The sequence below is a fragment of the Staphylococcus succinus genome (assembly GCF_029024945.1).
GTDB lineage: Bacteria > Bacillota > Bacilli > Staphylococcales > Staphylococcaceae > Staphylococcus > Staphylococcus succinus.
Window position 1 is genome coordinate 1,728,702 of sequence record NZ_CP118976.1, and the last position, 57,671, is coordinate 1,786,372.

Annotated in this window: 58 protein-coding genes, 1 tRNA gene and 1 pseudogene (2 of these 60 cut by a window edge); 7 read left to right on the top strand and 53 right to left on the bottom strand. The window is 32.6% G+C overall.

What is annotated here, in order from left to right; translation table 11 throughout:
• The 4 genes from fmt to PYW31_RS08400 form a co-directional block, all read right to left on the bottom strand.
• Positions 1–103: the 5' portion of a methionyl-tRNA formyltransferase gene (gene fmt / locus PYW31_RS08385; protein ID WP_046836206.1), read on the bottom strand. It extends 830 nt beyond the left edge of the window; the window shows 103 of its 933 coding nt (coding positions 1–103); its start codon is at positions 101–103; its stop codon lies beyond the left edge, outside the window.
• Positions 96–584, bottom strand: coding sequence for a peptide deformylase (locus PYW31_RS08390; protein WP_046836205.1), 489 nt, complete (start codon positions 582–584; stop codon positions 96–98). The genes fmt and PYW31_RS08390 overlap by 8 nt, the downstream gene beginning before the upstream one ends.
• A 241-nt stretch (positions 585–825) precedes the next feature.
• Positions 826–1,515 carry a GNAT family N-acetyltransferase gene (locus tag PYW31_RS08395; protein WP_046836204.1) on the bottom strand — a complete coding sequence of 230 codons (690 nt, stop codon included), beginning with the start codon at positions 1,513–1,515 and terminating at the stop codon, positions 826–828.
• 90 nt (positions 1,516–1,605) lie between these two features.
• A complete protein-coding gene (locus tag PYW31_RS08400; protein ID WP_046836203.1) occupies positions 1,606–1,800 on the bottom strand; it encodes a helix-turn-helix domain-containing protein in 195 nt (64 codons plus the stop codon).
• 455 nt (positions 1,801–2,255) lie between these two features.
• Between PYW31_RS08400 and PYW31_RS08405 the strand changes: the two genes are divergently transcribed.
• A complete protein-coding gene (locus PYW31_RS08405; RefSeq protein WP_046836202.1) occupies positions 2,256–2,459 on the top strand; it encodes a TM2 domain-containing protein in 204 nt (67 codons plus the stop codon).
• Positions 2,460–2,595: 136 nt separating this feature from the next.
• On the opposite strand, the gene PYW31_RS08410 is transcribed toward PYW31_RS08405, so the two are convergent.
• Positions 2,596–3,228, bottom strand: a complete 633-nt coding sequence (locus PYW31_RS08410) for an esterase/lipase family protein (RefSeq protein ID WP_046836201.1) — start codon at positions 3,226–3,228, stop codon at positions 2,596–2,598.
• A gap of 386 nt (positions 3,229–3,614) precedes the next feature.
• On the opposite strand from PYW31_RS08410, the gene PYW31_RS08415 reads away from it, so the two are divergent.
• Positions 3,615–3,974 (top strand): SdpI family protein, encoded by a 360-nt coding sequence (locus PYW31_RS08415; RefSeq protein ID WP_275115337.1) that lies wholly within the window; start codon positions 3,615–3,617, stop codon positions 3,972–3,974.
• A gap of 115 nt (positions 3,975–4,089) precedes the next feature.
• Here PYW31_RS08415 and PYW31_RS08420 read toward each other — a convergent pair whose 3' ends face one another.
• The 5 genes from PYW31_RS08420 to gmk all read right to left on the bottom strand — a co-directional run bounded on the left by PYW31_RS08420 (position 4,090) and on the right by gmk (position 10,142).
• The gene (locus PYW31_RS08420; RefSeq protein WP_046836199.1) at positions 4,090–5,115 is read right to left on the bottom strand and encodes a DUF418 domain-containing protein; all 1,026 of its coding nucleotides are present in this window, start codon (positions 5,113–5,115) and stop codon (positions 4,090–4,092) included.
• A 334-nt stretch (positions 5,116–5,449) separates the two neighbouring features.
• Positions 5,450–7,858 (bottom strand): primosomal protein N', encoded by a 2,409-nt coding sequence (gene priA, locus PYW31_RS08425; protein ID WP_046836198.1) that lies wholly within the window; start codon positions 7,856–7,858, stop codon positions 5,450–5,452.
• A gap of 1 nt (position 7,859) precedes the next feature.
• Positions 7,860–9,068 (bottom strand): bifunctional phosphopantothenoylcysteine decarboxylase/phosphopantothenate--cysteine ligase CoaBC, encoded by a 1,209-nt coding sequence (coaBC, locus tag PYW31_RS08430; protein ID WP_046836197.1) that lies wholly within the window; start codon positions 9,066–9,068, stop codon positions 7,860–7,862.
• Positions 9,069–9,309: 241 nt separating this feature from the next.
• Positions 9,310–9,519: a DNA-directed RNA polymerase subunit omega gene (gene rpoZ / locus PYW31_RS08435; RefSeq protein WP_046836196.1), complete on the bottom strand. Its 210-nt coding sequence runs from the start codon at positions 9,517–9,519 to the stop codon at positions 9,310–9,312.
• The gene (gene gmk / locus PYW31_RS08440; RefSeq protein ID WP_046836195.1) at positions 9,519–10,142 is read right to left on the bottom strand and encodes a guanylate kinase; all 624 of its coding nucleotides are present in this window, start codon (positions 10,140–10,142) and stop codon (positions 9,519–9,521) included. The genes rpoZ and gmk overlap by 1 nt, the downstream gene beginning before the upstream one ends.
• A gap of 158 nt (positions 10,143–10,300) precedes the next feature.
• On the opposite strand from gmk, the gene PYW31_RS08445 reads away from it, so the two are divergent.
• Positions 10,301–11,998 (top strand): Rqc2 family fibronectin-binding protein, encoded by a 1,698-nt coding sequence (locus PYW31_RS08445; protein WP_046836194.1) that lies wholly within the window; start codon positions 10,301–10,303, stop codon positions 11,996–11,998.
• 98 nt (positions 11,999–12,096) lie between these two features.
• Here PYW31_RS08445 and PYW31_RS08450 read toward each other — a convergent pair whose 3' ends face one another.
• The 14 genes from PYW31_RS08450 to PYW31_RS08515 form a co-directional block, all read right to left on the bottom strand.
• Positions 12,097–12,501: a VOC family protein gene (locus PYW31_RS08450; RefSeq protein WP_046836193.1), complete on the bottom strand. Its 405-nt coding sequence runs from the start codon at positions 12,499–12,501 to the stop codon at positions 12,097–12,099.
• 127 nt (positions 12,502–12,628) lie between these two features.
• Positions 12,629–13,483: a YitT family protein gene (locus tag PYW31_RS08455; RefSeq protein ID WP_046836192.1), complete on the bottom strand. Its 855-nt coding sequence runs from the start codon at positions 13,481–13,483 to the stop codon at positions 12,629–12,631.
• Positions 13,484–14,099: 616 nt separating this feature from the next.
• Positions 14,100–14,282: a hypothetical protein gene (locus PYW31_RS08460; protein WP_046836191.1), complete on the bottom strand. Its 183-nt coding sequence runs from the start codon at positions 14,280–14,282 to the stop codon at positions 14,100–14,102.
• Between the two features lie 21 nt (positions 14,283–14,303).
• A complete protein-coding gene (pyrE, locus tag PYW31_RS08465; RefSeq protein ID WP_046836190.1) occupies positions 14,304–14,915 on the bottom strand; it encodes an orotate phosphoribosyltransferase in 612 nt (203 codons plus the stop codon).
• 1 nt (position 14,916) lies between these two features.
• Positions 14,917–15,609: an orotidine-5'-phosphate decarboxylase gene (gene pyrF / locus PYW31_RS08470; protein WP_046836189.1), complete on the bottom strand. Its 693-nt coding sequence runs from the start codon at positions 15,607–15,609 to the stop codon at positions 14,917–14,919.
• Between the two features lie 98 nt (positions 15,610–15,707).
• On the bottom strand, positions 15,708–18,881 hold the full coding sequence (carB, locus tag PYW31_RS08475) for a carbamoyl-phosphate synthase large subunit (RefSeq protein WP_046836188.1): 3,174 nt from the start codon (positions 18,879–18,881) through the stop codon (positions 15,708–15,710).
• On the bottom strand, positions 18,874–19,974 hold the full coding sequence (locus PYW31_RS08480) for a carbamoyl phosphate synthase small subunit (RefSeq protein ID WP_046836187.1): 1,101 nt from the start codon (positions 19,972–19,974) through the stop codon (positions 18,874–18,876). The genes carB and PYW31_RS08480 overlap by 8 nt, the downstream gene beginning before the upstream one ends.
• Complete coding sequence (locus PYW31_RS08485) at positions 19,974–21,248, bottom strand: dihydroorotase (RefSeq protein ID WP_046836186.1); 1,275 nt, start codon at positions 21,246–21,248, stop codon at positions 19,974–19,976. Before PYW31_RS08485 ends, PYW31_RS08480 begins: the two co-directional genes overlap by 1 nt.
• Positions 21,232–22,146, bottom strand: coding sequence for an aspartate carbamoyltransferase catalytic subunit (locus PYW31_RS08490; protein ID WP_046836185.1), 915 nt, complete (start codon positions 22,144–22,146; stop codon positions 21,232–21,234). Before PYW31_RS08490 ends, PYW31_RS08485 begins: the two co-directional genes overlap by 17 nt.
• Before the next feature lie 29 nt (positions 22,147–22,175).
• Positions 22,176–23,483, bottom strand: coding sequence for a uracil-xanthine permease family protein (locus PYW31_RS08495; protein WP_046836184.1), 1,308 nt, complete (start codon positions 23,481–23,483; stop codon positions 22,176–22,178).
• A 279-nt stretch (positions 23,484–23,762) separates the two neighbouring features.
• The gene (gene pyrR / locus PYW31_RS08500) at positions 23,763–24,290 is read right to left on the bottom strand and encodes a bifunctional pyr operon transcriptional regulator/uracil phosphoribosyltransferase PyrR (RefSeq protein ID WP_046836183.1); all 528 of its coding nucleotides are present in this window, start codon (positions 24,288–24,290) and stop codon (positions 23,763–23,765) included.
• Between the two features lie 636 nt (positions 24,291–24,926).
• The gene (locus tag PYW31_RS08505) at positions 24,927–25,844 is read right to left on the bottom strand and encodes an RluA family pseudouridine synthase (protein WP_046836182.1); all 918 of its coding nucleotides are present in this window, start codon (positions 25,842–25,844) and stop codon (positions 24,927–24,929) included.
• Between the two features lie 12 nt (positions 25,845–25,856).
• Positions 25,857–26,333: a signal peptidase II gene (gene lspA, locus PYW31_RS08510; protein WP_046836181.1), complete on the bottom strand. Its 477-nt coding sequence runs from the start codon at positions 26,331–26,333 to the stop codon at positions 25,857–25,859.
• Positions 26,334–26,582: 249 nt separating this feature from the next.
• Positions 26,583–27,005 (bottom strand): carboxymuconolactone decarboxylase family protein, encoded by a 423-nt coding sequence (locus PYW31_RS08515; protein WP_046836180.1) that lies wholly within the window; start codon positions 27,003–27,005, stop codon positions 26,583–26,585.
• A 109-nt stretch (positions 27,006–27,114) separates the two neighbouring features.
• On the opposite strand from PYW31_RS08515, the gene PYW31_RS08520 reads away from it, so the two are divergent.
• Positions 27,115–27,525, top strand: a complete 411-nt coding sequence (locus tag PYW31_RS08520) for an Lrp/AsnC family transcriptional regulator (RefSeq protein WP_046836179.1) — start codon at positions 27,115–27,117, stop codon at positions 27,523–27,525.
• Positions 27,526–27,578: 53 nt separating this feature from the next.
• On the opposite strand, the gene PYW31_RS08525 is transcribed toward PYW31_RS08520, so the two are convergent.
• The 19 genes from PYW31_RS08525 to bshC form a co-directional block, all read right to left on the bottom strand.
• Positions 27,579–28,052: a CHAP domain-containing protein gene (locus tag PYW31_RS08525; protein ID WP_046836178.1), complete on the bottom strand. Its 474-nt coding sequence runs from the start codon at positions 28,050–28,052 to the stop codon at positions 27,579–27,581.
• Positions 28,053–28,056: 4 nt separating this feature from the next.
• Positions 28,057–28,851: a VOC family protein gene (locus tag PYW31_RS08530; RefSeq protein ID WP_046836177.1), complete on the bottom strand. Its 795-nt coding sequence runs from the start codon at positions 28,849–28,851 to the stop codon at positions 28,057–28,059.
• Between the two features lie 351 nt (positions 28,852–29,202).
• Entirely contained in the window at positions 29,203–31,953 is a 2,751-nt protein-coding gene (gene ileS, locus PYW31_RS08535; RefSeq protein ID WP_046836176.1) for an isoleucine--tRNA ligase, read from the bottom strand.
• Positions 31,954–32,224: 271 nt separating this feature from the next.
• Positions 32,225–32,800 (bottom strand): DivIVA domain-containing protein, encoded by a 576-nt coding sequence (locus tag PYW31_RS08540; protein WP_046836175.1) that lies wholly within the window; start codon positions 32,798–32,800, stop codon positions 32,225–32,227.
• Between the two features lie 160 nt (positions 32,801–32,960).
• Positions 32,961–33,740 carry a YlmH family RNA-binding protein gene (locus PYW31_RS08545; RefSeq protein WP_046836389.1) on the bottom strand — a complete coding sequence of 260 codons (780 nt, stop codon included), beginning with the start codon at positions 33,738–33,740 and terminating at the stop codon, positions 32,961–32,963.
• A gap of 109 nt (positions 33,741–33,849) precedes the next feature.
• On the bottom strand, positions 33,850–34,140 hold the full coding sequence (locus tag PYW31_RS08550; protein ID WP_046836174.1) for a YggT family protein: 291 nt from the start codon (positions 34,138–34,140) through the stop codon (positions 33,850–33,852).
• Positions 34,141–34,152: 12 nt separating this feature from the next.
• Positions 34,153–34,752 (bottom strand): cell division protein SepF, encoded by a 600-nt coding sequence (locus PYW31_RS08555; protein WP_046836173.1) that lies wholly within the window; start codon positions 34,750–34,752, stop codon positions 34,153–34,155.
• A 5-nt stretch (positions 34,753–34,757) separates the two neighbouring features.
• A complete protein-coding gene (locus PYW31_RS08560) occupies positions 34,758–35,432 on the bottom strand; it encodes a YggS family pyridoxal phosphate-dependent enzyme (protein ID WP_046836172.1) in 675 nt (224 codons plus the stop codon).
• A gap of 17 nt (positions 35,433–35,449) precedes the next feature.
• A complete protein-coding gene (gene pgeF, locus PYW31_RS08565; protein WP_046836171.1) occupies positions 35,450–36,238 on the bottom strand; it encodes a peptidoglycan editing factor PgeF in 789 nt (262 codons plus the stop codon).
• Positions 36,239–36,495: 257 nt separating this feature from the next.
• The gene (gene ftsZ / locus PYW31_RS08570) at positions 36,496–37,668 is read right to left on the bottom strand and encodes a cell division protein FtsZ (RefSeq protein WP_046836170.1); all 1,173 of its coding nucleotides are present in this window, start codon (positions 37,666–37,668) and stop codon (positions 36,496–36,498) included.
• 29 nt (positions 37,669–37,697) lie between these two features.
• Entirely contained in the window at positions 37,698–39,113 is a 1,416-nt protein-coding gene (gene ftsA, locus PYW31_RS08575) for a cell division protein FtsA (protein WP_046836169.1), read from the bottom strand.
• A 106-nt stretch (positions 39,114–39,219) separates the two neighbouring features.
• Complete coding sequence (locus tag PYW31_RS08580) at positions 39,220–40,107, bottom strand: cell division protein FtsQ/DivIB (protein WP_053042466.1); 888 nt, start codon at positions 40,105–40,107, stop codon at positions 39,220–39,222.
• A 15-nt stretch (positions 40,108–40,122) separates the two neighbouring features.
• On the bottom strand, positions 40,123–41,472 hold the full coding sequence (gene murD / locus PYW31_RS08585; RefSeq protein ID WP_046836168.1) for a UDP-N-acetylmuramoyl-L-alanine--D-glutamate ligase: 1,350 nt from the start codon (positions 41,470–41,472) through the stop codon (positions 40,123–40,125).
• 1 nt (position 41,473) lies between these two features.
• Positions 41,474–42,439 carry a phospho-N-acetylmuramoyl-pentapeptide-transferase gene (gene mraY / locus PYW31_RS08590; RefSeq protein WP_046836167.1) on the bottom strand — a complete coding sequence of 322 codons (966 nt, stop codon included), beginning with the start codon at positions 42,437–42,439 and terminating at the stop codon, positions 41,474–41,476.
• Positions 42,440–42,649: 210 nt separating this feature from the next.
• A complete protein-coding gene (locus tag PYW31_RS08595) occupies positions 42,650–44,878 on the bottom strand; it encodes a penicillin-binding protein (RefSeq protein WP_046836166.1) in 2,229 nt (742 codons plus the stop codon).
• On the bottom strand, positions 44,859–45,251 hold the full coding sequence (ftsL, locus tag PYW31_RS08600) for a cell division protein FtsL (protein ID WP_046836165.1): 393 nt from the start codon (positions 45,249–45,251) through the stop codon (positions 44,859–44,861). The genes PYW31_RS08595 and ftsL overlap by 20 nt, the downstream gene beginning before the upstream one ends.
• Before the next feature lie 14 nt (positions 45,252–45,265).
• The gene (gene rsmH / locus PYW31_RS08605; protein WP_046836164.1) at positions 45,266–46,201 is read right to left on the bottom strand and encodes a 16S rRNA (cytosine(1402)-N(4))-methyltransferase RsmH; all 936 of its coding nucleotides are present in this window, start codon (positions 46,199–46,201) and stop codon (positions 45,266–45,268) included.
• 14 nt (positions 46,202–46,215) lie between these two features.
• The gene (gene mraZ, locus PYW31_RS08610; RefSeq protein ID WP_046836163.1) at positions 46,216–46,647 is read right to left on the bottom strand and encodes a division/cell wall cluster transcriptional repressor MraZ; all 432 of its coding nucleotides are present in this window, start codon (positions 46,645–46,647) and stop codon (positions 46,216–46,218) included.
• Between the two features lie 149 nt (positions 46,648–46,796).
• On the bottom strand, positions 46,797–48,410 hold the full coding sequence (bshC, locus tag PYW31_RS08615) for a bacillithiol biosynthesis cysteine-adding enzyme BshC (protein ID WP_046836162.1): 1,614 nt from the start codon (positions 48,408–48,410) through the stop codon (positions 46,797–46,799).
• Positions 48,411–48,693: 283 nt separating this feature from the next.
• On the opposite strand from bshC, the gene PYW31_RS08620 reads away from it, so the two are divergent.
• Positions 48,694–49,137 carry an N-acetyltransferase gene (locus tag PYW31_RS08620; protein ID WP_046836161.1) on the top strand — a complete coding sequence of 148 codons (444 nt, stop codon included), beginning with the start codon at positions 48,694–48,696 and terminating at the stop codon, positions 49,135–49,137.
• A gap of 42 nt (positions 49,138–49,179) precedes the next feature.
• On the opposite strand, the gene PYW31_RS08625 is transcribed toward PYW31_RS08620, so the two are convergent.
• From PYW31_RS08625 to PYW31_RS08640, 4 genes are all read right to left on the bottom strand, one after another.
• Entirely contained in the window at positions 49,180–49,863 is a 684-nt protein-coding gene (locus tag PYW31_RS08625) for a YjjG family noncanonical pyrimidine nucleotidase (RefSeq protein WP_046836160.1), read from the bottom strand.
• Positions 49,864–50,006: 143 nt separating this feature from the next.
• Positions 50,007–50,141, bottom strand: a complete 135-nt coding sequence (locus PYW31_RS08630; protein WP_046836159.1) for a beta-class phenol-soluble modulin — start codon at positions 50,139–50,141, stop codon at positions 50,007–50,009.
• Between the two features lie 46 nt (positions 50,142–50,187).
• Complete coding sequence (locus PYW31_RS08635) at positions 50,188–50,322, bottom strand: beta-class phenol-soluble modulin (protein WP_046836158.1); 135 nt, start codon at positions 50,320–50,322, stop codon at positions 50,188–50,190.
• A 577-nt stretch (positions 50,323–50,899) separates the two neighbouring features.
• A complete protein-coding gene (locus PYW31_RS08640) occupies positions 50,900–52,783 on the bottom strand; it encodes a glycosyltransferase family 2 protein (protein WP_046836157.1) in 1,884 nt (627 codons plus the stop codon).
• A gap of 376 nt (positions 52,784–53,159) precedes the next feature.
• Here PYW31_RS08640 and PYW31_RS08645 point away from each other — a divergent pair, with 376 nt between their 5' ends.
• Complete coding sequence (locus tag PYW31_RS08645) at positions 53,160–53,480, top strand: nucleoside triphosphate pyrophosphohydrolase family protein (RefSeq protein ID WP_053042465.1); 321 nt, start codon at positions 53,160–53,162, stop codon at positions 53,478–53,480.
• Positions 53,481–53,687: 207 nt separating this feature from the next.
• Here PYW31_RS08645 and PYW31_RS08650 read toward each other — a convergent pair whose 3' ends face one another.
• The 3 genes from PYW31_RS08650 to PYW31_RS08660 form a co-directional block, all read right to left on the bottom strand.
• Positions 53,688–53,843: a hypothetical protein gene (locus tag PYW31_RS08650; protein ID WP_167693330.1), complete on the bottom strand. Its 156-nt coding sequence runs from the start codon at positions 53,841–53,843 to the stop codon at positions 53,688–53,690.
• Positions 53,844–54,070: 227 nt separating this feature from the next.
• Positions 54,071–54,571 carry a YagU family protein gene (locus tag PYW31_RS08655; protein ID WP_046836155.1) on the bottom strand — a complete coding sequence of 167 codons (501 nt, stop codon included), beginning with the start codon at positions 54,569–54,571 and terminating at the stop codon, positions 54,071–54,073.
• A gap of 583 nt (positions 54,572–55,154) precedes the next feature.
• Complete coding sequence (locus tag PYW31_RS08660) at positions 55,155–55,394, bottom strand: hypothetical protein (RefSeq protein WP_046836154.1); 240 nt, start codon at positions 55,392–55,394, stop codon at positions 55,155–55,157.
• 847 nt (positions 55,395–56,241) lie between these two features.
• On the opposite strand from PYW31_RS08660, the pseudogene PYW31_RS08665 reads away from it, so the two are divergent.
• A pseudogene (locus tag PYW31_RS08665) lies at positions 56,242–56,370 on the top strand (site-specific integrase); the annotation flags it as partial.
• A gap of 51 nt (positions 56,371–56,421) precedes the next feature.
• On the opposite strand, the gene PYW31_RS08670 reads toward PYW31_RS08665, so the two are convergent.
• The 3 genes from PYW31_RS08670 to PYW31_RS08680 all read right to left on the bottom strand — a co-directional run.
• A tRNA-Arg gene (locus PYW31_RS08670) sits at positions 56,422–56,495 on the bottom strand.
• A 212-nt stretch (positions 56,496–56,707) separates the two neighbouring features.
• Positions 56,708–57,217, bottom strand: a complete 510-nt coding sequence (locus PYW31_RS08675) for a YfcE family phosphodiesterase (RefSeq protein ID WP_046836153.1) — start codon at positions 57,215–57,217, stop codon at positions 56,708–56,710.
• Positions 57,217–57,671, bottom strand: the 3' portion of a protein-coding gene (locus PYW31_RS08680) for an XTP/dITP diphosphatase (protein ID WP_046836152.1). 127 nt of this gene lie beyond the right edge of the window; the window shows 455 of its 582 coding nt (coding positions 128–582); its start codon lies beyond the right edge, outside the window; it ends in the stop codon at positions 57,217–57,219. Before PYW31_RS08680 ends, PYW31_RS08675 begins: the two co-directional genes overlap by 1 nt.

Below are 57,671 nucleotides of genomic sequence, written 5' to 3' on the forward strand. Positions count from 1 at the left end.
GATCTGGTTGTGTTACAACTGCTATCACGTTATGTTCAGCAATTAACATTTCTAATACTTTCGTTGAAAAATCAGGTGTTCCCATAAAGATGATTTTACTCATTGTTAAAATACGCCTCCAATTCAGCTTCATTTAAAAATTTCTCTACACGTTCTGTAAATAACTTACCCTCAAAATGGTCAATCATATGTAATATCATGCGAGCAATATCATCATATGCAGTCATTTCTACTTCATTACCTTTTTTATCATTGCTTTTTATTACAATCATTTTACTGCGTGTTACTTCACCGAAAACATCCGGAATACTAATAGACCCTTCAAGGTCCGTAACTTTTTCATCGGATTCACTTATCAATTGAGGATTTATCAGTTGTAACAAGCCATCCGCTTCCATATCAATGATCGCTACTTTTTGTGCAATGCCAATTTGTGGAGCGCATAAAGCTGATGCCTCGACGTCATACATTGTATCTTCTAAATCGAGTAACAATTGTTCTAATTGCTTATCAAATATTGTGACTTCAGGAATAGATTTTTTTAGAATTGGGTGTTGACTTGCAACAAGCTGTTTTATCGTCATACTATTTTCTCCTTAGAAAATTTCATCATATCATTATAACTTATTTTATATGAAAATGCACCATGCTTCACATAAAAGTATCAATCTATCTAAGCTCATAATCCAATTATATGCTTAGTGAAGCTTCTAATTTATTTGAAATTAAAAAATTAAAGAAGATGAATCTCAATGAATTGAGACTCATCTTCTTTATAGTTCTAACTATTTGAAGGCTTATTTAACTCCACCTACTTGCTTTGGTTTATATGGAAAGCTTATTCAATTGTTTCTCTGATTCATCAAAGTTATTTTCATTTAGCCATTCTTCATAATTGTGTTTGATGTCTTGCCATTCGCTTTCAATAATGGACAACCAACATGTATCTCTATTTCTATTTTTATATATTAAGTGGTTTCTAAATGTTCCTTCATATTTGAACCCTAACCTTTGTGCTGCTTTTTTTGAAGGCTCATTGAGTGCATCACATTTCCATTCATACCTACGATATCCTAATGTATCAAATATGTAGGATGCCAACAAATAATGTACTTCTGTAGCAATGCGTGTTCGTTTTAATACATTTGCATAATGGATATGCCCCACTTCAATAGAACCTTTTTGAGGGTCTATTCTTAATAAGGCGATTATACCTATTGCTTCATTATTGTTCTTATTTATGATTGAAAAAAAGTATGGGTCTTTTGAACTTATTCTATTATTTATATACTGCTGAAATTGTTTATAATCTGTGATTTGATCATCTGGTAAATATGTCCAATTGGGAGCATCTTCCGGCTCACTAAAATGCCGAAACAAATCATCAGTATGATTTGAGGATAATTTTTCTAAACGACAGTAGTTCCCATCTAACGTTGTTATATTAGGCAAGGAGGGTTTTTCAAAATGCGTTATTTGATCTCCAATAGGCTGATTAAATTCATTAAATCTCATTTATCTATCACTCCCATATATTTCAGTATCATTTTTAAATCAATCACTTTAACATAACATTATAAAATACACAATTAACTTTCGCAATATTCAGACAATATCCTCGGAGGTCGTGTTAAAAAACTCTGCTAATATCTTAGCCTCATCATTGCCTAATTTTAATTCATTTGTTTCTATGCGCTCTATTTTTTCGGGACTCAAATTCGTTTTATACAATGACGCTAGACGATTTGATAATTCTTCAATACTTAAGCCTGTTGCTTCTCTATTACTTAATAAACTCATAGGCATAACCCCTTACGCAATAAATTTACTTGATGAACGTTAGTGATCCATCAATGTATACATAACTCACTTAGTAATATCGCTACATTATCAATAACTTAAATAAATATGATTAAAATTTATATTGGACTCGTTACTATTTAATATAACTGCAATATGTATTAAATGCAAATTTAAATTGGATATTTTTTTTATAAATTCGTATATTTTTCTAACAATTCCTATGGTTTTAGTATATTTTATGATTGACTTAATCCATACCAAACTGTCAATATTCCCATCGTTTGACTATTCACAGCAGCATTGGGATAATAAAGGTATAATCAACTAGAATGAAGTATTTTATTATTTTACCGCATTACAGTTTAAATTTAAGCACTGTGATATAGTGTCAAATTTAATCTATAGTCAATAAGCAATCTTTATATTTTATCTATAATTAAGGAGGAAAGACGATGGAAGTAAATAAAATCATTTATATTTTACTAGCTTTTTTCTTAGGTAGTTTTGGCGTGCATAAATTTTATGCTGGCAAAAATATGCAAGGTCTCTTACACATATTATTTTGTTGGACAGCGATTCCTCACATCTTAGCTATCATTAGTGGTGTTTTAGTGGCATTTAAACCTGCTGATTCAAACGGTAATGTAACACTTTAACTATTAGCCATATAAAATTCAACAGTTATCAAGCATGCCTTATGTTATGCAAAGATTTATATAGAAAGCACCAATCTATGAATGCATTCATAGATTGGTGCTTTTGAAGTGTTATATCTTTTTTATAAAAATACTTTTAATTTGTGTTTTCTCCGCCACCATTTAGTCCCTCTTTAATGTATCCCTTAACTTGAGAATTAACGAGTAGACTTAAATGATCAATACCTGTTAATCGAATGTTTTTACCACCATATAACCTTGAAAGACTTGGAGCTACTATACCGTCTGTCAAACTATAAATAGATGTATAAAGTATTTTATCATTAGGATCCGTACCAGGTAATGCTTGGTTTGTCGTTAGACCATTAGCACCACCTAGTGTTACTACGTTATCCACTTTATTTCCTCCACCTAAATTTTTTATGTAATATAATGTATTTGCTCCACCCATACTATGAGCTACGATATCCACTTTTTGGGCACCTGTTCTTTGTAAAACACTGTCAATGTAACGTTTTAATTGTGGGCCATTAGTGATATTAGAACCTTGTTTATTATAAAATTCAACACCATAAAATTGATTACTATTCCATCCTTGTGAAGCTAAGTATCTCTCTATACTATAAAAATTACTAGCGGTACCTCCAATTCCATGTACAAAAACAACTGAGTTATGTTGTTCAGCAGCTTGAACGGTATTTCCTTTATTTATAGGAAGTGCAATTGCAAAAACAACAACTAATAATATTGACAACAAAACTTTTTTCATTAAATATCCCCCTAAATTATATATCTTATAAATTAACATATTTTAATATTACAACAATTATTTCATTAAATATATAAAAATTTTTAGTTTTATAAAATTATAATTCTTTGATGTGCTTTTGTAACAACAATAAATATTTCAAATCTCGTAACAAAAAATATACGTCGTATAAATTTTCATAATTTATACGACGCAGTTATCTTAATATTTACTTTTATTCACCGATTATTTGTTCATGTATCTATCACTTCACCTGTGTAATCAAAACACGATACACAATCATTTCAGCAAATGAAGTACAGTCCTTTCTTGGAACCTACTAACCTTTTATCTAAAAATAACTTTTCACTATAATCATTATATGTTCAAATTGAATAGATAGGGATGTGATATATATTATTCTATTTATAGTAGTGTTGATTAATATGATGATTTCTACAATTTACGAAAAACATCATAAATTATTAACTGAACACAGGAATTTATTATTAGGTTATAGAACACCTCGTGCCTTAAAAAATGAGCAAAACTGGTGTGTAGCACAAAATGAATTTATAAAATATAGTAAATTATTTAATCGTTACTTTATATATGTAGGAACGATATGGCTAATAATTGATCTTATTGTAAACTTAAAAGCTATGTCTATGATTCTACAATTCGTTAGTCTGATTCTGTTAATTTTGCTTATAATCTTTTTTACAGAAAAGAATATTAAAGCATTCGAAGAATCACAAAAAACTTAAAGCATGTTTTATCATTGTCACACCTCTTCAAAAGATGACAATTTTCTTATTGTAATTTGCAACATGATATATAATATAGACGACAGACGCCAATATTATTACTCGAATATTAAAATTATTTTTTAATTATACTAAACAGCTTCCAATAAGTTCCTAAACGCCAAATATATTCCAATGGTCCATATTCAAAGTATTTCAACCACCACGCACTGAATATCAATTGAAAAATATAGACCGTAATACAAATCCATAAAGTATCTATATAATCTATACGCCCATTACCTATAAGTAATATCGCTAAGTATATTAATAAAGTCTGTCCTATATAATTTGTAAGTGCCATTCTCCCATATAGTTGCAATGGGCATAAGATTCTGCGCAAAATTTGAACTCTAACACTTAACAATAATAAAGAGACATAAAATAATGCTATAAATGGACTAGTAATAATTATTAAATGTTCATAAATAGCTTTATCTTGAATAAAGTTATTTATTACTTCCTTACTTAAAGCACCATCTATAAATTTATAATTTGGAAATACATAAAACTTACTTAACATAATCCAACTGGCTAGTGATAATAAACCAGATACGCTCATTAATACCACTAACACTTTATTTTTTACATTGTCAAAAATATTAAATTGTCCTGCTGTAAGCCCCAATATAAAGTATGGAATCGGTAATAACGTTTTATTTCCTATATATAAACACAAACCTAGCAAAATTAACCCCACACTTAAATTTATATATTTATTTAAATAATAACTTGGTATTAATAATAGCCCCATGATTGAATATAACAATAACGCTTCCCCTGGCTGAAGTAATTGATGCACAATACCGAAACCCGCTAAAATAACTAGTCGCCTTATAAAAACTATAGTACTATTTAATTCTTTAGCTTTACTATTTCGAATAAATATATAAAAACCCATTCCAAACAAGAATGAAAAAATTGTGAAGAATTTACTTTCAATAAAAAAATCAAGAAACTTTAAATAATTAGCTTGTTCATGATTGATGGGTATTGGTAAATGAAATATAGTAATTATATTCGTAAGCATGATACCAAGTAAGGCAAATCCTCTCATATAATCTAATTCTAAAATTCGTTTACGCCTCGTATCTAATGCCATGATAATCTCCTTAATAATATTTTTTCTTTGATACTAAAATAATATTATCAGAAAAAAACGCTTTTACATCTTACATTCTTGTCACTTGTTTTATAATCACTTCCGTAACAGTACTTAACCTTAAATATATTAAAAAGCCCCAACAATGTTAGTTAAACAATTTTTGAAAACAACTACTATGATATACACACATATAATAAAAAAGGGCAAATAGTTAATTAAGAAGTTAGAAAACATTCCCAATTAAACCATCTGCCCTTTTCTCTCCTGTAGTTCATGTTAATAATCTCTATTGTCACTGTGACGACTATAATCAAGCCACTTAAGCACTTTTTTACATCATCATTTGTGGGTTAATATCTATTCTTAATGATAATTTATCTTTTAAGTACAAATCATGATAATAATCATCTAAATATTTCAACGCCTCGTGTAACGCAGGTTCATTTTTATATTTAACTAGGATTTGAAAGCGATACTCGTTATTTATTCTTGATAATGCTGCTGGTGATGGCCCTAGTACTAGTGCTTTCTCTGTTAGATGTTGTAACAAAACTTTATGAATATGTTTAGAAGCTTCCATAACTTTTTTCATATCTTTATGTGCAATGGTAAAGTTAATCATAAAGAAATAAGGTGGATATTTACCTATTTTTCTGTAATTCATTTCTTTTTGAAAAAAAGCAGTATAGTCATTATCTTGAACATCTTTAATTGCATAATGTTCTGGATTGTAGGTTTGTATAATGACTTCTCCTTCTTTCTCATGACGTCCTGCACGACCTGCAACTTGTGTTAGCAATTGATATGTACGCTCACTTGCTCTAAAGTCAGGTAGATTTAACATCGTATCTGCATTCAAGACACCCACAAGCGTGATATTGGGAAAATCTAATCCTTTGGCAATCATTTGAGTACCTAATAAAATATCCCCTTTACCAGCACCAAAATCATCTAATAATTTTTCATGTGCGCCTTTTCTAGATGTTGTATCTACATCCATACGGATAATACGCGCTTCTTGAAACGCCTCTTGTAAAAGCTCTTCCACACGTTGCGTACCAGTACCTACTTGTCTGATATGCTCACTTTCACAGCTTGGACATTTATTAGGAGGTGTTTCCCGATGGCCACAATAGTGGCATTTTAATTGATCGGTTGATTTATGGTACGTCAATGAGATGTCACAGTTTGGACATTGTGGCACATGTCCGCAATCACGGCACAACATAAACGAGGCATAACCACGACGATTTAAAAACAATACAATTTGTTCTTTGCGATCTAATCGTTGTTGAATTGCTTCTCGTAATTGTCCTGAAAACATAGACCGGTTACCTGCACTCAACTCGGCTCTCATGTCGACAATTTCTATTTCTGGCATCGCCTGTTGATTCACTCTATGTGGTAAAGATAATAATTCATAAACACCTTTATCTGCTCTTGCATAGCTCTCTAAACTTGGCGTCGCACTTCCTAATATCAACGGACAATCGTGATACTGACTACGCCATTGTGCAATATCTCTAGCGTGATATCTTGGATAGTCTTCTTGCTTATATGAAGATTCATGTTCTTCATCAATAATAATCATTCCTAAATCTTTAAATGGTGCAAATACACTTGACCGTGCGCCAACGCTTACGCGTGCTTTACCATCTCTTATCTTTTGCCATTCATCATACCGCTCACCTTTGGATAAACCAGAATGTAATACTGCAACCTCATCACCAAATCGACGTTTAAATCTCAATACCATTTGCGGCGTAAGTGCTATTTCCGGTACGAGCATCATCGCTTGTCTATCTAGATTTAATACTTCCTCGATTGTTTGTAAATAAACTTCGGTCTTTCCCGAACCTGTAACACCATGTAATAGAAATGTCCGTTGTTCATGCGTTTTGATGGTTTCTAAAATTGCATCAAAAGCTTGTTGTTGTTCAGATGTAAGTAGTTGCTTTTCATCTTTTTCAAAAACTCGTGTTTCAAATGGGTCGCGTTCTACGATCGCATCATATTTCTCTATATAAGCTTTACGTGTTAATGTATCTACACTTGATTTTGAGAATCCCATTTCTTCTATATGTTTTAACATTACTGTATGATGACGTTCATCAACTAAATAGGCATATAAATCATATTGCTTAGGTGACTTTTCTAACGACCCTAAAACGGCGTCATAATCAAAGTCTTCAATCACTCTCACCGCACGTTGTTTCTTTTTACTGAGCTTTTGAGAAAGTATAGTAACTTCCTCAATTGCACCATTTTTTAATAGTGGTGCTATGGTGGCTAAATCGTCATTTTGTTGTGCTGTTTTATATAAATAATGACCTTCTTCATTAAATCTTCGTTGCAATTGTAATGGAACAGCTTCCGAATCTACCACAGAAAAAACTTTTGTATACTTCGCTTTGATTGCACTCGGTAACATAACTTCCAACATTGAAATACGTTTGGTAACAAAATAATTATTATACCAATCTGTTAATTCAATAAGTTCTTGGGTCAACTCTGGCTTGATATCTTGAATTTCTTTGATTTCTTTTAATTTCGATATATCTATACTATTATCTGGCTGTTCTGTAATCACCATGACATAACCTTGTATCGTCCTATGGCCAAAAGGAACCACTACACGCATACCTACTTGTATCATTGATTGCAATCTAGAAGGAATGATATAGTCAAAGGTGAAATCTACACTCTTAGAAGGTATATCAACAATTACTTTTGCTATCATTTTATTGCCACCTATTTTCTAAACTGTCTAGTATACGCTCCGCTAAAATGACTTTCTTGGCTTTACCTAAATGCGTCTCATTACCATTTTCAAAGTACATCGTATAGTCATTGTCATCCGAACTAAACCCTATTGTACGATCACCTACATTATTAGCAATAATGACATCTGCATTTTTATGTTTTAATTTTTGTTGCGCATACGTTTCGATGTTTTGTGTCTCTGCAGCAAAGCCTACTAAAAATTGACTGGTCTTGTGTTCACCTAAATACTTCAAAATATCAGGTGTACGTTTAAACGTAACAGATAATGTTCCATCTTGTTTTTTCAATTTATGGTCCAATGTTTCTACAGGGGCATAATCTGATACTGCAGCAGCTTTGAATATGATATCCTGTGTTTCAAAACGGTTTTTAACTACTTTAAACATTTCTTCTGCGCTAGTAACTTGAATCGTATCTACATTTTCTGGAGGCGCGATATTTGTTGGACCTGAAACCAAAGTTACTATTGCTCCTCGTTTCTCTAAAGACTCAGCTAAAGCATACCCCATTTTTCCAGAGGAACGATTTGACAAGTATCTAACTGGATCTAACTCTTCGATAGTTGGGCCAGCTGTAACTAAAGCATGCACACCTTCAAATCGACTTTCTTTTGTAGTTTGATTCTGTTGCATGTCCTTGAAAAATAAATTTAATCTTTCTACAATTTGCAAAGGCTCTTCCATACGACCTTTTGCAACGTATCCACATGCTAAATAACCTTCACCTGGTTCAAGAAAATAATAACCATCTGAACGTAATGTGGCCATGTTTTGCTGCGTTCTATTATTCTCGTACATATGCACATTCATTGCTGGTGCAACAAATTTGGGCGTTTCTGTAGCTATTAATGTTGAAGTCACCATGTCATCAGCAATACCATGTGCTAATTTAGCAATTGTATTGGCAGTCGCTGGCGCAACTACAATTGCATCTGCCCAGTCCCCTAATGCAACATGTTGTATTTCTTTAGGGTTTTGTTCAATAAATGTACTTGTATATACGGGATTTCTTCCTATCGCCTGAAAAGCTAAAGGGGTTACAAATTCTTGTGCATGATCTGTAAGCATAACGCTCACATCATATCCAGCTTGCGTTAATTTACTCGTTAAATCGATGGCTTTATATGCAGCTATACCGCCTGTTACAGCAAGTAAGATTCGTTTCATTATAATTTACCTCCAGATAGTTTAAACGTGACTGGTTATTACGTAATAACTCAGTGATAGCTTATAAAATAACAAACATTAAGTTGTCTGTTGTTTATTGGCGTGATTACTCATTATTATACACAAATTAATAGATAAATTAAAAAAGCACACCTTGCTTCTGCATGGTGTGCGCTTGAAAGACCTTTATTTAATGCCATCTCAATTATATAAATGTATTTCAAGGTGAACGTTCAATTACTTAAGAAAGTTTTATTGTACCGTCTGGATAAATTTCACCGTCAGCAATTTCTTCTAAAGCTTTACCTACGGGTTTTTTTGAGTTGTATTTATTTAACAATGCAGTTTCTGGATTTTCATCTATTTCACGTGCACGTTTTGCAGCAGTAGTTGCAATTAAATATTTCGAGTTAATCTTTGATGTTAATTGGTTTAATGGTGGGTATAACATTATTTTTTTGCCTCCAATATCATTTTTCTATATTTTGCTTCAATGCGTTCTCTTTTCAAATGCTCTGCATCTACAATCGATTGAATACGTTGCTTGGCTAAATCAACTTCATCATTAACGACAACATAATCATACAAGTTCATCATTTCCACTTCTTTACGCGCTTCGTGCACACGGCTTTGAATTTTTTCATCAGATTCTGTACCACGACCGACTAATCGTTCACGTAAATGGTCTAAACTTGGCGGAGCAAGAAATATAAACAATGCATCTGGAAACTTCTTACGCACTTGTTTGGCACCTTCGACTTCAATCTCTAAAAACACATCATGACCTTGATCCATAGTGTCTTTAACATACTGCACAGGCGTCCCATAATAATTGCCAACATACTCTGCATATTCTATGAATTGATCTTGTTTAATTAATTCTTCAAAGTCAGACTTTGCTTTGAAAAAGTAATCAACGCCATCAACTTCACCCTCACGCATATCACGTGTTGTCATTGAAATAGAATATTTATAAGATGTGGATGGGTCATCAAATATTTTCTTTCTAACTGTACCTTTCCCTACACCAGAAGGTCCAGATAGTACAATCAACAAACCTTTCTCATTATCCATGACTTACGACCTCTCTAAGCTATACTTCTATTATTAACACATGATACCACAATCACCATTTGATTGTATAGCATACTTAGTACAAACTTTGCCCATGACCAATTCTTTTTGCCGTGTTACAATATGATGAATGACTAAAAATAAGGTGGCTGATAGTAATGGCATACGATGGTTTATTTACAAGAAAAATGGTGGAATCGTTACAATTTTTAGTAGACGGTAGAATCCACAAAATAAATCAACCAGAAAACGACACGCTGATTGTCGTTGTTCGTCAAAGTCGTAAAAATCATCAACTTCTACTTTCTATCCATCCTAGTTTTACTAGAATGCATCTCACTAATAAAAAATATGACAACCCATTTGATCCCCCTATGTTTGCTCGCGTATTCCGTAAGCATCTTGAAGGTGGTATTGTAAAAGCAATTAGACAAATTGGTAATGATAGACGTGTAGAGATAGATGTTGAAAGCAAAGATGAAATTGGCGATACAATACATCGTACTATGATTTTAGAAATTATGGGTAAACATAGTAATTTGGTACTCGTTGATGAAAATCGTAAAATTATTGAAGGATTTAAACATTTAACGCCTAATACGAATCAATATCGTACGGTTATGCCGGGGTTTGAATATGAAACACCCCCGTTACAAAACAAAGTGAATCCCTATGATATCACTGGTGACGAGGCTTTAAAATATATTGATTTTAACAGTGGAAAAATAGCACGACAATTACTCGATCAATTTGAAGGTTTCAGTCCATTAATTACAAATGAAATTGTAAGTCGCAAACAATTTATGACAGCTCAAACGCTACCAGAAGCTTTTGATACAGTGATGGCTGAAACAAATGAAGCGGCTACACCAATCTTCCATAAAAACCACGAAACAGGTAAAGAAGACTTTTATTTCATGCAATTAAATCAATTTTATGATGACGTTGTTCTATATGACTCTCTTCATGATTTACTTGATCGCTATTATGATGCACGTGGCGAAAGAGAACGTGTCAAACAACGCGCCAATGATTTAGTGAAATTTGTACAACAACAACTTCATAAGTATCAAAATAAACTAAGTAAACTGTTGGATGAGCAAGAAGGCACTAAAGATAAAGAACTGCAGCAGTTATATGGAGAATTAATCACAGCCAACATCTATCGTATTAAACAGGGCGACAAAGAAGTAACTGCACTTAACTATTATACCGGTGAAGAAGTAACTATTCCTCTGAAAACAACGAAATCTCCTGCAGTTAATGCTCAACTCTACTATAAGCAATACAACAAGTTAAAAACGAGAGCCCATGAACTACATCATCAAATTGATTTGACTAAAGAAAATATTGCTTATTTTGAAAGTATCGACCAACAACTTGCACATATTTCTGTAGACGATATAGATGATATTCGTGATGAATTGGCAGAACAAGGCTATATGAAACAACGCAAACAAAGTAAAAAGAAAAAGAAACAAACCATACAACTACAAGAGTATGTATCAACAGACGGGGACACAATACTCGTAGGTAAAAACAATAAACAAAATGATTATTTAACAAATAAGAAAGCCTCAAAAAATCATCTTTGGTTCCACACTAAAGATATTCCAGGGTCACACGTTGTAATACTAAATGATGATCCAAGCGAAACAACCATTAAAGAGGCTGCGATGTTATCTGGCTACTTTTCCAAGGCTGGCAATTCAGGCCAAATCCCTGTAGATTACACTGAAATCAAACACGTTCATAAACCTTCAGGATCAAAACCTGGTTTTGTAACTTACGATAATCAAAAAACACTTTTTGCTACGCCAGATTACGATCATATTCAAAAATTAAAAGTTAAATAACTTTTTAATCCATTCATAATTAAAAAAGCTAGGACTATAGCGTTTAAGTATTATCAACAAAACGCTATACATCCTAGCTTTTTTATTTTAAATTAACATTATTGATTAGGTAGCGCTAATTGGAAGTTTACTCCGAACTTATCTTGAATCCATGCAAATTCTCTAAACGGTGGCATTTCTGTTTTCGGCATTAATATTGCACCACCACTTTTCAGTTTACTAAATAAGCGTTCCATTTCTAACGGGCTATCAACCGTTACATATAAGGACATTGCAGGGTTCATATCAATATCCACACCATTTACGTTATCTATGGCCATAAATATTTGATCTTTAAGTCTAAATATTGCATGTTGAACAGCGCCTGTAGGTGCATCATCACTTTCACTATATTTTACTAATGTTAAAATTTCTGCATCTTCAAATGTATTTACATATAAATTAATCGCTTCTTCCGCTTCTCCATTGAACATCAAGAATGTAGTTATTTTAGGTATTGCCATTAATAAATCCTCCTTCTTGGTCTTACTTACTAGGATAAATCATCATTACTTAAAAATCGAATAACTATATATAACTGACACGTGATTATTATATATTCCACACTATGATTACGTGACAAACTCATATTTATGATAAATTCATAAATCCGTTACCTAACACATCACGTACATCATGTATTACTAAAAATGCATTTTCATCCTCTTCATTCACTAATTTTTTCACTCTTGTAACTTGTGATTGTGGTACTACAACATAAAGCATACTGGTTTCATTTTTACCATAACCCCCTTTACCATTTAGGAGTGTGGATCCCCTTCCAGTAAAACTATTAATTTTATCGCTTATTGTTTCATTATGACTAGAAATAATAGTGACTGCCTTTTTGGGATTAAAGCCTTCAATAATAAATGAAGTTGCCCGTTCCGTGATAAACAACATAATGATTGTAAATAATACATTAGTTAATGGAAGTACGAAAATAAACGAGAGTACAACCAGTCCATCCAATACAAATATAGCTTGAGAGGTTTTTATATCGAAATACTTATTTAACATCTTCGCAACTACCGATGTTCCCCCAATAACTCCACCGGATGCGATGACTAAGCCAATCCCTATGCCTACTAATACACCTCCAAAGGTAGCATTAACAACAAAGTTATCTACACCTGTATTCCATCCTTCTGTTAAATCTAAAAATATAGATATCGCAGTATTAGATATGAATGTATAAATCGCTGTTCTTCTGCTTAAAAATTTCCAACCTACAATGATTACAATAGTATTAATAATTAATGATGTTAACGCAGGTGAAAAACCAAAGGCATATTTTAAAGCTAGAGATATACCTACTGTGCCCCCATCACCGAGATTAGATCCAAGGATAAAGCAGTTAACTGCAATCGCGCTAATGAATGATCCAATTAAACAAACGATAATATTTTTTGTATGGTTACGAAATAATTGTTGTATCATTTTCAACCCTGCCCCCTATGCCTTTGAAAAGTAATTACATATTATTTCTAAAATTATAAACTAAATATGTCATAAATCCTATGTATAAATAACCCTATCTTTTTATATTATTTAGATAAAAATAAACAAATGTAATGTTTTAAGTTGTTTCTTAAAAAATTTTCACAAAATAAATTAATAGACACGGATGGACGATTTTAAATATTTTAAATATATCATTTTTCTGTCTGTTTGATTGCTATTGCATTTCACAAATGCTAACTCACCTATTTTTATCATGTTCAATCGAACCTGTGATTGTTATGTTTATTCTTAATTTCTTTCACTTTATTACATTTACAGTTAAAATGTATATAAATACATCGGGAGGTTAATTAATTATGTCTTTTTATATTATTCCATTACTTATTGCTGCACTCGTCTTACTCATTGGTTATATTATTATAAAAATTATGATTCGTTGATCTATCATTCAACTTTGTAGTATATATAGTTATGCATACACGAAGCGGTCATTACGCAACTTTTCTGATGAATATACAAAAAGGATAGTGAAAATGTCTTGATACATTTTCACTATCCTTTTTATTTTCATTCATCAGTGATAACTAGCGGTTTAAAATCAAATATGCCCCTTTTGCTTAATAATAGACTTTGATTTCTTATAAATATTTTTATCTGCTGATTTTGATAATAATTCATTACCTTCATTGTATGTTTTTTGTGCTCTATAGTCGTCTTCTTTTTTTAAAAATTTATTTAAATGCGCAAAATGGTCATATGCTTCATCCGGGTTCTTTGTCATAATATCCCCTCCAACTCTATATTATGACAAGTTATCTCTCCAATCAACTAATGTAGTCATATCGTTATCAGAAATTTCTCCATTTTCTTTTGCGACAGTAATTAGCTCATTATAATTACTCAAAGTATAGAAAGGAAGATTAGCTGCTGTGAATTGCTCGTCCGCTTTTTTAAGGCCATAAGTAAAAATAGCTACAACACCTAATACATCTGCACCAGCTTCTTTCAAGGCATCTACAGCAGTGATAGAAGAACCGCCTGTCGAAATTAAATCTTCAATTACAACTACTTTTTTACCTTTACTCTGTGCACCTTCAATTTGATTTTGTTTGCCATGACTTTTACTTGAAGAACGCACGTAATTCATCGGTAAATCTAATGACTCAGAAACATATGCAGCGTGTGGAATGCCCGCTGTTGCAGTACCTGACAATACTTCAACATCCCCAAAATTAGTCTTAATTAATTCTGCAAGACCGTCTCTAATTTCACGACGAATGGATGGATAACCTAATGTAATTCGATTATCACAATATATCGGTGATTTAATACCAGAACTCCATGTAAACGGCTCATTAGGTGAAAGAGACACTGCTTCAATGTCTAATAATGCTTTTGCTATATTTTTTGCCATATTAACTTAACCAACTTTCTTTAATTTTATGATAACTTTCTACTGGATTGTCGCTCTTAGTGATGGGACGCCCAACAACGATATGTGTTGACCCTAATGCTTTTGCTTGGTGTGGCGTTGTTATTCTTTTTTGATCATCAGCGCTTGTACCTTCTGGTCTGATACCTGGAGTAACTTTTAAAAATTCAGAACCTAATGCATTCGTGAGTAATGAAGTTTCTAAAGGTGAACAAACGACACCATCTAATCCAGATTGCTTAGCTAATTGTGCGTAATTTAACACAGCTGCTTCAATTGAACTTTGAATATTTTGTTCATTGTGTAACACTTCTTCAGTGGTCGAAGTGAGCTGAGTAACTGCAATAATTTGAATGTTGTCATTATATTTACGAATGCCTTCAACTGCACGTTTCATCATATCTGTTCCACCTGCTGCATGAACATTTACTAAATCAACATTTAATTTGCTTAATCCTTCCATCGCTTTACCAACGGTATTAGGAATATCGTGTAATTTCAAATCCAAGAATATATCGTGACCACGCGCCTTAATAGAGGCAATTAAATCAGGTCCAGTTTGGTAAAAGAGTTCCATCCCTATTTTCACAAACAATGGCTCATCGAATTGGTCTAAAAACGTATGTACTGCTTCAGAAGAATCAAAGTCTAAGGCAATAATAGGTAAAGTATTCATAATTTATGCTACACCTCATATTTAATAACTTTCAATATTTGAATTAAGACAAAATAATAGTTCATCAAACACTATCACTTTGTCTTAATTGTTTGATTTTACATATTTTTCATTGTAAATGTCATACTTTCGATGACATTTGTTAACGCATTAGCTGTATCTAAAGATGTCAGGCAAGGCACGCCATTTTCAACTGAGGAACGTCTGATTTGGAAACCATCACGTTCAAATTCTTTACCTTTAGTCATTGTATTAATTACTATTTGTACTTCTCCATTTTGTATACGTGTAAGTAAATCATCTTCGTAACCGATTTTACCAACGACTTCAGCTGGAATATTCTGTTCTGCTAATTTATTTGCAGTACCTTCAGTTGCAAGTATTTTGTAGCCTACTTCATTTAAACGGCTCGCAATATTAACAACCTCATCTTTATCTTTATCACTTACTGTCATTAATACTGTACCGTGGTCTTTAACTTCCATACCACTTGCAGTAAGGCCTTTGAATAATGCTTTTTCTAAAGTTAAATCTTTACCCATGACTTCACCTGTAGATTTCATTTCAGGTCCAAGCGTAATATCAACATTTTTTAATTTATTAAAGCTAAAGACTGGAGCTTTAACAAAGACGCCTTCAGTATATGGTTGAATACCAGCTTTATATCCTAAATCAAGTAGTTTTTCACCTATAATCGCTCGCATTGCTAGTTGAGCCATTTGAATATTTGTTATCTTACTTAAAAATGGAACGGTACGACTTGAGCGTGGGTTCACTTCAAGTACATAAACGCCGTCATGCGCAATTACAAATTGGATATTGATTAACCCTACGATATTTAATCCTTTTGCTAATCGAATCGTAAAATCTTCGAGTGTCTCCATCTCTGCTTGCGTTAATGTTTGGGGTGGATATACTGCAATAGAGTCACCTGAATGCACACCGGCTCTTTCAATATGCTCCATGATGCCTGGAATAATGACTGTTTCACCATCAGAGATTGCATCTACTTCGATTTCTTTCCCAGTTAAATATCTATCTATCAGTACTGGATGATCAGGGCTTGCTTTTACTGCTTCGTTCATATAGTTTTCTAATTCTGCATCACTATTAACGATTTCCATCGCACGACCACCCAAAACGTATGAAGGTCTTACAACTACTGGGTATCCAATATTTCTGGCATTTTCAAGCGCTTCTTCAGGCGATGTTGCTGTTTTCCCATTAGGTTGTGGTACATCAATTGTGTGTAATAATGCCTCAAACTCTTTACGGTCTTCAGCACGATTTAAGTCTTCTAATGAAGTACCTAAAATTTTCACATCATGTTTTTCGAGTTTATCAGCTAAATTAATTGCAGTTTGTCCACCAAACTGTACAACTACACCTTTAGGTTGCTCTAAATCAATAATATTCATAACATCTTCTTCAGTAAGCGGCTCAAAATATAGCTTATCCGAAATTGAGAAATCAGTTGATACTGTTTCAGGATTGTTATTCACAATAATTGCTTCATAACCCGCTTGTTGAATCGCCCACACTGCATGAACAGTTGCATAGTCAAACTCTACACCCTGTCCGATGCGAATTGGTCCAGACCCAAGCACTAATATCTTCTCTTTGTCTGTGACGATGGATTCATTCTCTTGTTCATATGTACCATAATAGTAAGGTGTTGCAGATTCAAATTCTGCTGCACAAGTATCTACCATTTTATACACCGGTGTAATCCCATGTTCTTGTCTTAATGCATACACTTCTTCTTCCGACATATCAAAGCGATGCGCAATTACACGATCACTAAAGCCATAATCTTTTGCAAATTTAAGATAATCTATATCTCCTTTATTCGCTTTTAAATTATGTTCAATATTGATGATATGTTGGAATTTATTTAAGAAAAAGTAATCAATTTTTGTCATTTCATGAATTTCTTCAAGGGTAGTACCTCGACGAATCGCTTCACCTATAAAGAATAAACGTTCATCATCTTGATCATTAATGCGCGCTTTAATATAGTCTAAATCAAATGTTTCTCCGTTAGGCAATCCAAGATGATGTACACCATACTCTAATGAACGTATTGCTTTTAGCAATGATTCTTCATATGTTCTACCTATTGCCATAACTTCTCCAGTAGCTTTCATTTGAGTCCCTAAAACACGTTCACCTTTGCCAAATTTATCAAATGGAAAACGTGGAATTTTAGAGATGACATAATCTAACGCAGGTTCAAATGCCGCATAAGAAGTGCCTGTAATTGGATTTAACATTTCATCTAGCGTTAAACCTACTGCAATTTTAGCTGCTAATTTAGCAATTGGATATCCCGTAGCTTTAGACGCCAATGCTGATGAGCGAGAAACACGAGGATTCACTTCAATAATGTAATAATCCATAGAATAAGGATCTAATGCTAATTGAACGTTACAGCCACCTTCTATGCCCAATGCACGAATGACTTTTAATGATACATCACGTAACATTTGATATTCCACATCTGATAATGTCTGGCTAGGTGCTACAACAATTGAGTCACCTGTGTGGATACCTACAGGATCAATGTTTTCCATATTACATACTACAATTGCATTATCATTTTTATCTCTCATTACTTCGTATTCTATTTCTTTAAAACCTGCAATTGATTTTTCAATTAAACATTGCGTTGCTGGACTATAGTGTAAACCATTAGAAACAATCTCTTTTAACTCTTTATCATTATGACAGATACCTCCGCCAGTACCTCCCATTGTAAATGCTGGTCTAACGATAAGTGGGTATCCCACTTGCTCTTTAAATTTAAATGCCTGTTCAACAGTGTTAACAATATCACTCTCTGGTACAGCTACTTCTAAATCATTCATTAGTGTTCTGAATAACTCTCTATCTTCAGCTTGTTGAATAGATTCTAACTTCGTACCTAAAAGTTGCACATTATTTGCTTCAAGTACACCACTATCATGTAACTGAATTGCCATATTCAAACCTGTTTGACCACCTAATGTAGGTAAAAGTGCATCTGGTTGCTCTTTACGTATAATTCGAGCAATAAAATCATGTGTTAAAGGTTCAATATATACTTTATCTGCAATTTCAGTATCCGTCATAATTGTAGCCGGATTTGAGTTCACTAATATAACGCGATAACCTTCTTCTTTTAATGCGAGACAAGCTTGTGTACCTGCATAATCAAATTCTGCTGCTTGACCAATAATAATAGGTCCTGATCCAATAACTAGAATTGTTTTGATATCATTACGTTTAGGCATTTGTGATACGCTCCTTTGCTTTATGGTCATTCATCATTTTAATAAATTCATCAAATAAATAATTGGAATCTGAAGGTCCTGGACATGCTTCAGGATGATATTGAACTGAAAATGCTGGTAATGTTTTATGTCTTAAACCTTCGACCGTACCATCATTAATAGCTATATGTGTCACTTCTAGTTCTGTATCAATTAACGAATCTTTATTTATTGCATAACCATGATTCTGACTCGTAAGTGCTATTTTTCCAGTTTTCAAATCTTTAACTGGGTGGTTGGCCCCTCTGTGTCCAAATTTCATTTTAAATGAGGTAGCACCTTGCGATAATGCAAATAATTGATGACCTAAGCAAATACCAAAGAATGGAATGTGTCCTAAGATGCCTTTAATCATTTCCACAGCAACTTGAACTTCTTCGGGATCCCCAGGACCATTTGACAACATGACGCCATCTGGAGACATTCTTATAATAGCTTCTGCAGAAGTATCATATGGTACAACCGTCACATTACAACCACGTGTATTCAACTCTCTAACAATATTTTGTTTTTTACCAAAGTCCACTAACACAACACTCAAATCGTAACCGGAAGATACATATGGTGATTTCGTCGATACCGTTGTCACTTCATTACGTGGTAATTCTGTAGATTTTAATTGCTCAACGATTTGAGTAATACTTGCTTTATCATCTGTAAATGCTGCTTTTAAAACGCCAAAATTTCTGATTTTACGCGTGATACTTCGTGTATCAACGCCAGAAATACCCGGAACATCATATTCTACTAATACTTCATGCAATGTTTTTTGTTGTCTGAAATTACTAGGATGTGCACTCGCTTCTTTTACAACTACACCATTCAATGTAGGTACAAGTGACTCAAAATCGTCTCTATTAATACCATAATTCCCAATCAATGGATAGGTAAATGTGATAATTTGACCAGTGTATGATGGATCAGATATCGTCTCTTGATAACCTGTCATTGCCGTATTAAATACAATTTCTCCCACTGTCAATTTATCTGAACCCAATGGGTAACCTTCATAATATGTTCCGTCTTCTAATACTAGATAGCGTTTCTGCAACATTATTTTTCCTCCTTAAATTTAACTTCACCTTCAACTAATGTTAATACTGGAGTTCCATAAACTTTGTATCCAATAAATGGTGTATTATTACCTTTCGATGCAAAGTCTTCTGCCTTGATTTCACTTTCTTCATCTAGATTGATCACTGTTAAATCTGCTAAACCACCTTCTTCCAACCTACCATAAGGTAAATCAAACGTTTGCGCTGGTTTAATTGTTAAATAATCAACAAGTTGTTGTAATGACCAATCTCCATTTTTAACGAAGTGTGTATATAATAATGGGAATGCTGTTTCACTACCAACAATGCCAAATGGCGCCTTCGTCATAGATTGCGCTTTTTCTTCAGCAGCATGTGGTGCATGATCCGTTGCGATACAATCAATTGTGCCATCTAATAAACCTTCTAATAATGCATCTCTATCTTCTTTGCTTCTTAACGGGGGATTCATTTTGTATATTGCATCATCACCTGGTACATCATCTTCTGTTAATAACAGATGGTGTGGGGTTACTTCTGCAGTGACTTTAATACCCGCTTTCTTAGCATCACGAATGGCTCTGACACTTTCTTTCGTCGACACATGGCACACATGATAATGTGCACCTGCCGCTTCAGCTAAAAGTACATCACGCGCGATTTGAACTGCTTCACAAATATTAGGAATACCAGGTATGCCCAATGCTTTACTGCGTTGCCCTTCATGCATAGCTCCACCATAAATTAAGCTATTGTCTTCACAGTGCGCTACAACAGCTTTATTAACTTTTGCTGCCGCTTGCATTGCTTCATACATCATATTAGCTTGTTGAACCCCCACACCATCATCAGTAAAGGCAAATGCGCCATTTTGTGCAAGTGCTTCGAAATCTACATGTGTTTGACCGGCTTGTCTTACTGTAATAGACGCATATGGTAAAACTCTTACTTGTGCGTTTTCTTCTATTAATTGATTTAAATGTTTTAAATTCTCTTCTGAATCAGGTACTGGACGCGTATTAGGCATTGGACATACCGTCGTAAAACCACCTCTAGCAGCTGCTTTAGTACCTGTTTCTATCGTTTCTTTGTGTTCCCCACCCGGTTCACGTAAATGTACGTGCACGTCGACTAAACCTGGCGAAACAAATTGACCTTTAACATCTATAACTTCTATCTCTGCATCAACTTCAATTTTTGGCGCGATTTTTTTTATGTGTTGACCTTCGATTAAAATTGAAACCTCTTTAAATTCACCATTTTGTAAAATCTTAGCATTATTTAATAACTTCATTAGTTTCTGCCCCTTTTGTTTGTAATATATAATCTATAACAGCCATTCGTAAGTACATTCCATTTTCCATTTGTTTGAAAATGCGAGATTTTGATGCTTCTACAAGTGAGTGATCAATCTCTACACCTCTATTTACTGGAGCTGGATGCATTACGATTGCTTGATTGTGTAATTTGTCATACCTTGCTTGTGTTAACCCAAATTGTTCATGATAGTTATTTGCTTCAAAGCTTGTGCTCTCTCCATTATCATGTCTTTCGTGTTGTACCCTCAATAACATAACAATATCTATATGATCTATAACTGTATCAATGTCAACATAAGGTGCATCAAGTGAACAATCCTTCCACGCTTCAGGACTTGAAAACATCACGTTTGCGCCAAGTGCAGATAAGCTCTGAAAGTTACTTCTAGCAACGCGAGAATTTTTAATATCTCCACAAATCAAGATATTGAGTCCTTCAAATGACTGATATTCTTCATATATTGTCATAATGTCTAATAAACTTTGGGTAGGATGTTGGCCACTGCCATCTCCTCCGTTAATAATTGGGATGTTAAGTGATTTTAATTCTTCGTAATATGTAGTCTGTGAATGTCTAATCACGAGAACATCTGCACCAACTTGCTCTAAAGTTTTGCATGTGTCATATAATGACTCACCTTTTTGAACTGAAGATGTATTAGTCTCAAAATCAATTAATTTTAGTCCTAATTTTTGTTCGGCTACTAAGAAACTACTTTTAGTGCGAGTAGAATTTTCAAAAAATAAATTTGCTACAAATTTATCTTCATAACGTTGAGGCTTTAGATCACCTTTTTTTATAGCGCTTGCGCGTTGAATTAACTCATAAATTTCATTTGTAGATAGATGTTCCATTGAAAGTAAATTATCCATGTTCAGCCTCCTCATAATACAATGTTCACTTATTTAGTCGCTACTGCTTCTTTCGGTAATATCAGATTTAATATAATTCCTGCTAACGCTGCAAGTGCCATGCCTTCTATTTCGAGTTTGACACCTACACCATTTAAGTTGAAAACTAAGTTCCCGATACCAATTACAAGTATGACTGATGCAATAACTAAGTTACGATTACTAGCAAAATCCACTTCGCTCTCAACAAGCATTCTTAAGCCACTTGTCGCAATGATACCAAAAAGTAATATGGATACACCGCCCATTACAGGTGTAGGTATTGATGATACAAGTGCTGTGAATTTCCCTACAAATCCTAAGATAATTGCAATCACCGCAGCACCACCGATAACATAAACACTATAAATTTTTGTGATTGCTAAGACACCAATATTTTCACCATATGTCGTACTCGGCGGCCCACCAATAATACTTGCAAACATAGTAGAAACACCATCACCTATAATAGATTTATCTAATCCAGGATCCTTAAAAAAATTTCTTCCTACAATTTTATTTATGACCATTTGATGGCCAATATGCTCACTCACAGTAACAAATACAATAGGTATCAATACAAGAATCAATCCTAAGTGAAACGAGGGTGTATAATCTTTAAAAGGAATATACACTTCCGGCAGTTGTAACCATTTTGCTTTTATAATCGGTGCAAAGTTGACCAAACCCATGAACATTGACAAGACATAGCCCGTTACAATACCGATTAATACTGGTATTAAAGATAAGAATCCTTTAAAGAATCCTTGTACAGCTATTGTGACAAGTAAAGTAATCATAGCTACAGCTAGATAACTCAAATTATATCCTTTCATATCTGAAGCATTTTCAAACATTGCCATGTTTACAGCTGTTGGCGCTAAACTCAAACCAATAACCATAATTACTGGACCTACAACTACAGGAGGTAAAAGCTGCATCAACCAGTTCGTTCCACTGATTCTTATAGCTAGTCCAATGAGTACATACATGACACCACTCATAAAAAGTGCCATTAGCATGTCACCCAAACTGTGAGAATTTAAGCCAGTAATAATGGGTGTAATAAACGCGAAACTCGAACCTAAGTAAGCTGGTATTTTAGCTTTTGTAATTAATATATATAACAATGTTCCTATACCTGATGCTAGTAATGCAGATGATATCGGCAATCCTGTTAAAAATGGTACCAGTACTGTAGAACCAAACATAGCAAATAAGTGTTGCGTACTTAAAAACGCCCATTGGCCAAATTTAGGTCTATCTTGCACATCTAATACTGGTTTGACTGTCCGTTCGAACATTGTTTCATTTTCCATGTTTTACGCTTCCCTTCATAAAAAAAATCTCTTTACATTGTATTCATGTAAAGAGACTCAAAAAGTGTACACTATCTTATTTTTAAACTTTAGATTGATTCATCCATTACATGACTCAACCATGGTTCAATAAATTAAGATAATATGAAGAGGTTTATTATAACTGTTATACCATCACTGATTATTAACTACAAACCTATCTAGGTATGTGCGCAGTCATTAGTCACATGATTCCAAACCTCTTCCCTTTCTCAGTCTCTCGTACTGAATTAAAAGGTGCTATTCAATTACTACTGCATTTCTTGAATCGATTTCATCAAGAAATACCGAAACAGCTTCTTCCCTTGCAGTCGGAATATTCTTTCCTACAAAGTCTGCACGTATTGGTAATTCCCTGTGGCCTCGATCAACTAATGTTGCTAAGCCTATTTTTTTAGGTCTAGCATATTGAAGTACTGCATCTAATGATGCTCTGACCGTTCTTCCTGTATATAAAACATCATCAATAATTATGACGACTTGATTTGTGATATTTACATCTATCTCATATGTTTTTTCATTGCTGTGATTCGATGTTTGTTCTAAATCATCTCTAAACTGGGTAATATCGATTGTCCCCGTAGGCACTACTTTTTCTTCGATACTTTCAATCTTTTGCTGGAGACGTCTTGCTAAAAAAGCCCCACGCGTCTTAATGCCTAACAATATTAAATTATCAGTACCTTTATTATATTCTAAAATTTCGTGTGCAATACGTGTCACCGTTCTCTGTATAGCCGCTTCATCCATAATAACGCGTTCTGACATTTTAGGCACCTCCCTTAATTTGTTTAATCAACAACTTATTAATGCAATAATGTTTAGGATATAAAGAAAACCCCATGCCTTTATTCAGACATGAGGTTTACTTATAAGGATATCACAAACAATTAAGAGACATATCTTGCTTTACTTAGATGATTTCTCTTACATAAATATGGTTATATTTATGTCTCCCACTGTGCTAAATGTTATAGCTACAGTAGTATTAATTTGTTTTCACAAATCATATGTTTGTATACCTTAATTAAAGTCATGTCTTCGAAGCCTCTCTGGACTTTCATTTAAAGACGTACGTTCGCTTTATTAAACTGTCATAATATTATCACGAATAGACTAAACTTGCAAGTGTATTTAGGGAACAACTGCTGCTTCCATAATTAAAGCTATATTTATATAGTATTCTTTAATGTACTTGTCTTCACCTTTATCTTGCGTATACATTCAATGATGTAAGAGATCATATTAAATATCGCCTAATATATTCAAAAGAAAATGACGGTATCTACTGAAGTAAAGCAGACACCGTCATTTTCAAATTAAATAAGCTATTGATATCCAAGCCAAAGTATCTTACGAAGCATAACATTTAGCATGAATACTTGTGATTTGTATTGCTAATTTTTAGCTATCACTTCTACGTATATCTGACAGTAACTGTTCAAAATCGTCAGGTAATGCAGATGATTTCTCAATATATTCATGCGTTACTGGATGTTCGAAACCAATCACTTCTGCATGTAACGCTTGACCACCTATATCCAATGTTTTTTTCGGACCATACTTTGGATCACCTACTAAAGGATAACCAATATATTTCATATGCACACGTATTTGGTGTGTACGACCAGTCTCTAATTGACATTCTATCAATGTATATTTATTAAAATGTTCTAGGACATTAAAGTGTGTAATCGCATCTTTACCGTCATCGACAACATCCATCGATTGTCTATCAATTTTATTTCTTCCAATTGGCGCATCAACTGTCCCATAATCATGTGGGATATTGCCGTGAACAAGTGCCACATATTTACGCGTTACTGTTTTATTCACCAATTGGTCAACCAAACTGCGATGCGCGATATCGTTTTTAGCGACCATCAACAAGCCAGATGTATCTTTATCAATTCTGTGTACGATACCCGGACGAATTTCTCCATTGATACCTGATAAATCCTTCATTTGATACATTAAACCATTAACAAGTGTGCCAGTGTAATGACCTGCAGAAGGATGAACTACCATACCTTTAGGCTTATACACGATTGCAACATCATCATCTTCATAGTATATATCTAAATTTAAATTCTCAGGGTTAATATCAGCTTCAACAATTTCTTTTTCCGTTACAACAATATGGTCATTAAGCTTAGTTTTATAATTTGATTTAATCAATTTATCATTCACTTTCACAAGTGACTCTTTGATTAAGTCTTGAATTTGCGTACGTGACCAATCTGAATTGTATTCTGGTAGTAATTTGTCGATGCGCTGCCCTGTTTCTTCTGGATTTTCTATTTTAAACTCATGTGTTTCCATGCAAAATCTCTCCTATTCTACTTTCTTCATATCTGTTAACAAAGCGATAATAATCAACAAAACACCTATCGTCAAACTGGCGTCTGCTACATTGAATATTGGGAAATTGTATCCAAATATATATGTATCCACAAAATCTACAACTTCACCATGTAATACACGATCAATAAAGTTTCCTAAAGCACCTGCAAATAACAAACTAATAGCAATTTGCATTAGTAAATGTTGTTTTGCCTCTTTAATATAAAAAACAATAAGTACCACAAGTATAATGATGGTAATGATATAGAAGAAGCCCATTTTACCACTTAAAATACCCCAAGCTGCACCATTATTTCTGTGAGAAGTAATATTTAAAAAGTTGGGTATAACTTCGTATGAGTCTCCAACTTTCATTGAACTAGCAACAATAAATTTTGTAATTTGATCTAATATTAATATAACGATTGTTATGAATAAAGAAATACCAATGTAGTACTGACGTTTCATGTCTGTACCTCCTATTATACTCTCAGTCGTTTTACAACAACTCTCATTATATCCTAATCAAACTTATAAAAAAAGTTACAGTTTAAATAACAGTAAAATTATAGCTAAAATAAACCTGTTCTTATCAAAATCCTTTAATACTTTACACTTTATAATTATATTTACTCGATAATAAAGTGTAAATCTTCCATTCCATGTTTCTCAAACTCAACTATTGATATCAAAACAAAGCATTTTTAATAACTATATTTATATTTTTTCGTCATTTGGTGATAGCTTCATTAAGGCACCAAAATATTGTTGACTGGTAGTAAATGTAATAAAGGCAATCAGTTCACTTATTTCGCTATTAGTTAAATTATCTTGTAATATATTTATGATATACTCTGGAATATCCGTGTTTAATTTTAAAAACACATCCGTAAAGCCTAAGCAAACTGCTGATTTATTATCTTTGAGATGACCTTTAGGTTTCCCTTTAGCCTTACAATACAAGCATCCATTTTGTTGTGCTAACATACGTCTTATCTCTTCTTTTAACTCACCCGATAGTGCACCATCACATTCTAATATGTCGCTCAAATCACGCCAGTTTTTCATTACCGCTTCATTATAACCTAGTAATCTTTGAAATGATGTTTCTCCGTGTAAAGACGGCTGTATAATAGTCATAATTCACTCTCCTTATCTATAATTATTTTATTGTATATATAGGGAGAATTGAATGAGTTATATGAGGTGTTTTAATATTATACTTATTAAAATAAAGGAGTTTTTATCTATGGACTTAACAAACAGAAAAATCATCCAACAATTAAAAGAAAATAGTAAAATATCATTAGAAAGTATTGGTAAAAATGTAAATCTTTCTACACCTTCTGTTAGAGATAGAATAAATAAATTGAAAGATATTGGAATTATCAAACGCTATACTATTGACGTAGACTATACTATTTTGGGATACGCTATAGATGTTATTATTGAAATAACTATAAAAAATAACTTATACCAAGATTTTAAATCCTTTATCGCTCAACAAAACAATGTAGAATGTTGTTATAGAGTTTCGGGTGATAGTTGTTTTATGTTTAAAGTACGTTTTAAGCATATGCAAGAAGTAGAATCTTTTATTGATTCACTTCAAACATACGGGCACACTAAAACTCATTTTATATTTTCAAAGATAATATAACTGTTAGATATGACCTTTTTTAACCATACACTCAATATCATCACATTTCACTTTTATATGTGTGAATTGTTTTTAGGATGAATATATTTATAATCTTTGATTTCATTTCGAAAAATGGTTCTTTCTGTAATTTCATAGGGTTTATGATAATTCATCTCGCTGACTCCTATGGAACCATCTTTATACTTTTTCTCTATATATGCAACGTGTCCATATTTTCCTTTACTAGATTGCATGATACTTCCTACTTTAGGAATTGAATTTACGCGATATCCATCTTTTTGAGCATGGGAGGACCAATACTTAGCATCATTCCAACTCACTCCGATTTGCTTGCCATGTGCTCGTATTTTGTCAAAAACATAATTTGTGCATTGACCTTTAGTATAAGGGTTATATTTCATAGGATTAAATGACCAAAAATGATTATCAGGCTCAGTCATATCTCTATTTGTTATCCCTTCAAATGTCGCCGTTCCAGTGATTATCATACTACTCACTAACATTATCGTTAACCTTCTCTTCATAGCATCACTCTACCTCGTAATAGTTAAAACGAAATTGTATTCCATCAGGGCCCGTTAATCGTTTATGTGCAGTATCTGGATAATAACAATCAACACAAGCTAAACCATACGTAACATCGTTTTCAATTCTTTTAATATATGAATGCCAATTATTCACCACTAGATGCTGGTAATCACCTTTAGATGACATATATAGTGCTTCATCTGTATCTAAAGATGCAACTTCAAGGTTAAAGAAATTTTTGTAATATGGTTTTACTTTATGCCATGCAATTGTTTTTAAATTTAAATAGCCAATTTGACTTTCATTCGGCATACCTTGCCATTGATTATTTGAAACGTGTTTCAATAACTTTGGAACATTAATCGGTAGTGTATCTAAAGTAACTTGTTCTTCAAAATTATCCCAATCTTCATTATGCGCTTCAACATAAAATTCCAATCCATTACCTTCAGGATCATTAACATATAAAGACGTCGTTAAATGATTCTCTCCACCATCCACAGGTAGACTATAATAACTTAATTGAACAAGTATATCTGCTAACGCTGACTGTGATGATAACTGAATGGCTAAATGAAACAAGCCCGCTTCGGCGCTTAATGGCTCTCTACCTCTCTCTATTTGATTTAAAGAGATAAAGTGATTTTGCACGCCAATCTGATATAGTATGTTTGAATCGGATTCCATTACAATATTTAACCCTAATATATTACTATAAAAATGTTTCATTTCTTCTATATCTTTAACGTTCAAAGTAATTCCATTTATAAAATGGTCGTTTTTATTATGAAACATAAATAACACCTTTCTTGCTTTCTATTTATCCTATTATACGCTTTATAAATCATTATAAAAAATCATTTCATCTGTTCAACATTTATCGTTAACATAATACAATTATAATAATCTGTTGGTGTTTATTTTATTATAATTAATATAACTACGTGTTAACACAACGCAATCAAACCTCCGAATGTAGAAAGACCCATACTAATTTTAAATGAACAAATGTAATTTTTAGTAATTATCAAGCAACTGATCTACTCTATCTCACAAAATAGAAAGACCTATTTGTATTTGCTTTTAGCAAATTACAAATAGGTCTTTAAGTATTATCATGTCAGTCTATATTTTATAATAAATTAACTAGACAAGCGTCTTCACGACTTCTTGACAACGTGGACATAAGTGATCTAGTTCACCTACTGAACCTAATGATTCACTATAGTTCCAACAACGCTCACATTTTTCACCGTGTGCATGTTCAATGTGAATATCACCATATTGGTATGCTACGCCACTTTCAACTTTATCAACAACTTCTGCTTGTGAAGTAATAAAAAGTTGATGTAAGTCGTTGAATTGTTGTAAAAATGACGTTGCGTCGAAGTTTTCATTACTACCAATTACAACTCTAGCTTCTAGCGATTTACCAATAACTTTTTCACTACGTGCAACCTCTAGGGCACGGTTGACATCGTCACGTAATTTCATAAATGTGTTCCATCTATCTACGAATTCACGATCTATTTCCACACGCTCTGGCATAAGCGTTAAGTGAACACTTTCTTCTTCCACATGTGGGATGTGTGACCATACTTCTTCTGCTGTATGCGCTAAAATTGGTGCTAATAATTTCGTCATATCTACAACAATTTGGTATAAAACAGTTTGCATACTGCGACGTTTATGCGAATCACGTTCTTCAATATACAGGATATCCTTACCGTAGTCTAAATAGAAATTACTTAATTCTACATTAATAAAGTTTTGAACTTCTTGATAGATATCTAAATAGTCATAGTTATCATAATTGTCTAATGTATTTGCTGTAAATTCACGTAATCTACTTAATAGATATTTATCAACTTCTAATAAATCTGCTTCAGCTACAGCATTCACAGCAGGATTATAATCACTCACATTACCCAACATAAATCTTAATGTATTTCTAATTTTACGATATACATCAGAAGTTTGTTTTAAAATTTCATCTGAAATACGAACATCTGAAAGGTAATCCACACTACTTACCCATAGACGCGCAATGTCTGCACCTTTTTGTTTAACAATTGTATCAGGCACTATCGTATTACCTAGTGACTTACTCATTTTCTTACCTTCACCGTCCATAACAAAACCATGTGATAATAACATGTTATACGGTGACTGTCCTTTAGTCGCAACTGAAGTTGTGATAGATGAATTGAACCAACCACGATATTGGTCACTACCTTCTAAATATAAATCTGCTGGGTAAGATAATTCAGGACGACCTTCTAAAACAGCGCGATGAGATGAACCAGAATCAAACCAAACATCCATAATGTCTGTCTCTTTAGTAAATACGCCATTAGGGCTACCTACGTGTGTAAAGCCCTCTGGTAATAAATCTTCGGCTTCACGTTCAAACCAAATATTTGATCCAAATTCTTCGAATAAGTCTGCAACATGGTTTACCGTTTCATTTGTCATGATGATATCCCCATTTTCAGCATAAAATACTGGTAAAGGTACACCCCATACACGTTGACGTGATATTACCCATTCACCACGGTCACGGATCATATTGAAGATACGTGTTTTACCCCAATCAACTTTAAAGTTTGTATCCGTTATAGCATCTAAGATTTCTTGACGAACTTTATCGATTGAAGCAAACCATTGTGGTGTAGCTCTAAAAATAACAGGTTTTTTAGTACGCCAATCATGTGGATAACTATGTGTGATAAATTCTAATTTTAGTAATGCGCCATTTTCTTTAAGAACATCGGTAATTGCTTTATTCGCTTTATCATAGAACATACCTTCAAATTGGCCTGCTTCTTCAGTAAATACGCCTTTATCGTCAACAGGGCTAATGACAGGTAATTTATATTTTTGCCCAACAACATAGTCATCTTCACCATGTCCTGGTGCCGTGTGTACACATCCTGTACCAGCATCTGTTGTTACATGCAAACCATTAATAACTAATGAAACTCGATCTACGAATGGATGCTGCGCTTCAATATATTCCAATTCTTTACCTTTAAATTCTTTTTCTAATTCAACAGCATTTTCATCCCATTCTAAAGCTTCTACCACATCATTGACTAAATCTTTACCAATAATATATTTTTCACCATTTACTTTATATTGTCCATAAGTTAAATCAGGATGAACTGTAATCGCTACATTTGAAGGCAATGTCCACGGTGTTGTTGTCCAAATGATAAATTTAGCATCGTCATCTACAATACCTTTACTGTCTTTTACATCAAAAGCCACATAAATTGATGCTGAACGCTTATCTTGATATTCAATCTCAGCTTCCGCTAATGAAGATTCACTTGATGGAGACCAATATACAGGTTTTTTACCTTTATAAATAAGTCCTTTATCAGCCATTTCACCAAACAAACGAATTTGCGCAGCTTCATATTCTGGATTTAATGTGATATATGGATTATCAAAATCACCTTTAATGCCTAAACGTTTAAAATCTTGTTTCTGACCTTCAATTTGTTTCAATGCGAATGCTTTACATTTTTCTCTGAACTCCGCCACTGACAGCTCTTTACGTTTAATACCTTTTTTAGTTAATGCTTGCTCAATTGGTAGACCATGTGTGTCCCAACCTGGTACGTAAGGTGCATAAAATCCGCGCATCGATTTATATCTCGTGATGATATCTTTTAAAATTTTATTCAATGCATGCCCCATGTGCAAGTTTCCGTTAGCATATGGTGGTCCATCATGTAAAATATACGATGGATTACCAGCATTTTTATCTAATACTTTTTGGTAAATATTTTTTTCTTCCCATTCTTGTTGGATCTTAGGCTCTTTATTCGGAAGACCCCCGCGCATTGGAAAATCTGTTTTTGGCATTAATAATGTTTCTTTATAATCCATTTTTGTACACTCCTTATTACAATTTTCAGTCTTAATTCTTGTGGTTCAGTCAATAAAAAGAACCCTAAGTTCAATTAACAGGGACGACATAAACCGCGTTACCACCCTGATTAACTCAACTTAGAGTTCTCTCATTGATATCGTATACTATTGTTTATAACAGTGATATAAGCAGCTTACATATGAAAGGCTCACACTGTCCCTAACTCGCTGTGATATGCATTGTGCTACTTACTTGTCTGTTATTCATTGTTATTGTTAGCTGAAATAATTATGAATTGTTTTCTGATTCTGCTTTAGCCTTCATCGCTTTTTCTTCATCAGTTAACTCTTTATCATTTAAGTGATTGATATTTTCTTGTGTTACTTGTTCGGAATCAAGATCATAATTTAATAAATAATCCCAATCTTCATTTTTAAGTAAATCGAGTTGTGCCTCAACTAACATACGGAAACGTGATCTAAATATTTTAGATTGTCGCTTCATATCTTCAGTTTGGAATGAAAGTCGACGCGCTTTTTCAACAGCGTCATTTACGATTTTATCCGCCTCTGACTGAGCTTTAGCAACCGTGGCTTCTGCTTCTTTGTTAGCAGCGGCTTTCGTTTCTTCCCCAGCTTGTTTAGCATGTATTAATGCATCACTTACTGACTGATGCACATCTTTATAAGATTGAATATTTGTCTCTTTATCTTCTATTACTTTTTCTAATTGATTTTTATCTTCTTTTAGACGAACAATTTCACTGCTTAATTGTTCTAAATAATTTTTAACTTCAGATGGTTCATAGCCAGTTTTCACTTGTGTAAATTCTTTGTTTTTTATTTCATTTGGTGTAAAAGGCATGCGTTATCCTCCCTCTATAATACACTATTTTAATATTTCATTAAACATATGAAATAGCTTTATTTGTTAATAAATAACTCTTTTAATGTAACGTATTTATTTGCAATTTCATGACTTGCATTATCGTTGACAGTACAAACTTTACTCCTTCAGTATAACATCATTTGAACAAAGTTTTATAAGAAATACGTATTTTATCTTTTTTAGTTTTGCCGCCGATTTCAGTAATCATTGCACGTCCAAAACCTTGTATAGATAATAAATCACCACTATCTAGCTGGAAATCTGCTGAATCAATAATTGTATGGTTTACCTTAACTCTTTTTTTATCAATTAATTGTTTGGCAACTGTCCGAGATTTACGGATAATTTCTTTCAACACAACATCCAAGCGTAAACCACTCACTGTCGTATCAAAGGTTTGCCATTGCTCTTTTGATTGTATCATATCTTTTATTGGAATAGAATTAAGTTTAACCGTTGCACCTTTAATTCTATTTAATTCCAATATAATATAAGATTCTAATTGTTTTGTCAAAGTAAATTGTACATTTTCATCTACTAAAATATCACCCAGTTGGTCTCTTTCAATACCTAAGGACATTATTGTACCAAGCACATGTTGGTGTTGTAGCGTTACAAATTTTTTAGGATAATCTACTTCTATTAAGGTGATTTCAAATGACTCTACTTCAGGTTCATAATATGTCGGCGCTATAATCGCCCTTTGCCTTTCTGCATGTGGCCCACCATAAAAGGTTACATTTAAATCGTCAAAGCTACCGACAATAACACTCATAATATGTTGCCCACGGGGGTCAAGGAATGTAGTTAATACAGGCGCATATTGATCATTAGCACGATGACATTTGTCTATAAGCTCATCTATCAATGCATGTTCTTCTTTTCTAAAATGTTGATATATATCGATGTAAATCACTCCAAACACAATACAAAGCACCTCGCGTTATACAACGTTAGGTGCTTCTCATTTATTTTATACGTTAGTCATAAGTATACTTTAAACCTTATCTATAAGATATACAAGTTTAGGCCATATAATTCAAAATCATATTAAAAATACTCATTAATCCTCTTTGGAACAATACAAGTACAATTATTGCAACAATCGATGAGATATCTATCATACCGATGGGAGGAACAATTTTACGAAATGGCTCTAAAAAGGGTTCATATATTTTTTGTAAAAATCGACCAAATTTATTTTCTCTTGCATTAGGTATCCATGACATAAAGAAATATACAATCATGCCATAGTAATAAATTTGAACCAAGAATAAAATAAATTTAAATATACTTGCTAATAAACTTATATCCATTTATTTCTACCTCTATTCACCTTGGTATTCCATATTTTCAATTTGGTCTGTAATATTACCTGCCACTTCAACATTATCAGGTGTACACAAGAATATATCTGATCCTACACGCTGAATGTCACCACCGATAGCATATACAGTACCACTTAAAAAGTCTATAATACGTTTTGCAGAAACTTTATCTATGCGTTGTAGATTAACTAAAGTCGCACGACGATTTTTTAATTCATCTGCAATATCTTGTGTATCAGAAAATACACGTGGTTCAAATAAACACATTTTAGAACTTTCTTGTGCAAAATCAAAATTATCTTGTTCTTGATTATTCATATTCACAACGTTCCTAGTATTATTTTTTGGTGTATTGTTATTCATTTGATACTTCCTTTCACCGGATGATTGTTGTAACCTCGATGATTGTTTTTTGGGCACGGATTGTATCGATTTTTGGCGTTCTATATTTTCATTATTTGGTTGTTCTCTAAAATTGGTTTGAGACTGCGCTTGTTGTTTATTTTGTTGTTTATCTTTTTCTTCTTCTGGTGGCGCTTCTAATTCGTCATCTTCTTCTTCAACCACGAAAAATCCACTAAATAAATCTTTTAAAGCCACGGGGCTCACTCCTCTTTTCCTACAAGTTTAGTCCCAATTCTCACAAACGATGCCCCTTCTTCAGCAGCTATATGAAAATCATTGCTCATTCCCATAGATAACTCCTTACACGGTGCATAATTTAAATTGAGCGCTTTAATTTCATCTCTTTTTAATCTTAATGCTTGAAACAAGCTCTTAATATATGGCTCATCTTCAGTTAATGGAGCCATAGTCATAAGACCAACTACTTCTATCTTTTCAAATTGTTCTAAATCCTCAATAAAAGTGTTGACGTCTTCTAGAGAAACACCTTGTTTGGACGATTCTCCTGAAACATTTACTTGAACAAAACATTTAATTTTATGTTCAGCTCTTTTATTAATTTCTTTTGCTAATTTCAAACGATCTAATGCATGAAAGTAATCGATGTCATTAATCACTTCTTTAACTTTTCTTGTTTGTAAAGAACCAATAAAGTGCATTACGATATCATTTGGTAACGCTTGTTTTTTCTGAAGACAACCTTCTATACGGTTCTCACCAAAGTGCCTAATTCCCGCATAATATGCATCATTAGCTCGGTCTATTGTAACATACTTTGTTACTGCAATCACGTTTGGCAATGTTGAAACATGTTCTTTTTTACAGTGTACTTTTAATTCTTCATTAATCTGTTCTAAATTTTGTTGTACGTTCAATTCTTTACACCTCTCCATTATTGACCAATAAATGCTAACATGCGTCCAGTGTTTCCTTTTTCAACTCTATATGAGAAAAATAAAGATAAATCCTCTGACGTAGCATAATTTGTAATGTAAATATTATCTTTAGGAACACCGGCATATTCAAGTAACAAAGCATTTGCTTGTTTTAAATCGATACCATGTCTATCCTCAGCTCTTCTGTCAATAAACTGATTAGTATCAACAGGTAGTTGTTCAAATTTTGATTTAATATCATCATTAATTTCATAGGTGGATGATGTTGCAGGACCTATAACAACTTGTAAATCCTTCACATCAAAATCAATTTTACTTACCATCTCATTAGCAATTTGGCCAACTGTTCCTCTCCATCCCGCATGCGCCAATCCTACAAAATGGTGTGGTTCACTATAAAAGTATATGGGTACACAATCTGCATAACACATCGTTAGCAATATATCAGACTGGTAAGTATACATACCATCTACACCATATAGCTCATCTGATAATGCATCAATATTCGTCCCTTTATCTTCGTCTGTTACTTCAACCACCTTATTTTCATGGGTTTGTATCGGAAACACCCATTGCTCCCTTGGATAATGGATTGTAGCTGCAAGTTGCTCTTGATGCTGTGTAATATTTATAGAATCATCATCAATATACCTAGCTAAATTAAATGCTTCTTTAGGATAAGGACTCAAGCCATCTTCTCTAGTAGTTATACCCAATATTACTTTTTCTAATTGGCTTGTCTCATACTTCAATATGTGGTTATACTTCTTGAATCTCTCTTGCATACTACTTACCTCCAATAAATGTTATTGTAAAACGCTTTTATAACATTAATATAACTACTTACTTTAGATTGATACATTTACTCAAATTTCTCTTAAACTTGTATGATGAAAAGTTATTTTGATTAACAATTTCAAATTAATCCAAAAAAGTCATCAGATCTTTGGACCTGATGACATCATTTTAACATTTATCGTTACTTACTATAGCTTTTAATTTATGTGAATTACGTTCTGTTAGATTAACTTAAATAATAAATTTAACGTCTAGTTCTTCTTGAACGTCTTTCTTCTCTATTTCTAATAAAGCTTGGAATGTCATCTTCGTTTGTAGTATGACTTCTGCCTTCACTAGCACTTTCAGTTGGTTGTTGAGATACACTTGCTTGACTTGAAGCAAATGGTTCTTCTTTTGGTGTACTGCTTGTTGCACTGCTACCAAATGTAGTATTAGAAGCTTTACGCCCTTGTGCTGATGGTTTATCTTCAAAACCAGTTGCAATCACTGTTACCACGATTTCATCTTGTAATTCTGGATTAATTACAGTACCAAAAATCATATTCACATCTTCGTCTGCAGCATCTTGAACGATATCAGCAGCTTCTTGTGCTTCAAAAAGTGAAAGTGATTCGCCACCAGTGATGTTCATAAGTACACCTTGTGCTCCTACAATAGAAGTTTCTAATAATGGTGAAGAAATTGCTTTTTTAGCTGCTTCTACTGCACGATTCTCACCAGAAGAAACACCAATTCCCATTAAAGCTGAACCTTGGTTAGACATAATCGTCTTAACATCTGCAAAGTCAAGGTTTACTTCACCTGATACAGCGATTAAGTCAGAAATACCTTGAACACCTTGGCGTAAAACATTATCTGCTTCTTTGAACGCTTCCATCATTGGTGTTGATTTATCAACGATATCTAATAAACGATCATTTGGAATGACGATTAATGTATCTACAGCTGCTTTCATAGCTTCTACACCAGCTGCTGCTTGTGTTTGACGTTTACGGCCTTCGAAACCAAACGGACGTGTAACGACACCAACTGTTAATGCGCCCATTTCTTTAGCAATTTTCGCTACAACTGGAGCTGCACCAGTACCAGTACCGCCACCCATACCAGCAGTTACGAATACCATATCTGCACCTTGGATAGCATCTTCAATTTGTTCTCGTGATTCTTCAGCAGCTTTTTTACCAATTTCTGGATTCGCACCTGCACCTAAACCACGAGTTAACTTTTCACCAATTTGGATTTTAGATTCTGCTTTAGATAAGTTTAAAGCTTGTCCGTCCGTATTGATAGAAATAAATTCAACATTGTTCATACCATGGTCAATCATACGGTTTACAGCGTTATTTCCGCCGCCCCCTACACCGATGACTTTTAACGTCGCTAAATGATTAAATCCTTGTTCAAATTCTAACATTTATATTTCCTCCTAGTTTTAATGGCCAATCAATCGAATAGAGATTTCATCAGTTTTTTAAATTTACCTTCTTCTTTATCTTCTTTATGTTGAGGTTTACCTTCAGCGTCTTCATCGACGTTTACTTTTTCCTCGTAATCCTCTTTTACATGTTGTTGTTCCGAATCAGATGTTGGTGATTGCGATTCTTCTTGCTTATTCGATTTTTTCTTGAACCAATCAAATCCGCTTGATTTTGTATTGTTTTCTCTATCATCAGATTCGATGACTTCTTCTTCGAATTCTTCACTGTCATGATTACTTATTGTAACATAATCTAGCATTTCATCGAAAGTAATGCTACTAGAAATTGTAGAAATTGCTGATGAGAACTCAGGTTTTCTAATACCCATTTGTGATGGCGTATGTATTCTCACTTTTTCACTAACCATATCTTGTAGTAGTTCCTTGACGCCTAATAAGTTAGCTGACCCTCCTGTAATAACGAATCCACCATTAACTTTAGTAAGTCCTAATTCTTGTAACACATCAAAAATTTCAAAGAATATATCTTCCAAACGTGCTTCAATAATGTCTGCTAAATCTTTTTGTGTAAATTGTGCTTCTTCATCACTATCTGTTTGGTCAACAGTGAAAATATCTTGATCAGAAGCAGATTCAAAGAAAGCGTGACCATATTGATGTTTAACTTTTTCAGCTGTTTCATAAGATGTATTTAAACCTTCTGCGATATCTTCAGTAATATCACGGCCAGCCATTTCTATTGCATCACCATCAACAAGTTCACCTCGTTCATAGAATGCAATTTGTGTCATGTCTTCACCAATATCAATGACACACGCACCTAATTCTTTTTCAGTGGCTGATAGAACTGAACCAAAGTTGTATGCATCAGAATATACATCCAACACATCTACACCACATGATTCAACACATTTAATCATATTGATTAAAATTGATTTTTGAATTGCGATAACACCAGCTTCAACTTTCAAGCCATGTCTAGCAATTAATTCTTTAGGATCTGAAACTTCATTATCCCCATCAACTACAAATTTAATTGGGAATGCGTTAATTATCTCTGTATCTGGGACTTCATTTTTTTCACGGATACCTTCAAGTACACTTTCAATATGTGTACCATCTAATTCAGTATCTTCATAAAATTCAATTTCATTGGATTCATCAAACACTTCAGTACCGATAATAGGAAGTTTTAAAAATACTTCCTTAATATCTACCCCTGAAGCAATAGAAGCTTTTTTAATTGTATCTTTAATCGCTTGTTTCGCGATGTCAAAATCATCAATCTGTCCATTTTTTATTCCACTTGTGTAGGTTTGTCCTGTACCTATCACATTAATGCCATTGTGAAATTTTTCGCCTACTATTGTTTTAATACTTGATGAACCGATATCTATACTTACATAATAATGCTCTTCCATAGATAGGCACCTCCTGACAAATAACTTATTCAAGTTCACACTATTAACAGTTTACAATACGATTTAGCGGTTGTGAACTATAAACACATGTATTTGTCGAAATTTTTTAATTATTTTTGTCTGACTTCTTATTTATCTTATTTAATGCACTTTGTAATTCGTTTTTTGCTTTGTCTTCTTGTGTCGATCCTTTTTCTACGTTTTTGTCACTAGCGGCCTTGGTATCACTATCACCACTATATGGGATAAAGGATGCTCCTACCGATAAATCAATATAACCCGCTTTCTTCAAGTTACCTGATTCGTCACGTTCAAGCGACTGTGACATTTGTGGATAATACTTCATTTTGTTGCCAATTGTATTCAAGTTCCCCACAATTTGTAAGTCATCGGTAGTAAAAAGTTTGATTTGATTTTGCGCATTGGCTTGAGGATCATATTGTACTTCAGCAATTGTACTTCTCACCTTAGATGGTATTTCAGCAAGTTGATGAATAATTTGCTCTTTATTGTCCTTTTTGAAACCTTCTAAAATTGGACCGTCATCAACCGAATTTCCATCATAATTATCTAGCTCTGTACCATCTTCTGTAATAGGTATATATTTATCATCTTTCTTTATCAACGCGACAATTTGGTCTTCAATCACATCTACTATCATTTTGTTGGGAAAGTGTTTAGTAATCTTCACATCTTTTACTAAAGTATTTTTTCTCAATTGTTCTTCAGCTTTTGAAGTACTATACGTATACATTCTAGCATCATCTTTAACATCTATTGTTTTATTAATCTCACTTTTCGAAACGTTATGATTTCCTTTAATTTCCACACTACTTATCTTGCTTAAAGGTGTGAACATATATATAAGAATTAGAACAATGATAAATAACAGTACCCCAAATACTGAATATTGAATTTGCTTCTGCCTTTTCTTTCGCAGTTCTCGTTTTTGTTTTAAATATTCAGAGTCAAATTCACTTACTTTATCAGCCATTATTTTTCACATCCTTTAAAAAGACGGTAAGTGCGCTTTGAAACTATTAATAAATTTATCTCCACGCTCTTCAAATGTATTATATTGATCCCAACTTGCACATGCTGGTGACAATAAGACTACGTCATTTGCTTCAATAATACCTTGTATCTTATCAACTGCATCTTCCACATCGTTTGCTTGAATCACGTATTTACCTTGGCTTTCGCCTAACTTCACAAATTTACTTTGCGTTTCCCCAAAAGTAACCATCACTCTTACATTGGCCATATAAGGAATAAGTTCATCGAAATCATTACCACGATCTAAACCACCACATAACCATATAATAGGTTGTTCAAATGAATTCAAAGCAAATTGTGTCGCTAATGTGTTCGTAGCTTTTGAATCGTTATAATATTTATTGGTTTTATTCGTGCCAATATATTGTAGCCTATGTTCAATACCTGAGAATGTCGTCAAACTTTCAATAATCGCCCTTACTGATACACCAGCAAGTAATGCTGCCAATACTGCCGCCAAAATGTTTTCTAAGTTATGATCTCCAGGTAAAACTAGTTCATTTTTATGGATTATTCTAAATCCTTTAAAAACGATATAGCCATCTTTAACATAAATACCATCTACTTCTTGTTCAGTAGAGAAATAATATGTTTTTGCTTTTAAAGACTCAGATTCAATTAATTGTCTTTGATGATAGTTACAAATTAAATAATCGTCTTCAGTTTGATTTTCATAAACTCTTTTTTTAGCATTTTGATAATTATCTAACGTCTCATGATAGTCGAGATGCGCTGAATAGATATTAGTAATAATTGCTATATGAGGCTTGTATTGATCTATCCCTAAAAGTTGAAAAGATGATAATTCAGTTATAAGATAATCATCTTTTGATACTTCTTGCGCTACTTTCGATGCCACATAACCGATGTTACCTGAAACTTTGCCAGTAACTCTACTCTTTTGGAACATATCTCCGATTAATGACGTTACAGTCGTTTTTCCGTTAGTGCCTGTAACACCAATAATTGGTGCTTCTGAAATGAGATAGCTTAACTCAACTTCTGTTAAAATTTTCAAATCTTTTTCTATTGCTTTTTCAATTAATGGTACTGTATAAGGAATACCTGGGTTTTTGACAATAATCGGATCATTATCCAATAAAGATAATGGGTGTTCACCACCAATAACTGTTATACCCATATTTTCTAAGTCTTTAGCATGTGAGTCTTGAGATATATCTTTACCATCATTCACTATCACACTTGCACCTAGTTTATGTAACAACTTAGCTGCTTCATAACCACTTTTCGCTAATCCAATGACTAATACATTTCTATCTTTTAAACCTGTATAAGTTAGCAATTTAATTCACTCCAATCCATAGACCAATAAGTCCTGAAATCAAGCCAACTGTCCAAAATACTGTAACTACCTTCTTCTCATTCCAACCAACTAACTCGAAATGATGATGTAGCGGAGACATCTTAAATATTCTTTTTCCTGTTAATTTGAAAGATGTTACTTGAATCATTACTGATAACGTTTCAGCAACAAATACGAAACCTATAAAAATAAGTGACAATTCTTGGTTAAGCATGATGGAGATTGTAGCGAATATACCACCTAATGCCAAACTTCCTGTATCCCCCATAAACACTTTTGCCGGATTTAAATTGAATGGTAAGAACCCAAGCAAAGCAAAAATCATGATGACACAGAATAGTCCGATAGAAGTTGCACCTTGAAAGTAGGCCATGATGGCATACATCACAAATCCTATAATAGATAACCCTGTTGCCAATCCATCTAAACCGTCTGTTAAATTCACAGCATTTGAAAAGCCTACTTGCCAAAAAACAATGAATATCACATATGCAATAGAAAGTGGAACCTCGATACCTATAAACGGAATATGGATACCTGTAGAAAAATCAGTTAAATTAAATACTTGGCTTAAAATGAAGAAAATAACCGCAATTCCAATTTGTGCAAGAAACTTTTGCTTACTTGTTAAGCCCTGGTTATTTTTTTTAACTACAATAATGTAATCGTCTATAAAACCGATTAAACCAAAACCAAGTGTTACAAATAGTAATAAAATAATTGGATTTGAGCTATCTGTAAAAATAATAGCTAAAATCGATGTAACAATAATACTTATTAAAAATGTAAGCCCGCCCATAGTTGGCGTGCCTGTTTTTTTCATGTGGCTTTGAGGACCTTCTTCTCTAATACTTTGACCAAATTTCATTTTCTTTAAAGTCGGAATTAATACTGGGACTAATATAAACGTGATTAACAGTGCAATGATTGCGAGTAAATAAACCATATTATGCTCCTTCATATATTTAAATTGGATTAAGTCGTAATGCTAAGTTATTACAATATGTATAGGGTAAGTAGTAAATTGAGAAACCAACTTCTAATTATTTGATTATTGATTTCTTATCTACTACTTTTTAAGACCCCAAATGCTTAAAATAAACGTACTTATATGACTTCGATATTAAACCATAAAATATTGTTTTATTAGGTTCAATTATTTATCTTTTGATTTACTTGTACTTTTCGTACTACTAGAACTAGACTCCCCATCGACTTCTTCTGAAGATAAGGTCACTTCAATCTTGTCATTTTTACTGACTTGCTGTCCTTTAGTTACCGATTGATTAGAAACAAAACCACTACCTTTTGTAGTTACCTTAGTATTTGTTAAGTTTTCAAATGCAATCACTTCTTCTTTCGTCCATCCAGTCATATCAGGCATCGTGATGTCACCATCAGTAAGCAGTAACACTTTACTATTCGGCAAGAGTTCTCTGTCTGCAGTTATAGCCTGTTTCGTGACTTTCTCTCCATCGCCGATAACAATAGGTTCTAGTGACTTACCATTGATTTTATCTTCTGCTTTTTGAGTTTCTAAGCCTTCAACATTAGGCACTTTACTATATTTAACATCTGCTGTATCTTTAGAGTTTTTATCTCCAACATTCAGATACTTCAGTGTGTTTTCCATAATTGGTTTAAAGGCTTTACTTACACCCATTTCATATGCTTCTTGATCGTTTTGTTGGGCTAAGCTCATACCTGCATACACAATCACTTCAGGATCATCTTTAGGTGCATCACCAATAAAACTTACGAAATAAGGATTTTCTCCTTCTACATAACCTCCGTTATCTGGGTCTGCCACCTGAGCAGTACCAGTCTTACCAGCTATATCATAACCATCCACTCTATAGTTTGTCGCATGACTGTCTTCACTATTCACCACTTTATCTAATTCAGCTCTTACTTTCTTAGCAGTGTCTTTAGTGATTGGTTTCCCATCATATTCTTTCTTACCTTTATAGTAAGTATCTTTACTAACGGGGTTAGTGATATTGTCAACATACCACGGTTTCAACATATTACCATCATTGAAGAATGATGATTGCGCTTTTAGCATTTGTACCGGTGTAACTGTTGTAGATTGACCGAAAGAAGAAGTTTTTTGTTGCGCTTCGTTATCCCAGGCAATACCACCTGTAGCTTCACCGTCAAACATGCCATGAGTTGACTTACCGAAACCAAATTTTTCATACCATGATTTCATTTTATCTGTGCCAACTAAATCTTGTAAGTGCATCATTAATGTATTAGATGAATACGTGAACCCTAATGTCATTGGGATATCTCCCCAACCTACTTTGTTCCAGTCAGAAATTTTCGATCCCATCACATCTCTTGGTCTTGCTGTATATTTTTTATCTGGTTGGAATTTACCTTCTTGAATGGCTGCAGCTAGTCCAAACGATTTAAATGTTGAACCGGGTTCATACGTATTTTGATACAAGTCGTTTGCCCATTTTTCACCAAAACCTTTACCTGTTTCAGGATTAAATGTAGGTCTTTGACTTGAGGCAAGAATTTCGCCAGTATGTGCATCCATTACCACTGCAAATAAATCTTTTGGTTTATACCGGTCAACCATACTATCTAACGCTTCCTCCACAAATACTTGTATATTGGAATCTATAGTTAGGTGTACATCATCGCCACGCTGAGGTGTTTTTTCTTTTTTAGTATTTGGTGCAATATAACCCCAAATATCATGAATATATGATAACGTTCCTTTGCGTCCAGTTAAATAGCTATCAAATATCTTTTCGACACCCATTGCGCCTTTTAAATCTCCACTTTCAGGATCTTTTTGTGCGATTCCTATTAAATGAGATGCAAAATTACCATTTGGATAAAAACGCTCAGTTTCAGGATAAAGTGTGATTCCTGGAAGGTTCATTTTTTCTATCTTTTCTTTTTGTTGATAGGTTATATCTGTACCTTTTTGTCCAAATTCAACTTGGAACGCTTTTTTATTTTTTAATTTTGTTTCAATCTCTTTTGCAGACATATCTACTACAGTAGCTAACTTTTTAGCAGTTTTCTTCTTATCGACAACATGCTTGGGTTTATCACTACCTGCGCTTGCTTTTTTATCTACGATAGCAACCAGTTTATAACGTTCCACATCTTCTGCAAGAACTTTACCATTTCGATCATATATTTTTCCTCGTTCAGGTTGTTCTTGGCTGTTAACTAGATACTTTTCGTTCGCTTTCATGATTAAATCTTGACCCGAAGAATGTCCAGTCAACATAATATATGAAAATCTTAAAACCAACGTAAAAAAGAGCAGTCCGAATCCGAGAATCAGTAGGACTGCCCCTATTTTATTTTGTTTAATTGGTAAGTTTGGTTTTTTAAATTTAATTCTTCGCTTCGTCATTATTACGCACTACCTTTACATTGTCGTTCTTAAGGCTCATTCCTTGGTCTTTAGCCTTATTGTAAATGCGTTCATATGATGAGTTCTTTTTAATTTCAGATTCTATTGCGCTGTTTTCACTTGATTGTTTTTCGATTTTAGTATCTAAATCTGCAATTTTTCCTCGAGTATCATACGCATCCATTTTCAAAGATAGCATATAAATACTAATCAAAGCAATTATTGTTATAAGACCTATGTATAACATTTTTTCGAATTTAGTAAGTTGTACGACAACCTTACGTTTTACGGTTTTGGTCTGGGTCGATGGTTTCGACTCAGGAATCGGTTGTTCGACATCATTATAAGGTTGATATATCTTCTCTGCTACCACTCAACATTCACTCCTTATTTTAATATTTCTGCAACACGTAACTTAGCACTACGTGCTCGGTTATTTGTTTCTAAATCGTCATCATCGGCAGTTATAGGTTTACGATTAACACGTTTCAATTTAGGCGTGTATGCTTCAGGTATGACTGGCAATCCTCTTGGGACATCTGGCCCCTTTTCATATTCTTGAAACATTTGTTTGCATAAACGATCTTCTAATGAATGGAATGTTATCACTGAAATTCTACCGTCTACTTTTACTGCAGCAATTGCTTGTTCTAATGAATCTTCAAAAGCTGATAACTCATCATTTACTGCAATTCTAATTGCTTGGAAAATTCTTTTGGCTGGGTGACCACCTTTACGTCTCGCTTTGGCTGGTATACCTTCTTTTATAATATCTACAAGCTCTAGTGTAGTTTCGATTGGCTTTTGCTCTCTATTCTGTTCGATACGCCTAGCGACTTGTTTTGAAAACTTCTCTTCACCGTATCTATGGAAGATTCTTACTAAATTTTCAAATTTCCAATCATTTACCACTTCATAAGCTGATAATGATTGTGTCTGATCCATTCGCATATCTAACTTTGCATCATGGTGATAACTAAAACCTCTCTCAGGCACATCCAATTGTGGACTTGAAACGCCTAAGTCATAATATATCCCATCAACTTTTTCAATATTCAAATCATCTAAAATTTCAGTTAATTTTCTAAAGTTGCTATGGACAAAGGTGACTTTATGTAGATGTTCTTTTAATACTTCTTTTGCATTTTCAATTGCAGTTGTATCTTGATCTATTGCTATCAGGCGACCATTGTCATCGAGTTGTTCTAGTAAATAGAGGGCATGTCCAGCTCCACCTAATGTACAGTCGACATATACGCCATCTGCTTTAATATTCAAATAATCAATGGTTTCCTTAAGCATTACGCTGACATGATGAAACAATTTAACGCCTCCATTTAAAAGTCAAAATCAATTAAGTCTTCAGCAATATCTTCAAAGCTATCTTCAGATTCTTCATAGAAGCTGTTCCAAGTTTCTCTATCCCAAATTTCAATTCGATTTGAGACGCCGATTACTGTGCACTCTTTGCTTAAATTAGCATATTGTCGCAAATTTTGCGGAATGTTAATACGCCCTTGTTTATCTAACTCTACTTCAATAGCTCCCGAGAAAAACATACGCATAAATTTCCGTGCGTCTTTTTTAGTCATTGGTAATGTCTTCATTTTCTCTTCAATAACTTGCCATTCTTCCAAAGTATAGCCAAACAAACATTTATCAAGGCCTCGGGTGATTACAAAACGTTCATTTAAGTCATAACGAAACTTAGAAGGAACAATCATACGTCCCTTCGTATCCAACTGGTGTTCGTATTCCCCCATGAACATTTATAATCACCTCACCTTCTCATATATATAATTTACCACATCTCACCACTATCCTCCACTAATTATATAATTTTCGCCCAAATTTATCATTTCACATAAAAAAAGCCCTGATTCATCTTATAGATGAATCAGGGCTTCCCTTACAGCCTCTAAGGTTTTAAGACAATATGATCAAAAGTATAAGGAAGTGGTGGATAGGTGGAGGGACTAAACACATCAATCCCAAAATCATTCATTATTTGTAATGGATTCCATATTCTTTCTTGTAATCCTGCCATAGGATGAAGCGCTTCACTCAATTCCTTAAAATGTTTCATACTAATTTCATTTTCTCTTTCAATATTCAACAAATATCTATTTATAAGATAGTCATACTGTTTTTGATGAATTGCGTTATTCTTTTCTACCAATACTTCATTATCATTGTTACCTTGTACTTCTATTTTCAAATCTTGATATAATTGTTCCTGTTTCTCTTTTATAGTATCAATTTTATCAATAAAATCTTGCGAAGCTTGTGCTCTAACAAATTTCCTTTTATCATCTTGAATACCATTTGCGATAATTTGTGTGATATCTAACTGATATTGCGATAATAATTTTTCGGTTCTTTCATTAATATAACTTATACGTAATCTCGGTAAAACTACAGGCATAGAAACGCCTAAAACATTAAACACTTCACTCAGTTCAGTCCAATATTTTATTTCACTAGGACCTCCAACAAATGCAACTGTATTAAATAACCACTCTTCCATTACAGGCCTCGTAACAACATTATTAGAAAACCTTTCAGGTTCTGATTCGAGAATATCCAATAAAGCTTCTTTTGATATTGCCTTATTGGATTTATTTAAATGGAAGTAACCCTCTTTAAAAGAAAGTAATTGTCTCATATTATCTTCATGTAAAAACAAATGTACATTTGTATCCGTTTGTATCATTTGATCTAAACCAGATTGAACAGTTTGTGCTTGCGTTGTTCGAAAAGCATCATCAACTTTTTGATGTTGTTCAATGATTTGCTTTATAAATGGTTGCTCTAATTTACGTAATGAAGGGTCGTTAGCATCTATCATTAAAAGCCCATAAGCCTTAAAAACTTCATGCAATAACGCTTTAAACATATCCGTCCAACTATCATAACGATCTATAATATTACGGCAGATATCTAGCAACGGTTTAGAATGTGGGGTTTCATTCATTTGTTCGAAAAATTGAGCTAATGTTTCTTTTAATTGTGTTTTATCTGGTTGATAACGAGATACACTTGTTTCTGGAGGAACCATTGTATGATATTTGATTTTATGTAAATTAGCATCATGGTTATTATATACATAGGTATGATTCACTTCATCAAAATCATGGTCCTCTCCAGCAATCCAAAAGACAGGTACTACATCAGTGTCATAATCTTTAGATAGACTTTGACTTAATGTAATGATAGAAAAAATTTTATGAAAAGTGTATAAAGGCCCCCCAAATAATCCTGCTTGTTGTCCTCCTACAACTACTTTTGCGCCTTCACTTAATAATTTAATATGATTATTTTGTTCATCAGTTAACTCTAAGTCACTCATATACTGTTCTATCACATGAGCTAACTCTGTTTCTCTTCCGTTACTTTCGTTCAATAATCTTTGCTGATAGCTTTTAGAATCCATCGCATCCATGTGATAAAACTGAGCTAACATTGAATCGCTTTGTTTAATTTTAGAAATAAATTGATCTTGCTCATTAAGTTTCTTAGTCATACAATCCATTCATAATTCTCCTTATGTTACTCTATTCCTAATCAGTATAAAGTTTATGTACTTTGTTGACAATTTAACGGCTTATAATATTAAATTTTTTTATGCTATGCACTTATATAAGATTCTATAAATTGTTACATCATCCTATTTTTCCCTAATTAAAGTCAATTACGTTAAACAATAGTTTTATTTAAAGTAATTTTTAACTAATGTGTTTACAACCGTTATTTTTGTGAAATATCATTATAAATAAGGTATAATAACAATTAAGAAAACAAAGGGGGAACGGTTTATGAGTAATGTAAAACATCTTGATATAAATTATAAAACGGATGAACTGTTTGAAGATTTCAGGAACTTTGGAAATGAAGACTTATATTTAGTCGATGAATTGCGCGGAGAAATGATTGATGCTAGCTCAGATTCACCTTTTTACGGCGTATATGTCGGCGATAGATTAGGTGCACGTATGGCATTGTACCGTAAAGGAGAAGTAGAAGAAGTACATTTCCCTGAATACGATGATTATAATATCATATGGAAATTAGAAGTATTACGTGACTTCCAAGATCGTGGTTATGGTACAGCGTTATTAAATCATGCTAAAGTACAAGGCTTACCTATTAAAGTAATTGCCCGTAATCAATCAAAAGATTTCTTTATTAAACAAGGGTTTAAAGATTTAGGCGAAACAAACAAAGATGGTCATGATGTGCTCATATGGTCACCAGAATAAATAAAAAGGATTGAACTAGATAATTGTCTAGTTCAATCCTTTTTATATGTATAATTCTAATTCTTTTAATGAATTAATCGTATAATCAGGACTAATGTCTGTTTCATTACTATTATTACGTGGGTTAAACCAACATGTATTAATTTGGGCATTTTTCCCACCTAAAATATCGGAAGTAATAGAATCTCCAACAATTATAGCATGCTTTCTTTTGTCTTCCCCTATCTTATCAAATACATAATCAAAAAACTCAGGCATCGGCTTTTGATATCCAGTTTGCTCCGAAACAAAAACATCTTTAAACCAACCTCCAAAAGGTGTTTTCTCGATACGTCTCTCTTGTGTCTCTAACACACCATTAGTAACAATATACAAATTATGATTATCTTTTAACCGTTTTAACGTTTCAAGTGTATGATCAAAATATTTAATTGGTGCATTCGCTAATTCATCTCTGAATATGTAATCTGCTTCACTGCCATCTACTTCAATTTGATGTAGCGCAAAATAAGCTTCAAACCTTTTACTCAACACTTCATCCTTTGTTATTTTCTCTTGTTGAAACGCTTCCCAATGTGATTGGTTAACTTTCATGAATAATTCTAAATCACTATGATTACTGTTCAAATTATATTTTTGTGTCATTTTAAAAAAAGCATATGCTTCAGCATCATGAAAATCAACAAGTGTATCATCAAAATCCACGAGTATATTTCTAGTTTTCATATTATATATTCTCCTTTAAAGCTTTAATAATAAATCGTTACATGTTATTTGTACTTAAATCGTATATTGTTTTGAGTATACACTTTTTTTATACATAAAAAAATGGCTAAGGTTAACACCCTAGCCATCATCAGTATTCATATTTAGAATCCGAATAATTTTGACAATATACCTACGCCGCTTGATACGATATCTACAATGCTTGTGCCTAACTTAGCGCTGTCTCCAGTAATTCCTGCTTCAACTGTGTTTTTAATTGCTTCAAATAAACCTTCCATAGTTATTATCTCCTTTTCTTATATTTCGTTTTTTATGCTGTAGTACCTAGAATCCAAATAATTTTGCTGCTATGCTTACGCCATTTGATACAATATCTACTATGCTTGTGCCTAACTTAGCGCTATCTCCCGCAATTCCTGCTTGAACTGTGTTTTTAATTGCTTCAAATAATCCTTCCATTATAAACACTCCTTTTAAAAGTTAAATTATTATGACTGAAATTATGTTGAAGACGATAACTTTATTTAGCTATTTTGTAAGTTATCGTTTTGTTACTTTTACTATAGAATAATACTTGATATAATTGTGGGATTTTTCTTAATTAGCTATAATTGGGCAATTTTCGTCACTTTATATATTGTCCGAAACAGTTTTGAATTCTTAACTGTATTTATGACAATTTAATAATGTACAATGTAACATTTCGAATTATGATCCTGTTTTCAATGTAAAATTAGTTTTATTTTTATAAACCATCCTAATTTTTATTTATAAATTAAAAAATACGCTACTTAAATTTAAGTAGCGTATTTCCGCAAATTAATCAATAATACTTATTATTTTCTTATAGCTAATATACTCATACCTTTTTAAATATATTTCGAAACATATTTTTTATATTTCGTTTATATATTTTATAAATTATCACAAAGGAAGTTATGCTTGTTATATATAATTCTATCTAATGTTAAAAAAACAGCAAATTATTTTTATCATGCTTTTTGCGTAACATAATTCGCCATCTAAACCTAATATTTTATACTTCTTTAACAATGTTTCGATTGGCAGTGATATACGTGCCATTGATTGTTTTAAGTCTTGGTGTACCTTTCGAAGAAAGTACTATTTTTTGAATATCCACTTTTTGTTTTGCTTTAAGTTCATTGACTGAATCACTCTTAAAATTTCTATCTTCATAAACTTTACAATTTTTTATAGCAATAACGCTATGTGGCTTCTGAAATATATATTGATTTGACTTACTTTTATTCACACGTGTAACAAATTCTCTATTCGCTGTAATCACATATCCTTCTATTGTTATAAGTCTTGGCGTACCTTTCTTCGTGAATCTAATCTCACTAATCTCTAATATCTCTCCAATTTCAACGTTTTGCTCAATACGTTCAGTAAATTCAACATCTTTATAGAGATATATTTTTTTGCGAACTGAAACCGTTACAGGATTATACATAAAATATTGTTTTATCTCTACTTTTTTTTCTGTTTTCTGTTCTTTCATTATAAATTCAGCTTTAAAATTTTGTCTCTTTAAATTCAAATGATTATTACCATTCGGTAAATTCATATTCACTTTATACGGTTTATACTCATCATGAATTAAATTAATATTAAAATTATAATCACATTTATTTAATTCATCTGTATTTATATATATATAGTTTGTATGTTCATAAAAATCTACTTCTATTTCATTAGGTTCGTTGTATATTTCAGTTAGTCTTACTTTATCTATTTTTACATTATCATCTTTATATACTCTAATAACTTCTGTTAATTGATCATTAATAACTTGTGTACCTTCATAAACAGCAAATATATCTTCCTTCATTGGTATACACTCTTTTAAACTGTCTGGCATAGCAAAATACACTTGATTATCCTTAACATACCTATCCCCTTTACCACCTTTAAGTAGCATGGAAATATATTCAAAAAGTTTTTCATAATCTTTATTGATTAATAATTGATAAAGATTCTTGTATTTATCTTCTACAATGTAATCTTCGACATTCTTATTGTGCTGCTTCAATGTATCTACCATATCATCAAATAAACGATAAAAATCTTCTTTATTATTATTTTTCAAGAACCTATGACCATTGAATAAACGAGATATGAAATCCACCTCAACAATTCTACTAATAGCTTGAAATTCAGCTCGTTCTGGCAAATCTAATTTCAGAACTTCTTTCAATACAATTAAATTGTAATTTGTTTTCTCAATAATACTTGTTTCACCAACAAGCGATTGATTTTCAGTATATCTATTTACATGATAAATAGGTGTTGAATTCATCGAAGCACTTTTACATTTAGCAATAGCATTGATAAAGAATAATTTATCTTCACCAAATTTCAATTGTTTAAATTCAATATTATTATTTACAATAATATCTCTTTTTATCATTTTACCTGGAGGTCCTACAGCTCTAAAAATTTTGTTGATTTCATATGGAATCAGATTATTCGTCACTTTATACGATGTAAATCTCCCTAACTTACTAATCGTATTATCTGTATGCTTGATACTCTGCCCAAATGCTACATCTGAATTGTTTTCAATCGCTTGATCTAATAACGTCGGTAATCCAATTGGGTCTAACCAATCATCAGCATCTAAAAAAGTAATATATTGCCCTTTAGCTTCTCTAATACCCATATTTCTGGGCTCTGAAGGACTTCCCGTATTCTCTTCCAATTTAATCATTTTAATAAAATCATATTTATTCACATATGCCTCAATAATTTCCAACGAATTATCTCTAGAACAATCATCGACAAATATAGCTTCAATTTTCGCTTTATTTATTTCCAATTTATTTATCGATTCAATACATGCATCCAAAAATAATTCTTTATTATACACAGGTACTATAATAGATAGAAGTTTTTCCAATTCGCAATTCCCCTTTTTCATCAATATGTAATACATTATATTATATTAAATAGTATAAAATCATGTTTTTTGATATATAAATGAAAATAAAAATTTTGAGTTTTATCATAATACCTAATTTCCTTGAAATCGTTCGTAATATTTTTAAAATAAATTGAAATTGCCCAACGTTAAGTTGTTGACTATAAGAACTAAATAATAGATTGAAATCATTTCTTGTTAAAATTAAATATAACATATGTAATAAAAAATTACTTATTGTACATAGGGTGCATTTTATTAAATTTTACTATTTTAAACAGTCATATTTTCAATTTTTATAATAGTAAGTTATATTTAGTTAATTACTTTAAATTTTATTGTCGGAGGTTATATTGTGGATTTAAATCAAGTATCTACTAAAAGTATGAAAATTAGAAACGCTTATCACAATTTAGAAGAAAAGTATCATGGTAGAAAATGGACAGTATTGGAAGATGGCTTAGCACTATCTACTGATGTAGGTTTAATTAATAGGTTACTAATGGATCAAGCAAAGATATGGCCAGACAAATTACAAGATAATTATAATTTGGAGTATAAACTCGGTGAAGTTGTTTGGTGGTTAGCTGTAATCTCAGAAAAAAATAATATTAACTTAAATGAAGCTGTTGAAAACTTTATTAATAAAAAATATACAGACTTCGATATTAAATAATTATTACCTATAGTATGGGTACTTTTTAACACAAAAATAAACCACCCAGTGACATGTATGGGTGGCCGCAAATTAATTCTAAAAACTAACAATTGTTAGTAATTATCGTATTCCCTATTAAATATAATAAAAACAAGAAACTATTATGTTACAGTTGAAATTGAAACGAGTGTAATACTTTACTATCAATAAAAATCATTTTATGAATTATTTTTTCTTTAATTTACTCATAATTTTATCAATATATTTAGAATAATCTTTTCCTTTTTTTTGACTAATTTTGTCATTTACTTTATGCAAACCTTTTTCAAGCTTTCCATTTTCAACATATTTATTAAGCAAGTTCTTAATTTTAGTTATCAAAAGATAACCTCCCTTAATTTAGTAGTATCAGATTGATACCCTATAAACTTAAATATTAAACAAAGTAACGGTTAAACGCAAAATATAAATAACTAAAGTTCATAAAATCTTAAATTATAATAGGTATCGTTGTCCTTAATATATTTAAATCTAGTCATTAAATTATAAATAACATAACAGACCCATTTATTAATTAACGGGTCGGTTATGTTTAAGTGAAAGTCATATTAAATTTTACTTTTATAAACAAAGTATCTGCGAACGAATTCTATGACCATCATCCATAGGATATGCCCAAATAGTTCCGAAATATGTTCCTGCATAGGTTGTTGAAATGCACTTGGTACCACATGCATGATTGGCATCACAACTAAATGGAAGACTATCCACACAGCAATACCAAATATAGAACCATACCCCATCGAAAGCTTAGAAAAATATTCAACCAATATAATATAAATAAAAGCAAATGCAATTGAAAAGCCAAAGTGAACAATAAAACTAATCCATGGCATGGACTGATCTGAAAATTGATACGTCAAGTGAGTCAATTCAGGACTAAAGCCTAATTTTTGTAATAATTCTTGAGGTGGATTGGTCATATTCCGCTCTGGTGTTCTTGGTGGTAACATCACTTCCCAACCAAATTTGACAATGCCTGATAGTAATCCAGCAACGATAGTCGCATAAATAATTTGCACAAATGATATTTTTTCTTTTATACGCATTTGTATTCCCTCTCTATCTATTTTTATAAATTTTAATATTATGAATCCTCTTCTAAAACCAAGAATGTAGGATTCCACAAATATTTTTAAATAATAATATCAAATACAATTTATTATAACAACTCTATTTTTCAAAAATTATAAACAACATTGTGACAAAATTTAGCTTCATTCGTTATAACTGTTTTGGTTGTATAAATCATTGTTAATTGATTAAATTAAGGACTCTTCCCTTCATTTAATCCATAAAAAACAATCCACCTAATCATTTAGGTGGATTCTATATGTTTAATATTGAAAACACTATATAAAGGCTATGATAGTAAAAAAAGAATTGCAGAACCGAATTAGATATGTAGACAACTTAGAATATGAAATTTTAGCCAATCGTGCACTTAAAAACTATTGTATAACTATTCACCAAGCTAGAAAAAGAATCGTCCTATAGAAACTGAATATTTGAATGAATAATCATCAAAAATAGAATAAATTATTTTAATAGCATTGAAAAAACCAATTGATAGCAACGCTTCCCCTTTAATACGAAAACTCGTATTACTTTTGTTCACACAATACAAGAAAATTATTTTTTAATAAAACTGCGCACTACTCTTACAGCCATAGAAACTGTGGGTATAATCATTATTAATAAAACTAAATAATAAATATCGACTACTGTATTTTCCCAAGTAATAGGAACAAATAATCCAGAAACCATAATTAAAACTAACACTGCTATATTTATCACAATACACCAAATTAAATTTATTAGGCTTGAAGTTCCTTTATAATCGAATGCGTTTTTCCAATAATTAATATACATAAATTTTCTCCTTAAAAATATGATTGTACATATCATTCAAATAGAACATTAAACAAAAAAATAGAGCAAGCGTGAGAAGGCTCGCTCTTTAAGAAAGTTGTAAAATAAAAAAGTATAAATAACGAGATGTACACCACATAACAGTGCACAATTAAAATATAACAAATTATTTCTCCTAGCTCAACTAGTAATTAACAATAGTAAAATACCACATTGACAGCGCCTTGAATAATCACTAACTGAAATTATCCACCATCTATCCTACTCTATGAATTCTTTTCTTGAATATAACTCACTCCATTTATTGTTACTTAATTGCGTTTTTTTATTGTTCTGATCTCACATGCTATTCTGAGATTGTAGCAAAACGTACGTTTGCAAGTCTAAATCAAATAGGACAAACACTTAACTGTGCCTGCCCTTATAGTGCATATAATTTAAATATAACATTAAAAAGGTAGACGAATCCCCACACGTCTACCTAAATATATTAGAGCTAATTTAGTAACAATAAAGCAACTATAATTAGTGCTCTATTTAATTACCCTTAATTATATTTTTAAAACAAAAAATACCACCCTCCAAGGGAGAGGGCGGCTTAAAAATGAAGTACCTTAAGTACTTCACAAAACAATAATATTACAAACAACTTAATTGTTCAATACTTTTAGCTAAATTTAAAGTTTTTATTTTTCTTTATCTATACTATAAAGTTTTCTCTTCTTTTTATATACGCTTCGATATCTTTTATTGCCTATAATATTTACTAGAAATACCCTACTTTGGGATATTAAAACGAAAAAGAATTTGATATAAAAGATGAGATCACGCCTTATGCATTAAGGTACACACTAGTTATCTTATTAATAAAAGATTGGGAGACAAAAGTATAGCCATTAAATTGGATATTTATAAACATTTACTTGATGAACAAAAAAAAGAGCAAGGTCAACGTGTCAGAGAATCATTCTCTTAACACTTATTTGACACTTGCTCTCTCGAATCGTTGATGTATCAACGGGTATAGTGTCCTGGGAGGGATTCGAACCCCCGACCGATGGCTTAGAAGGCCATTGCTCTATCCAGCTGAGCTACCAGGACTTAACGTTTTTCAAGACAAATATAATTATATCTAACTTAGTACTATAAAGCAATACTCAATACGTTAAAAATAAATATGATTTTTCACTATAATAGTCTTTTTATCTTATTTATAGTATTATGTTCAAAATCTTTTTTGAATATTGTCTGGAAATGTCATAAATGCGCTAAAAAAAGCATATTCACAGTGTCTTGAATATGCTTTGAATGTGTTAAATCGTGAACGTTTCACTTTCTATCACTTCATGATTACGATTTCGGAAGTTTAATATTGCACTTTGCTGCGCTTCATCAATTAATAATTCTGCATATGTTTCTTCAATATCACTCCGGGATTGTGAAATACTACCTGGATTAATGACATGTATACCGCCAATAATCTCGTGTTTTGCTACATGAGTATGCCCGTAAAAAGCAAAGCTACATTCTAAAGCTTTAGCTTGCTCAGCAAGTCTCATTCTTGTGCGATTTACATTATATAAGTGGCCATGCGTATAATATGCCTTAATATTATTGATTTTAACAGTTTCTTCAATTGGAAATTCTGGATAGAAATCTGTATTTCCTTTTACTCTATAGAAATGACTCAACTCACTATCGTCATAAGCGAATTCAGAATCTCCTAAATGAATTGCTACGTCTAAATCTTCGTGTTGATTAATAATGTTAAATAGAACACCTTGTTCAGTATGGTTGTCACTCACTATAATCCATTTTGTCATTATTGCTCATCCTTTAAATAATGGCGTAACTGTTCTATCGCTTTACCCCTATGACTAAGTTCACTTTTTTCTTCTACAGTTAGTTGAGCCATTGTTTTATTTTTTTCAGCTATATAGAATATCGGATCGTAACCAAATCCATTGTCCCCTATCTTACTTAAAGTTATTTCACCTTGGACAGTACCTTTAAATTGGACAGTTTCTTCTCCTGGAGCACTCATACTTATGACACATACAAATTGTGCATTGCGATTTGCAGTGTCACCTAAGTTTTTAAGTACTCTATCTATATTTGCTTCATCATCTTTGTCTATACCCGCATAGCGTGCAGAGTAGACACCTGGCTCTCCATTTAAAGCAAATACTTCTAAACCACTGTCATCAGCAATCACACGTTTATTTAATGCTTTGGCTGCAGCTTCAGATTTTAGTTTAGCATTATCTTCAAATGTCT

Coding starts and splice junctions, on each gene's coding strand:
- PYW31_RS08405 (WP_046836202.1), top strand. CDS start 2,256: ATGGAAGTAAATAAAATCATTTATATTTTACTAGCTTTTTTCTTAGGT.
- bshC (WP_046836162.1), bottom strand. CDS start 48,410: ATGGATTGTATGACTAAGAAACTTAATGAGCAAGATCAATTTATTTCT.
- PYW31_RS08445 (WP_046836194.1), top strand. CDS start 10,301: ATGGCATACGATGGTTTATTTACAAGAAAAATGGTGGAATCGTTACAA.
- PYW31_RS08625 (WP_046836160.1), bottom strand. CDS start 49,863: ATGAAAACTAGAAATATACTCGTGGATTTTGATGATACACTTGTTGAT.
- PYW31_RS08410 (WP_046836201.1), bottom strand. CDS start 3,228: ATGAAAAAAGTTTTGTTGTCAATATTATTAGTTGTTGTTTTTGCAATT.
- PYW31_RS08460 (WP_046836191.1), bottom strand. CDS start 14,282: ATGACAAAGAACCCGGATGAAGCATATGACCATTTTGCGCATTTAAAT.
- pyrF (WP_046836189.1), bottom strand. CDS start 15,609: ATGAATACTTTACCTATTATTGCCTTAGACTTTGATTCTTCTGAAGCA.
- PYW31_RS08620 (WP_046836161.1), top strand. CDS start 48,694: ATGAGTAATGTAAAACATCTTGATATAAATTATAAAACGGATGAACTG.
- PYW31_RS08635 (WP_046836158.1), bottom strand. CDS start 50,322: ATGGAAGGATTATTTGAAGCAATTAAAAACACAGTTCAAGCAGGAATT.
- ftsA (WP_046836169.1), bottom strand. CDS start 39,113: ATGGAAGAGCATTATTATGTAAGTATAGATATCGGTTCATCAAGTATT.
- PYW31_RS08485 (WP_046836186.1), bottom strand. CDS start 21,248: ATGAAGTTATTAAATAATGCTAAGATTTTACAAAATGGTGAATTTAAA.
- PYW31_RS08595 (WP_046836166.1), bottom strand. CDS start 44,878: ATGACGAAGCGAAGAATTAAATTTAAAAAACCAAACTTACCAATTAAA.
- PYW31_RS08515 (WP_046836180.1), bottom strand. CDS start 27,005: ATGACTATTATACAGCCGTCTTTACACGGAGAAACATCATTTCAAAGA.
- coaBC (WP_046836197.1), bottom strand. CDS start 9,068: ATGAAACGAATCTTACTTGCTGTAACAGGCGGTATAGCTGCATATAAA.
- pyrR (WP_046836183.1), bottom strand. CDS start 24,290: ATGTCAGAACGCGTTATTATGGATGAAGCGGCTATACAGAGAACGGTG.
- PYW31_RS08450 (WP_046836193.1), bottom strand. CDS start 12,501: ATGGCAATACCTAAAATAACTACATTCTTGATGTTCAATGGAGAAGCG.
- PYW31_RS08540 (WP_046836175.1), bottom strand. CDS start 32,800: ATGCCTTTTACACCAAATGAAATAAAAAACAAAGAATTTACACAAGTG.
- PYW31_RS08580 (WP_053042466.1), bottom strand. CDS start 40,107: ATGGCTGATAAAGTAAGTGAATTTGACTCTGAATATTTAAAACAAAAA.
- pyrE (WP_046836190.1), bottom strand. CDS start 14,915: ATGGCAAAAAATATAGCAAAAGCATTATTAGACATTGAAGCAGTGTCT.
- PYW31_RS08525 (WP_046836178.1), bottom strand. CDS start 28,052: ATGAAGAGAAGGTTAACGATAATGTTAGTGAGTAGTATGATAATCACT.
- pgeF (WP_046836171.1), bottom strand. CDS start 36,238: ATGCAAGAGAGATTCAAGAAGTATAACCACATATTGAAGTATGAGACA.
- PYW31_RS08400 (WP_046836203.1), bottom strand. CDS start 1,800: ATGAGTTTATTAAGTAATAGAGAAGCAACAGGCTTAAGTATTGAAGAA.
- priA (WP_046836198.1), bottom strand. CDS start 7,858: ATGATAGCAAAAGTAATTGTTGATATACCTTCTAAGAGTGTAGATTTC.
- PYW31_RS08420 (WP_046836199.1), bottom strand. CDS start 5,115: ATGGCATTAGATACGAGGCGTAAACGAATTTTAGAATTAGATTATATG.
- gmk (WP_046836195.1), bottom strand. CDS start 10,142: ATGGATAATGAGAAAGGTTTGTTGATTGTACTATCTGGACCTTCTGGT.
- lspA (WP_046836181.1), bottom strand. CDS start 26,333: ATGAAACGTCAGTACTACATTGGTATTTCTTTATTCATAACAATCGTT.
- PYW31_RS08655 (WP_046836155.1), bottom strand. CDS start 54,571: ATGCGTATAAAAGAAAAAATATCATTTGTGCAAATTATTTATGCGACT.
- PYW31_RS08675 (WP_046836153.1), bottom strand. CDS start 57,217: ATGACAAAATGGATTATAGTGAGTGACAACCATACTGAACAAGGTGTT.
- PYW31_RS08390 (WP_046836205.1), bottom strand. CDS start 584: ATGACGATAAAACAGCTTGTTGCAAGTCAACACCCAATTCTAAAAAAA.
- ileS (WP_046836176.1), bottom strand. CDS start 31,953: ATGGATTATAAAGAAACATTATTAATGCCAAAAACAGATTTTCCAATG.
- PYW31_RS08490 (WP_046836185.1), bottom strand. CDS start 22,146: ATGGATAATTTACTTTCAATGGAACATCTATCTACAAATGAAATTTAT.
- PYW31_RS08660 (WP_046836154.1), bottom strand. CDS start 55,394: ATGTATATTAATTATTGGAAAAACGCATTCGATTATAAAGGAACTTCA.
- PYW31_RS08395 (WP_046836204.1), bottom strand. CDS start 1,515: ATGAGATTTAATGAATTTAATCAGCCTATTGGAGATCAAATAACGCAT.
- carB (WP_046836188.1), bottom strand. CDS start 18,881: ATGCCTAAACGTAATGATATCAAAACAATTCTAGTTATTGGATCAGGA.
- rpoZ (WP_046836196.1), bottom strand. CDS start 9,519: ATGTTATACCCACCATTAAACCAATTAACATCAAAGATTAACTCGAAA.
- PYW31_RS08480 (WP_046836187.1), bottom strand. CDS start 19,974: ATGTTGCAGAAACGCTATCTAGTATTAGAAGACGGAACATATTATGAA.
- PYW31_RS08520 (WP_046836179.1), top strand. CDS start 27,115: ATGGACTTAACAAACAGAAAAATCATCCAACAATTAAAAGAAAATAGT.
- mraY (WP_046836167.1), bottom strand. CDS start 42,439: ATGGTTTATTTACTCGCAATCATTGCACTGTTAATCACGTTTATATTA.
- mraZ (WP_046836163.1), bottom strand. CDS start 46,647: ATGTTCATGGGGGAATACGAACACCAGTTGGATACGAAGGGACGTATG.
- PYW31_RS08495 (WP_046836184.1), bottom strand. CDS start 23,483: ATGGAAAATGAAACAATGTTCGAACGGACAGTCAAACCAGTATTAGAT.
- PYW31_RS08630 (WP_046836159.1), bottom strand. CDS start 50,141: ATGGAAGGTTTATTTGAAGCAATTAAAAACACAGTTGAAGCAGGAATT.
- PYW31_RS08505 (WP_046836182.1), bottom strand. CDS start 25,844: ATGGAAACACATGAGTTTAAAATAGAAAATCCAGAAGAAACAGGGCAG.
- PYW31_RS08550 (WP_046836174.1), bottom strand. CDS start 34,140: ATGGATATAAGTTTATTAGCAAGTATATTTAAATTTATTTTATTCTTG.
- ftsZ (WP_046836170.1), bottom strand. CDS start 37,668: ATGTTAGAATTTGAACAAGGATTTAATCATTTAGCGACGTTAAAAGTC.
- PYW31_RS08530 (WP_046836177.1), bottom strand. CDS start 28,851: ATGTTTCATAATAAAAACGACCATTTTATAAATGGAATTACTTTGAAC.